Origin of the sequence: Arthrobacter sp. AFG20 (assembly GCF_002892795.1) — a bacterium.
Classification (GTDB): Bacteria; Actinomycetota; Actinomycetes; order Actinomycetales; family Micrococcaceae; genus Arthrobacter.
On record NZ_PJMC01000005.1, the window covers coordinates 173,015 to 229,243 of the forward strand.

The 56,229-nt window shown below is 66.1% G+C and carries 53 protein-coding genes and 1 tRNA gene (2 of these 54 only partly in view); 37 read left to right on the forward strand and 17 right to left on the reverse strand.

Going from position 1 to position 56,229, the window contains the following annotated elements:
• On the reverse strand, positions 1–378 hold the 5' portion of the coding sequence (locus CXZ05_RS07810) for a Fur family transcriptional regulator (RefSeq protein ID WP_102972039.1). Its footprint begins 87 nt before the window's first position; only the first 378 of its 465 coding nucleotides appear in the window; its start codon is at positions 376–378; the stop codon falls past the left edge of the window.
• A gap of 95 nt (positions 379–473) precedes the next feature.
• On the opposite strand from CXZ05_RS07810, the gene CXZ05_RS07815 reads away from it, so the two are divergent.
• Positions 474–1,130 (forward strand): MBL fold metallo-hydrolase, encoded by a 657-nt coding sequence (locus CXZ05_RS07815; protein ID WP_102972040.1) that lies wholly within the window; start codon positions 474–476, stop codon positions 1,128–1,130.
• Here the strand turns inward: CXZ05_RS07815 and CXZ05_RS07820 are convergent.
• Entirely contained in the window at positions 1,127–2,206 is a 1,080-nt protein-coding gene (locus CXZ05_RS07820; protein ID WP_102972041.1) for a PLP-dependent cysteine synthase family protein, read from the reverse strand. The two genes, CXZ05_RS07815 and CXZ05_RS07820, sit on opposite strands and share 4 nt — an antisense overlap.
• A gap of 60 nt (positions 2,207–2,266) precedes the next feature.
• Between CXZ05_RS07820 and CXZ05_RS07825 the strand changes: the two genes are divergently transcribed.
• The 3 genes from CXZ05_RS07825 (at position 2,267) to CXZ05_RS07835 (ending at position 4,783) form a co-directional block, all read left to right on the forward strand.
• The gene (locus tag CXZ05_RS07825) at positions 2,267–3,106 is read left to right on the forward strand and encodes a sulfurtransferase (RefSeq protein WP_102972042.1); all 840 of its coding nucleotides are present in this window, start codon (positions 2,267–2,269) and stop codon (positions 3,104–3,106) included.
• A 97-nt stretch (positions 3,107–3,203) separates the two neighbouring features.
• The gene (locus CXZ05_RS07830) at positions 3,204–4,358 is read left to right on the forward strand and encodes an NAD(P)-dependent alcohol dehydrogenase (protein WP_102972043.1); all 1,155 of its coding nucleotides are present in this window, start codon (positions 3,204–3,206) and stop codon (positions 4,356–4,358) included.
• Positions 4,355–4,783: an HIT family protein gene (locus tag CXZ05_RS07835; RefSeq protein ID WP_102972044.1), complete on the forward strand. Its 429-nt coding sequence runs from the start codon at positions 4,355–4,357 to the stop codon at positions 4,781–4,783. The genes CXZ05_RS07830 and CXZ05_RS07835 overlap by 4 nt, the downstream gene beginning before the upstream one ends.
• Positions 4,784–4,817: 34 nt before the next feature.
• Here the strand turns inward: CXZ05_RS07835 and CXZ05_RS07840 are convergent, their stop codons facing one another.
• The 3 genes from CXZ05_RS07840 to CXZ05_RS23085 all read right to left on the reverse strand — a co-directional run bounded on the left by CXZ05_RS07840 (position 4,818) and on the right by CXZ05_RS23085 (position 10,980).
• A complete protein-coding gene (locus CXZ05_RS07840) occupies positions 4,818–6,491 on the reverse strand; it encodes an HNH endonuclease signature motif containing protein (RefSeq protein WP_102972045.1) in 1,674 nt (557 codons plus the stop codon).
• A 240-nt stretch (positions 6,492–6,731) separates the two neighbouring features.
• On the reverse strand, positions 6,732–10,739 hold the full coding sequence (gene hrpA / locus CXZ05_RS07845; protein WP_102972046.1) for an ATP-dependent RNA helicase HrpA: 4,008 nt from the start codon (positions 10,737–10,739) through the stop codon (positions 6,732–6,734).
• 73 nt (positions 10,740–10,812) lie between these two features.
• A complete protein-coding gene (locus tag CXZ05_RS23085) occupies positions 10,813–10,980 on the reverse strand; it encodes a hypothetical protein (protein WP_003804817.1) in 168 nt (55 codons plus the stop codon).
• 81 nt (positions 10,981–11,061) lie between these two features.
• Between CXZ05_RS23085 and CXZ05_RS07850 the strand changes: the two genes are divergently transcribed.
• Positions 11,062–12,030, forward strand: a complete 969-nt coding sequence (locus CXZ05_RS07850; RefSeq protein WP_102972047.1) for a GlxA family transcriptional regulator — start codon at positions 11,062–11,064, stop codon at positions 12,028–12,030.
• Here the strand turns inward: CXZ05_RS07850 and CXZ05_RS07855 are convergent.
• From CXZ05_RS07855 to CXZ05_RS07880, 6 genes are all read right to left on the reverse strand, one after another.
• Positions 12,027–12,311 (reverse strand): protealysin inhibitor emfourin, encoded by a 285-nt coding sequence (locus tag CXZ05_RS07855; RefSeq protein ID WP_102972048.1) that lies wholly within the window; start codon positions 12,309–12,311, stop codon positions 12,027–12,029. The genes CXZ05_RS07850 and CXZ05_RS07855 overlap by 4 nt on opposite strands.
• A gap of 60 nt (positions 12,312–12,371) precedes the next feature.
• On the reverse strand, positions 12,372–13,412 hold the full coding sequence (locus tag CXZ05_RS07860) for a M4 family metallopeptidase (protein ID WP_180987319.1): 1,041 nt from the start codon (positions 13,410–13,412) through the stop codon (positions 12,372–12,374).
• 98 nt (positions 13,413–13,510) lie between these two features.
• A tRNA-Arg gene (locus CXZ05_RS07865) sits at positions 13,511–13,583 on the reverse strand.
• Positions 13,584–13,676: 93 nt separating this feature from the next.
• Complete coding sequence (locus tag CXZ05_RS07870; RefSeq protein WP_102972050.1) at positions 13,677–15,233, reverse strand: ferredoxin--NADP reductase; 1,557 nt, start codon at positions 15,231–15,233, stop codon at positions 13,677–13,679.
• Positions 15,230–16,102, reverse strand: coding sequence for an FAD:protein FMN transferase (locus CXZ05_RS07875; RefSeq protein ID WP_102972051.1), 873 nt, complete (start codon positions 16,100–16,102; stop codon positions 15,230–15,232). The genes CXZ05_RS07870 and CXZ05_RS07875 overlap by 4 nt, the downstream gene beginning before the upstream one ends.
• Before the next feature lie 9 nt (positions 16,103–16,111).
• The gene (locus CXZ05_RS07880) at positions 16,112–16,576 is read right to left on the reverse strand and encodes a hypothetical protein (protein ID WP_102972052.1); all 465 of its coding nucleotides are present in this window, start codon (positions 16,574–16,576) and stop codon (positions 16,112–16,114) included.
• 208 nt (positions 16,577–16,784) lie between these two features.
• Between CXZ05_RS07880 and argS the strand changes: the two genes are divergently transcribed.
• The 10 genes from argS to CXZ05_RS07930 all read left to right on the forward strand — a co-directional run bounded on the left by argS (position 16,785) and on the right by CXZ05_RS07930 (position 29,789).
• Positions 16,785–18,434: an arginine--tRNA ligase gene (gene argS / locus CXZ05_RS07885; protein ID WP_102972053.1), complete on the forward strand. Its 1,650-nt coding sequence runs from the start codon at positions 16,785–16,787 to the stop codon at positions 18,432–18,434.
• Between the two features lie 5 nt (positions 18,435–18,439).
• The gene (gene lysA, locus CXZ05_RS07890; RefSeq protein WP_374754637.1) at positions 18,440–19,945 is read left to right on the forward strand and encodes a diaminopimelate decarboxylase; all 1,506 of its coding nucleotides are present in this window, start codon (positions 18,440–18,442) and stop codon (positions 19,943–19,945) included.
• Entirely contained in the window at positions 19,946–21,262 is a 1,317-nt protein-coding gene (locus CXZ05_RS07895) for a homoserine dehydrogenase (protein ID WP_102972054.1), read from the forward strand.
• Positions 21,263–22,369 carry a threonine synthase gene (gene thrC, locus CXZ05_RS07900; RefSeq protein ID WP_102972055.1) on the forward strand — a complete coding sequence of 369 codons (1,107 nt, stop codon included), beginning with the start codon at positions 21,263–21,265 and terminating at the stop codon, positions 22,367–22,369.
• 11 nt (positions 22,370–22,380) lie between these two features.
• Positions 22,381–23,346: a homoserine kinase gene (gene thrB, locus CXZ05_RS07905; protein WP_102972207.1), complete on the forward strand. Its 966-nt coding sequence runs from the start codon at positions 22,381–22,383 to the stop codon at positions 23,344–23,346.
• A gap of 448 nt (positions 23,347–23,794) precedes the next feature.
• Positions 23,795–26,002 carry a transcription termination factor Rho gene (gene rho, locus CXZ05_RS07910; RefSeq protein WP_102972056.1) on the forward strand — a complete coding sequence of 736 codons (2,208 nt, stop codon included), beginning with the start codon at positions 23,795–23,797 and terminating at the stop codon, positions 26,000–26,002.
• Positions 26,003–26,233: 231 nt separating this feature from the next.
• The gene (gene prfA, locus CXZ05_RS07915) at positions 26,234–27,307 is read left to right on the forward strand and encodes a peptide chain release factor 1 (RefSeq protein WP_102972057.1); all 1,074 of its coding nucleotides are present in this window, start codon (positions 26,234–26,236) and stop codon (positions 27,305–27,307) included.
• A 14-nt stretch (positions 27,308–27,321) separates the two neighbouring features.
• Positions 27,322–28,218, forward strand: coding sequence for a peptide chain release factor N(5)-glutamine methyltransferase (gene prmC / locus CXZ05_RS07920; protein WP_102972058.1), 897 nt, complete (start codon positions 27,322–27,324; stop codon positions 28,216–28,218).
• Between the two features lie 15 nt (positions 28,219–28,233).
• Positions 28,234–29,022 (forward strand): L-threonylcarbamoyladenylate synthase, encoded by a 789-nt coding sequence (locus tag CXZ05_RS07925; protein ID WP_102972059.1) that lies wholly within the window; start codon positions 28,234–28,236, stop codon positions 29,020–29,022.
• Positions 29,019–29,789 carry a WecB/TagA/CpsF family glycosyltransferase gene (locus tag CXZ05_RS07930; protein WP_102972060.1) on the forward strand — a complete coding sequence of 257 codons (771 nt, stop codon included), beginning with the start codon at positions 29,019–29,021 and terminating at the stop codon, positions 29,787–29,789. Before CXZ05_RS07925 ends, CXZ05_RS07930 begins: the two co-directional genes overlap by 4 nt.
• 18 nt (positions 29,790–29,807) lie before the next feature.
• Here the strand turns inward: CXZ05_RS07930 and CXZ05_RS07935 are convergent, their stop codons facing one another.
• Positions 29,808–30,704 (reverse strand): glycosyltransferase, encoded by an 897-nt coding sequence (locus CXZ05_RS07935; RefSeq protein ID WP_102972061.1) that lies wholly within the window; start codon positions 30,702–30,704, stop codon positions 29,808–29,810.
• 297 nt (positions 30,705–31,001) lie between these two features.
• Here CXZ05_RS07935 and CXZ05_RS07940 point away from each other — a divergent pair, with 297 nt between their 5' ends.
• The 12 genes from CXZ05_RS07940 to CXZ05_RS07995 all read left to right on the forward strand — a co-directional run bounded on the left by CXZ05_RS07940 (position 31,002) and on the right by CXZ05_RS07995 (position 40,623).
• Complete coding sequence (locus CXZ05_RS07940) at positions 31,002–32,129, forward strand: MraY family glycosyltransferase (protein WP_102972062.1); 1,128 nt, start codon at positions 31,002–31,004, stop codon at positions 32,127–32,129.
• A 90-nt stretch (positions 32,130–32,219) separates the two neighbouring features.
• Positions 32,220–32,717, forward strand: coding sequence for a hypothetical protein (locus CXZ05_RS07945; protein ID WP_102972063.1), 498 nt, complete (start codon positions 32,220–32,222; stop codon positions 32,715–32,717).
• The gene (locus tag CXZ05_RS07950) at positions 32,717–33,055 is read left to right on the forward strand and encodes a hypothetical protein (RefSeq protein WP_102972064.1); all 339 of its coding nucleotides are present in this window, start codon (positions 32,717–32,719) and stop codon (positions 33,053–33,055) included. The genes CXZ05_RS07945 and CXZ05_RS07950 overlap by 1 nt, the downstream gene beginning before the upstream one ends.
• 81 nt (positions 33,056–33,136) lie before the next feature.
• On the forward strand, positions 33,137–33,937 hold the full coding sequence (gene atpB, locus CXZ05_RS07955) for a F0F1 ATP synthase subunit A (RefSeq protein WP_102972065.1): 801 nt from the start codon (positions 33,137–33,139) through the stop codon (positions 33,935–33,937).
• Between the two features lie 78 nt (positions 33,938–34,015).
• Complete coding sequence (gene atpE, locus CXZ05_RS07960) at positions 34,016–34,234, forward strand: ATP synthase F0 subunit C (protein WP_003804776.1); 219 nt, start codon at positions 34,016–34,018, stop codon at positions 34,232–34,234.
• Positions 34,235–34,287: 53 nt separating this feature from the next.
• Positions 34,288–34,845, forward strand: a complete 558-nt coding sequence (locus CXZ05_RS07965; RefSeq protein ID WP_102972066.1) for a F0F1 ATP synthase subunit B — start codon at positions 34,288–34,290, stop codon at positions 34,843–34,845.
• On the forward strand, positions 34,845–35,672 hold the full coding sequence (locus CXZ05_RS07970) for a F0F1 ATP synthase subunit delta (protein ID WP_102972067.1): 828 nt from the start codon (positions 34,845–34,847) through the stop codon (positions 35,670–35,672). Before CXZ05_RS07965 ends, CXZ05_RS07970 begins: the two co-directional genes overlap by 1 nt.
• Before the next feature lie 83 nt (positions 35,673–35,755).
• On the forward strand, positions 35,756–37,393 hold the full coding sequence (gene atpA / locus CXZ05_RS07975; protein ID WP_102972068.1) for a F0F1 ATP synthase subunit alpha: 1,638 nt from the start codon (positions 35,756–35,758) through the stop codon (positions 37,391–37,393).
• A gap of 76 nt (positions 37,394–37,469) precedes the next feature.
• The gene (locus CXZ05_RS07980; RefSeq protein ID WP_102972069.1) at positions 37,470–38,360 is read left to right on the forward strand and encodes a F0F1 ATP synthase subunit gamma; all 891 of its coding nucleotides are present in this window, start codon (positions 37,470–37,472) and stop codon (positions 38,358–38,360) included.
• Between the two features lie 80 nt (positions 38,361–38,440).
• Complete coding sequence (gene atpD / locus CXZ05_RS07985) at positions 38,441–39,895, forward strand: F0F1 ATP synthase subunit beta (RefSeq protein ID WP_102972070.1); 1,455 nt, start codon at positions 38,441–38,443, stop codon at positions 39,893–39,895.
• 1 nt (position 39,896) lies between these two features.
• Positions 39,897–40,181, forward strand: coding sequence for a F0F1 ATP synthase subunit epsilon (locus CXZ05_RS07990; protein ID WP_102972071.1), 285 nt, complete (start codon positions 39,897–39,899; stop codon positions 40,179–40,181).
• 10 nt (positions 40,182–40,191) lie between these two features.
• On the forward strand, positions 40,192–40,623 hold the full coding sequence (locus CXZ05_RS07995; protein WP_102972072.1) for a DUF2550 domain-containing protein: 432 nt from the start codon (positions 40,192–40,194) through the stop codon (positions 40,621–40,623).
• A 132-nt stretch (positions 40,624–40,755) separates the two neighbouring features.
• Here the strand turns inward: CXZ05_RS07995 and CXZ05_RS08000 are convergent, their stop codons facing one another.
• Both CXZ05_RS08000 and nucS read right to left on the reverse strand, forming a co-directional pair.
• Entirely contained in the window at positions 40,756–40,959 is a 204-nt protein-coding gene (locus CXZ05_RS08000; RefSeq protein WP_003804766.1) for a cold-shock protein, read from the reverse strand.
• A 296-nt stretch (positions 40,960–41,255) separates the two neighbouring features.
• Complete coding sequence (gene nucS / locus CXZ05_RS08005) at positions 41,256–41,951, reverse strand: endonuclease NucS (RefSeq protein WP_102972073.1); 696 nt, start codon at positions 41,949–41,951, stop codon at positions 41,256–41,258.
• Positions 41,952–42,089: 138 nt separating this feature from the next.
• On the opposite strand from nucS, the gene CXZ05_RS08010 reads away from it, so the two are divergent.
• Entirely contained in the window at positions 42,090–42,446 is a 357-nt protein-coding gene (locus CXZ05_RS08010) for an ATP/GTP-binding protein (protein ID WP_102972074.1), read from the forward strand.
• A gap of 52 nt (positions 42,447–42,498) precedes the next feature.
• Positions 42,499–43,299 (forward strand): alpha/beta hydrolase, encoded by an 801-nt coding sequence (locus tag CXZ05_RS08015; protein WP_102972075.1) that lies wholly within the window; start codon positions 42,499–42,501, stop codon positions 43,297–43,299.
• Between the two features lie 47 nt (positions 43,300–43,346).
• Here CXZ05_RS08015 and CXZ05_RS08020 read toward each other — a convergent pair whose 3' ends face one another.
• Positions 43,347–44,714: an AI-2E family transporter gene (locus CXZ05_RS08020; RefSeq protein WP_102972076.1), complete on the reverse strand. Its 1,368-nt coding sequence runs from the start codon at positions 44,712–44,714 to the stop codon at positions 43,347–43,349.
• A 192-nt stretch (positions 44,715–44,906) separates the two neighbouring features.
• Here CXZ05_RS08020 and CXZ05_RS08025 point away from each other — a divergent pair, with 192 nt between their 5' ends.
• The 8 genes from CXZ05_RS08025 to CXZ05_RS08060 all read left to right on the forward strand — a co-directional run bounded on the left by CXZ05_RS08025 (position 44,907) and on the right by CXZ05_RS08060 (position 54,274).
• A complete protein-coding gene (locus tag CXZ05_RS08025) occupies positions 44,907–46,661 on the forward strand; it encodes a hypothetical protein (RefSeq protein ID WP_180987320.1) in 1,755 nt (584 codons plus the stop codon).
• An 81-nt stretch (positions 46,662–46,742) separates the two neighbouring features.
• Positions 46,743–47,720: a tetratricopeptide repeat protein gene (locus CXZ05_RS08030; protein WP_102972078.1), complete on the forward strand. Its 978-nt coding sequence runs from the start codon at positions 46,743–46,745 to the stop codon at positions 47,718–47,720.
• Between the two features lie 5 nt (positions 47,721–47,725).
• The gene (locus tag CXZ05_RS08035; RefSeq protein ID WP_102972208.1) at positions 47,726–48,823 is read left to right on the forward strand and encodes an NADH:flavin oxidoreductase/NADH oxidase; all 1,098 of its coding nucleotides are present in this window, start codon (positions 47,726–47,728) and stop codon (positions 48,821–48,823) included.
• A gap of 82 nt (positions 48,824–48,905) precedes the next feature.
• Positions 48,906–49,670, forward strand: a complete 765-nt coding sequence (locus tag CXZ05_RS08040; RefSeq protein ID WP_102972079.1) for an ABC transporter ATP-binding protein — start codon at positions 48,906–48,908, stop codon at positions 49,668–49,670.
• Positions 49,652–51,223 carry a transporter gene (locus CXZ05_RS08045; protein WP_102972080.1) on the forward strand — a complete coding sequence of 524 codons (1,572 nt, stop codon included), beginning with the start codon at positions 49,652–49,654 and terminating at the stop codon, positions 51,221–51,223. The genes CXZ05_RS08040 and CXZ05_RS08045 overlap by 19 nt, the downstream gene beginning before the upstream one ends.
• A 97-nt stretch (positions 51,224–51,320) precedes the next feature.
• Positions 51,321–52,103 carry a glucosamine-6-phosphate deaminase gene (gene nagB, locus CXZ05_RS08050; RefSeq protein WP_102972081.1) on the forward strand — a complete coding sequence of 261 codons (783 nt, stop codon included), beginning with the start codon at positions 51,321–51,323 and terminating at the stop codon, positions 52,101–52,103.
• A 51-nt stretch (positions 52,104–52,154) separates the two neighbouring features.
• Entirely contained in the window at positions 52,155–52,496 is a 342-nt protein-coding gene (locus CXZ05_RS08055) for a DUF3039 domain-containing protein (protein ID WP_102972082.1), read from the forward strand.
• A complete protein-coding gene (locus CXZ05_RS08060) occupies positions 52,496–54,274 on the forward strand; it encodes a DEAD/DEAH box helicase (protein WP_102972083.1) in 1,779 nt (592 codons plus the stop codon). Before CXZ05_RS08055 ends, CXZ05_RS08060 begins: the two co-directional genes overlap by 1 nt.
• Before the next feature lie 34 nt (positions 54,275–54,308).
• Here the strand turns inward: CXZ05_RS08060 and CXZ05_RS08065 are convergent, their stop codons facing one another.
• Together CXZ05_RS08065 and CXZ05_RS08070 are read right to left on the reverse strand one after the other, a co-directional pair.
• Positions 54,309–54,944, reverse strand: coding sequence for an isochorismatase family protein (locus CXZ05_RS08065; RefSeq protein ID WP_102972084.1), 636 nt, complete (start codon positions 54,942–54,944; stop codon positions 54,309–54,311).
• 22 nt (positions 54,945–54,966) lie between these two features.
• Positions 54,967–56,229 carry the 3' portion of a nicotinate phosphoribosyltransferase gene (locus tag CXZ05_RS08070; RefSeq protein ID WP_102972209.1) on the reverse strand. The gene runs 66 nt beyond the window's last position, so only the last 1,263 of its 1,329 coding nucleotides appear in the window; its start codon lies beyond the right edge, outside the window; the stop codon is at positions 54,967–54,969.

Sequence of the window (56,229 nt, forward strand, 5' to 3'; positions counted from 1 at the left end):
CTGCGCGGTCCGCGCGGCCCACGTCTCGACGGCGGGGGCCTCCACTTCCACGGCCTTGCCGCAGTTGCGGCAGAGGAGGTGGTGGTGGTGCACGGTCACGGCGCAGCGGCGGTAGACGGCTTCGCCGTCGCCGTTGCGCAGCACGTCCACGAGTTCCTCGTCGGCCAATGACTGCAGGATCCGGTAGGCGGTGGCCAGGGAGACCGAGACACCCTTGTTCTGGAGGATCCGGTACAGCTCCTGGGTGCTCACGAAGTCATTGAGTTCATCCAGGGCGGCGCTGACAGCGATCCGCTGCTTGGTGACGCGCTGCTCTTTCCCGCCGGCCGCCGTTGAAGGTGCCTGTGGTCTGCCGTCAGCGCTGGTGCGTTGTGGCATGAATGAACTCGCTTTTCTTCCGGGTAATGGCAGGCTTTAACGTTACCAGCCGGAGCCGCGTGGACACTGATCGGGGCCGTCCCTAGGCTTGCTTCATGAAGCTGACCAAATTCACGCACGCCTGTGTCCGCCTCGAAAAGGATGGCCATGTGCTGGTCCTGGACCCGGGGACCTTCTCCGAAACCGCCGAGGCGCTGGACGGCGCACACGCCGTCCTCATCACGCACGAGCACGCCGACCACATCGATGTTCCCGCGGTGACCGCCGCGCTGACGGACAATGGCGGGCTGGAGCTCTTCGCACCGGAGGGCGTGGCTCGGAATGTGCGCAAGGAAGCGCCGGATGCCGCTGGCCGGGTGCATGCCGTGGAACCGGGAACCGCGTTCGACGCCGCAGGGTTCGCGGTCCGCAGCTTCGGGGGCCAGCACGCGCTGATTCACCCGCAGATTCCCGTGGTCGCCAACATCGGTTACCTCGTGGACGAGAACGTTTACCACCCGGGCGACTCGTTCATCATTCCGGACGGCATCAGAGTGCGCACGCTCCTGGTCCCGGTCCACGCCCCGTGGAACAAGGTCAGCGAGGTGGTGGACTTCGTGATCGGCGTCCGCGCAGAGCGTGCCTTTGCCATCCACGACGGGCTCCTGAACGACACCGGCCTGGGCCTGGTGGAGGGCCACGTCAAGCGGATCGGGGCCAGGTACGGCACGGAGTACACCCACCTCTCCAGCCGGGAATCCGTGGAGCTTTAGGGCCGCCAGACACCCGTCTCGAAGAATGCCTTCAGCATGTCCTCGTGTGGCTGCGGATCCAGTCCCTGGGCCGCCAGCCACGCGGGGCTGTAGTGGCTGCCGGCGTACCGGTCACCGCCGTCGCACATCAGGGACACGATGCTGCCCCGTTCGCCGTCCGCCACCATCTGTGCCACGAGCTGCCAGACACCCCAGAGGTTGGTGCCCGTGGAAGGCCCGGCGTGCAGCCCCGCCAGCGTGTGCAGGTGACGCATGGCTGCGACCGAGGCGGCGTCGGGAACCTGGATCATGTGGTCGATGACTGAGGGGACGAAACTTGGCTCCATGCGGGGCCGGCCGATCCCCTCGATCCGGGAGGGCATGCCGGTGCTGAAATCCGCAGAGCCGCTCCGCCAGCCGGGATAGAAGGCGGAGTTTTCCGGATCGACAACCGCCAGGGACGTCGCGTGCCGGTGATAGCGGAGATAGCGGCCAATCGTGGCGCTGGTCCCGCCCGTTCCGGCTCCCACCACAATCCAGCGGGGGACCGGATGCTCCTCCAGCGCCAGCTGCTCAAAGATGGACTCGGCAATGTTGTTGTTGCCCCGCCAGTCCGTGGCGCGCTCGGCGTAGGTGAACTGGTCCATGTAGTGGCCACCGCTCGTGGCGGCAACCTCGGCGGCTGCCGCGTACACCTCTGAGGCATGGTCCACCAGGAGGCATGCACCGCCGAACTGTTCGATCAGGGCAATCTTTTCCGGGCTGGTGGTGCGGGTCATCACTGCTATGAACGGCAGGCCCAGGAGCTGCGCGAAGTACGCTTCGGAGACCGCGGTGCTGCCGCTGGATGCCTCCACGATGGTGGTGTCCTCGTGGATCCACCCGTTCACCAGCCCGAACAGGAAGAGGGAACGGGCCAGCCGGTGCTTCAGGCTTCCTGAGCGGTGCGTCGATTCATCCTTGAGGTACAGCTGGACGCCCCAGTGTTCCGGCAGCGGCACCGAATACAGGTGGGTGTCGGCCGACCGGTTGTTTTCTGCGTTGATCTTGCGGACAGCCTCATCCGCCCATGCCCGTTCACTGAATTGCCTGCTCACGGATTCAGCCTACCGGCGCGGACAGCCGGGGCTAGAGTTGGTGCAAACCCAAGGAGGCAGATGGACACCCTCATTGACGTGGCCGGGCTGAACGCCCGGATGGCGGCCGGTCAACGCACCGTGCTGCTCGATGTCCGCTGGGCGCTCGGGGATCCGGAGGGCCGCAGCCACTACCTGAAAGGGCACATACCGGGCGCAGTGTATGTGGATTTGCCCACCCAGCTGGCGGAGCCCGCAAATCCCGGCCGCGGGCGCCACCCGTTGCCTTCCCAGGCCCGCTTCCAGGAGGCGGCACGGTCCTGGGGAATTTGCGACGGCGACGTCGTGGTCGCCTACGACGATGCCGGCAACACCTCCGCCGCCCGGGCGTGGTGGATGCTCCGGAACGCCGGCGTGCGCACCATCTACCTGCTCGACGGCGGTCTGGCCGCCTGGCGCACGGCAGGGCTGCCCGTGGAGGACGGCGAAGTGCACCCGGACGCCGGAGACGTGACGCTTGCCAGCGGCGGCATGCCAGTGACCGACGCCGACGGTGCCGCGGACTGGGCCGCCGGAGGCGTGCTGCTGGATGCGCGCGCCTCAGAACGGTACCGCGGGGAAGTCGAACCGGTGGACCCCCGGGCCGGCCACATTCCCGGCGCCGTCAGCGCCCCCACCACCGGGAATCTTGACGACGACGGCCGCTTCCTGCCGGCGGAGAAGCTGCGGCAGCGGTTTGCAAGCCTTGGCGTCGACGCAGCGACACCCATCGCCGTCTACTGCGGCAGCGGCGTGACAGCCTCCCACGAGATAGCGGCCCTGGAAATCGCCGGTTTTACCGCCGTTCTATTTCCCGGATCTTTCTCCCAATGGTCCAACGACGCCTCCCGCCAGGTGGCCACGGGCGCCGATCCCGAATGACCGACCCCGGGAAGTGATCCCCGGCGGCACGGCGGGCCGACCCGTGGAACGCCACCGGCAATTGGAACTCACCGGGGAGCCGCGGTAGCGTCGCCGTATGACTCCTGGACGCCCCGTGCCCCCGCCGCTGAACCTGCGGATCCCGCTGGAAGAGACCGCCGTCGGACCCCTCGAAGGACGCCATGCCGCCGCCCGCGGCGCGTCATCCGCCACAAGCGGACTGGTTGGGCTGACAGTTGCCCGCCGGGCACCTAAAGCCGACGACGTCGAAATTGCGATCGAGTTCTGCGGGCTGTGCCACTCCGACGTTCACGCCACGCGGGGGGAGTGGGGCTCGCAGAAGTACCCGCTCGTGCCGGGCCACGAGATTGTGGGCAGGGTCAGCCGCGTCGGTTCTGACGTGTTGGACTTTCAGCCGGGAGACCGCGTGGGCGTGGGCTGCATGGTGGACTCCTGCAGGGAATGCGAGAGCTGCCTCGAAGGGCTGGAGCAGTACTGTGAACGCGGCCTGACCGGAACGTACGGTGCCAAGGACGCCAGGAACGGGGACGCCGTTACCCAGGGCGGTTATTCCACGTCCGTGGTGGTGGACCGGCGGTACGTCCTGCGGGTGCCCGAAAACCTGGACCCCGCGGCGGCTGCCCCGCTGCTCTGCGCCGGCATCACCACCTTCTCGCCGCTGCGCCATTTCGGTGTCCGGGCAGGCCATGTGGTCGGCGTCGTGGGACTTGGCGGCCTGGGCCACATGGCCGTCAAACTGGCCAAGGCTATGGGGGCCGAGGTCAAGGTCTTCACTACCTCTGAATCCAAGGTGTCGGCGGCGCTGGAACTCGGCGCTGACGCAGTAGTGCTTTCCCGGGATGAGGAAGCGATGGCCGCTGAGAACCGGAGCATCGACGTCATCATCGATACGGTGGCAGCACCGCACGACCTCAACCCGTTCTTCCGGACCCTGCGCAGGGACGGGGCCCTGTTCCAGCTGGGCCTGCCGTCCGAGGCCATGCCGCCGGTTAGTCCCGGGGCGCTGATCCGGCGGCGGATTTCCTACTCCGGTTCCCTGATCGGGGGCATCGCCGAGACGCAGGAGATGCTCGACTTCTGCGCCGGGCACGGGGTTGTGTCGGACATCGAACTGGTCGGTGCCGAGCAACTTAACGACGCCTATGACCGAATGGTCGCGGGTGATGTGAAGTACCGTTTTGTCCTGGATGCATCCACACTGCAGGAACCGTCGGAAAGGGCTGACGCATGAGCACGCTGTTTACCAAGATTCTCAACGGGGAGATCCCTGGCCGGTTTGTCTGGCGCGAACAGGACGTCTCCGCGTTCCTGACCATGGGTCCGCTCGCTGACGGGCACACGCTGGTGGTGCCGACCGAGGAGGTGGACCGCTGGACGGACGCCTCGCCCGAGACCCTTGCCAGGGTCATGGAAGTGGCCCGGCGCATAGGTGCCGTGCAGGTTGACACGTTCGGGGCAGCCCGGGCAGGACTCATCGTGGCCGGTTACGAGATCAACCACATGCACGTGCACGTGTGGCCTTCCAACAGCATGGCAGAGTACAACTTCGCCACGGCTGAGCACAACCCCGATCCGGCACGGCTGGACGCGAACGCCGAGAAGCTGCGCGCAGGCCTGCGCGACGCCGGCTACGGGGAGTTCGTGCCTGAGGGCTAAGCTGCGGCACGGCGCGCCCGCCCCGCCCAGCGGGTTACGGGGCCGGGCCGGGATGTTCGGATTCGTGGCTTTCGCGCAAGCCGGCTGGGGACAGTCCAGACCCGGGCAGCGGAGGCGCGGTGGAGTGGTAGCTGTGGCCGGTGGGCGTTGTCAGTTCGATGGTGTGCCGCGGCCCTGGTCTGGGTTGGGCTTTCCAGCCGGGGAGTTCTTTGGTGTGGTTGCACGACTCGCAAAGTCCCGCACCGTTGCTTAATGACGTGGGGCCGCCGTCTTGCCAAGGGACGATGTGGTCGTGGTGGCGGATCGGGGCGTCGCAGTAGGGCGTCCGGCAGGTGTCGTCGCGGATTTGGATGAAGCGGCGTAGCGGTGCCGGGAAGAGACGCCTCCGCGAGTCCATGGCAACGAGATCGCCGGTCTCGGGTGCGGTGTAGAGCCGCCGGACCCAGGTCTTGACTTCCTCAACTCCTTTGGCCTGTTCGTCGGTCAAGAGGTTCCGTGCCCAGGCTCCGGGGACGGCACCGAAGCCGGGGATCCGGGCGGGTTCGCTGTCGCCCTGCAACAGGGTGCGGTCGGTCATGACGAGGTTGAGCTCGATGCCGGTGATGGCGCCGGGGGTGCCGGTGATCGACTCGACCAGGGTGTCGGCCGTGATCTGGCCGTGGGATCGCGGGTCTCCAGCGGCTCGGAGGGAGTCGGCCTGCCGGGTCAGCGCCGCGAGGACCGAGACACCCTGCTGGACGGGCAGCAGCGCGGTCAGGTACGTCATGCATTCCGGAGCCGGGCGCAGGCTTACCCTCCGCTCCGAGGCGGCATGGCTGGCCCGTTGGGCTACGGAACGGGGATCCCGGCGGATCGCGGCCGACCGGACCGCTGCCACCACGGCCCGGGTCCCGGCGCCATTGAAGGTTCCGGCGTCGGCGGCGAGTTCCTCGTCAACGGCGGTCCGGTCCTCCACGCTCAAACAGGCGGTCTCTTTCACCACGTGCATGACACGCTCTTCGTTCAGCTGCCCGGTGTCCAGCGCGCCCAGGGTGTGCGGCATTTCGACGACCAGGGCTTTAGACATGCCGAGCAGCCGGCCGCCGCGGTGCGGGGACTCGCCCCGGGCCAGTGCGATCTGCTCGGCCGCCCCCAGGTCACGGTCTTTGCCGCGGTCCTTGCCAAGGTCTTCCGCCGACAGCGCAGGGTCCGCGTAGTTCCCACGGTTTGCTTGTTCCTGGCGGAGCCGGGCCTCGAAAGTGACGGACAGCCGCGCTTGCTGCCCGGCGGCCCAGCACTTGACGTTCTCGTAGGCGCGGACCTGGTCGATCAGCCCGGCTCCGTCGGTCGTTAGGTCAGCTGCCCGAAGAACCCAGCCCGAGGTTGTTCCTCTGGCGCGTACGCTGGAACCGGCCGCCGCCTGCAGGGTGGTAACGGCGCCGGAGGGATCGCCGTCGTCAAAAGCGCCGGAGCCGAAAGGGCTGTCATCAAAAGGGTCCCCGTCGAACGGACGGTCCGTAAACAGGACCTCGGGAAAGGGATCCTCCGGAAACGATGCCGGATACACGGCGTCGAGATCGTCGTCATATGGCAACCCGTAGTACGGATCGGCGTCGAGGTTCGGGGCGTCAGGGAAGTGGAAATCGGCGTCCGGAACCGCGTCGGCCCGCAGGACGCCGCTGTGCGGCACCGCTGCCAAAGCCAGCTCCGATTTCCCAATTCCATCCATAGATACAGTCTGAGGAGGGGGTACGACATTAAAGGCGGTTCGGGACCAGATTCGGGCGGAATTCAAAATACTTTTTAACTCACCGGCGAGCGGAAACTGGGTGGCACCTCAGGGCGTTCCCAGTCTCGAGAACGCCCTGAAATGCTACCCAGTTGGGTGCTGGGGCGAGCAGACAACCCTAGCCGCCTCAGCAGCGCCGGCGCACGGTAAATTCAGGGGTTGGTGTCGTGCCCGCTGACGCTACGCCGCGAGCACCTTGTTCAGTGCCGTCCGGATCCGCTTTTCGGACACGGAATAGGCTGTGCCGAGTTCGACGGCGAACAGGCTCACTCGCAGCTCCTCGATCATCCAGCGCACCTGCGTCAGCTCGGCACCGGCACGGCGGCCGGGCAGCAAAGCCGACACGGCGTCGTCGTAATCATCCTCCAGCTGCTGGACCGCCGCCATGTTGAGGGCATCGCGCTGCACGTTGCCGGGCAGCTTCTCCAGGCGTTTTTCGATGGCGCTGAGGTAACGGGGGAGCTGGCTCAGCTGGGCGTAGCCCGTGCGGGCTACGAAACCCGGGAAGACCAGCTGCTCAAGCTGGCTGCGGACATCGTTGAGTGCGCTGATGAGCGCCAGGCTCGTGGTGCCCTTGAGCTGCCTTTGAATCCGTCGCGTGCTCGCGAGGATGCGCTCCACCACGGCAGTAACACTGAAGACGGTGTCTATCAGTTCCGCCCGGACATGCTCGAACAGGGCATCGAACGCTGCCTGGTCCCATGGGAGTTCTGCGGGGGTCAGCTTGTCCACCGCCGCCAGGACGCAGTCTGCGATCAGGGCCGAGACGGACCCGTGCGGGTTCTGGCTGAACGTCAGCTTCTCGGTGTTGTTCAGGTGCTCCAGGACATAGCGGTCAGGCGCGGGCACGCGCAGTGCGAGGAGCCGGATGACACCGCCCCGCATGGCTTCCTGCTGCTCCGAGGCGGTCTGGAAGACGCGAAGGCCAACGGACGTTCCTTCGTCCACCAGAGCGGGAAATCCGGTGACGGTATGGCCCTTGACGGTGACGCTGGCTTCCCGCTGAATGGTGCCGAACCGCCACTCGGTCAGGCCGGACTGTTCCGTGAAGCCGGCGTGCGCCTGCGGACGGCCGTCCTGTGCCCGCGCGTCCAGCAGGGCCCCTTGCGCGCCCGCCTGCTGCTGGCCCTTCTTCGGGGACCGCGGGCCGGCGGTGGCTGGAGTTGCACCCAGGGACTCCGCGATGGCCCGGCGTGTGGCCGGCGCCAGCCGCTCCTGCAGCGCTTCCAGGTCCTTGCTCTCGTCCAGGACCTTGCCGCGGCTGTCCACTACCTTGAAGCTCACTCGCAGGTGCGGCGGAACCGCGTCCCAGTTCCAGGACCCGGGCGGGATGACCTGGCCCTTGAGGCGGCGCAGGACAAGCTCAAGCGAGCTCTCCAGCTCGTCCTCGGCAGGGTCGAAGTCCGCTTCCAGCGCCGCCACCGCCTGCCGTGCGACGTCGGGGGCAGGAACGAAGCTCTTGCGGACCTGCTTCGGCAGCGATTTGATCAGCGCAGTCACCAGTTCCACGCGCTGGCCGGGAATCAGCCAGCGGAAGGGTGCGTCTTCAAGCTGGTTCAGGAAGAGGACCGGAACTTCCGCCGTAACGCCGTCGGACGGGTTGGGCGTCGAGCCGGGCGCCACGGGATGGAATTCATAGCTCAGGGGCAGTTCGAACCCCTTGTGCAGCCACGTCTTCGGGTACGCGGACTCGTCCAGCGTCTCGGCGTCCTCGCTCATCAGCAGGGCCTCGTCGAAGTCCAGAAGCGCGGGATGCTGCTGCCGGGCGTCCTTCCACCACTTGTCGAAGTGCCGTTCCGAGACGACGTCCTTGCCGACGCGCGCGTCATAGAACTCGAAGAGCGTTTCGTCGTCCACCAGGAGGTCCCGGCGCCGCATGCGCGCTTCGAGTTCTTCCACTTCGTGCAGCAGGGCCCGATTGCGGTGGAAGAATTTGTGGTGCGTCTTCCATTCGCCCTGGACCAGCGCATGCCTGATAAACAGCTCGCGGGCCAGGACGGGATCGACCTTGCCGAAGTTGATCCGGCGCTGGGCGATGATGGGCACGCCGTAGAGGGTGACCTTTTCATGCGCCATCACGGCGCCCATCTTGGTGGACCAGTGGGGTTCGCTGTAGCTGCGCTTGATCAGGTGCGGCGCCACTTGCTCGGCCCACACTGGCTCGAACTTGGAGGCCACCCGAGCCCACAGCCGGCTGGTTTCCACGAGCTCGGCGGCCATGACAAATGTGGGCGACTTCTTGAACAGAGCCGAGCCCGGGAAGATGGCGAAGCGGGTTCCCCTGGCGCCGGCATATTCCCGCTTGCGTTCGTCGAGGATGCCGATGTGGCTTAGCAGGCCCGAGAGAAGGCTGATGTGGATGCCCTCGTGGTTGCCCACAGCATCGGCCTGGCGCTTGTTGTCCATGCTGATGCCCAGTGGACGGGCCAGCTGCCGGAGCTGCGTGAACAGGTCCTGCCACTCGCGGACGCGCAGGTAGTTGATGAATTCGTTCCGGCACAGGCGGCGGAACTGGGTGGAGGACAGCTCCTGCTGCTTCTCGTGGATGTAGTTCCAGAGGTTCAGGTAGCCGGTGAAGTCGGAATTCTCGTCGCGGAAGCGGGCGTGCTTCTCCGCCGCCAGCTGCTGCTTGTCCGTTGGGCGTTCGCGCGGGTCCTGAATGGTGAGGGCTGCCGCCAGGATCATGACTTCGCGGACGCAGCCGCGCTGGCCGGCCTCCACAATCATGCGGCCAAGCCGCGGATCCACCGGGAGCTGGGCAAGCTTATGTCCGACGGCGGTCAGCCCGCCGCCGCCGTTGCGGCCGCCACCTTTGCCGTTTTCGGCGTTGACCGCCGGGGGAGCGCCGGTGGCTGCCTGCGGCGCACTCAAGGCGCCGAGCTCACGAAGGAGGGTCACGCCGTCGTTGATGGCGCGCGAGTCCGGCGGCTCCACGAACGGAAAGTTTTCGATGTCCTTGGGCCCCCGGGCGACACCCATGGCAGTCATCTGCAGGATGACCGCGGCCAGGTTGGTGCGCAGGATTTCCGGATCGGTGTAGAGCGGCCGGGACTCGAAGTCCTCCTCGGAATACAGCCGGATGGCGATGCCGTCCGAGACGCGGCCGCAGCGCCCCGAACGCTGGTTGGCCGACGCCTGGGACACCCGCTCGATGGGCAGCCGCTGCACTTTGGTGCGGTGTGAATAGCGGGAGATGCGGGCGGTGCCGGTGTCGATGACGTACTTGATGCCCGGCACAGTCAGGGAGGTCTCGGCCACGTTGGTGGCCAGCACGATCCTCCGCTTGCTGCCCGGATTGAACACCCGGTGCTGTTCCTGCAGGCTCAGCCGCGCGAACAGCGGCAGGACCTCGGTGCCGGCCAGCCGCCGGTTGGACTGGATCCTGGCCTGCAGGGCGTCCGCGGCGTCCCGGATCTCCCGCTCGCCGGAGAAGAAGATGAGGATGTCGCCCGGGGCTTCCAGGGCGAGCTCGTCGACCGCGTCGCACACCGCGTCCAGCGGATCCCGGTCTTCCTCAAGTTCATCGTCGGAGGAGTTGTCCTCGTCATCTCCATCTCCGGTGGACGGGCCGCCGGCCGGCTGGGAGAGCGGCCGGTAGCGGATCTCCACGGGGAACGTTCGCCCGGACACCTCAACGATCGGTGCCGGTTCCTCGTCCGAGCCGAAGTGCTTCGCGAAGCGTTCGGGATCGATGGTGGCGGAGGTGATGATCACCTTCAGGTCCGGCCGCTGCGGCAGGATCCGTTTGAGGTAACCGAGGATGAAGTCGATGTTCAGGCTGCGTTCGTGCGCCTCATCGATGATGATCGCGTTGTACTTGCGGAGCAGCCTGTCACGCTGGATTTCGGCCAGCAGGATGCCGTCGGTCATCAGTTTGACCTTGGTGGACCTGCTCACCTCGCCGGTGAAGCGGACCTGGAAGCCCACTTCCTGTCCGATGTCGACGCCGAGTTCGGAGGCTATGCGCTCGGCCACGGTTCGGGCTGCGAGCCGCCGCGGCTGGGTGTGGCCGATCAGGCCGTTGTCACCCAGTCCCAGCTCCAAGCACATCTTGGGAATCTGGGTGGTCTTCCCGGAGCCGGTCTCGCCGGCAATGATGGTCACCTGGTTGGCGGCAATCGCGGCCATCAGGTCCTCGCGGCGCTCGGAAACCGGCAGCTCGGCGGGGTAGGAGATATGAAAAGTCATGGCTCCTCCTAGTCTACTGCCGCGTAAAAGGACCCGGCGTGCGCCGGGTCCTTGGTCGGGGTGGACGGGTTGGCTAGAAGATGCGCATGGTGTAGTTGCTGCTGGGCAGGTCCAGTGCGGACCAGTCCCGGACCGAGTGCTCGGGAGGGGTGTGGCCGCGCCCGTCCCGCAGAATGGCGCCGACCGTAGCGGCAGCTGCAACGAGGACCAGGACAAGGAGGGCGATTCCGAAGATTTCCATAGCTCCATGGTTGTCCCGCGGAAGCAACGAAAGAAGTGGCAGAAACGCCTAAAAACTACAAATTTCTGCCATACTGGAAACATGCTCAAAACAGTGGCAATCATTGCGGTTCCCAACTTCTCGATCTTCGAGTTCGGTACCGCTTTTGAGGTGTTTGGCATCGACCGTTCGGAACGGGGAACAGGCGTGCCGCAGTTCGACTTCCGCGTGTGCACTCCCGTGCCCGGCGCAGTTCCGCTGAAATCCGGCCTTACCATGAACGTCGGCCTCGGGCTGGAAGCCGCCGCCGATGCCGACCTGGTGATCATGGCGCCCTACGGCCGGGAGGAAGATGTTCCGGAATCGGTCCTCGATGCCCTCCGGGCAGCGCACAGCCGCGGCGCCTGGGTGATGTCGATCTGCTCCGGCGCGTTTGCGCTGGCGCGGGCAGGGATCCTGGACGGACGCAGGTGCACCACGCACTGGCATTACTCTGAAGAGTTGGCCGCCCAGTACCCCAAAGTCCTGGTCGACGAGAACGTCCTCTATGTCCAGGACGGGCGGATCATCTCCAGCGCCGGTACGGCGGCAGGCATCGACGCCTGCCTGCACCTGGTGAGGATCGAGTTCGGGGCGGCCGTGGCTGCCGCCATCGCCAGGGACATGGTGGTTCCGCCGCACCGCGACGGTGGACAGGCCCAGTTCATCGACCGGCCCATGCCCGAGTGCGGCTCCCAGCCCATGGAGGAACTCCTCCGCTGGATGGTGGCGAACCTGGACGAGGAACATCCCGTCCAGGAGCTGGCCGCCCGCGTCCACATGTCACCGCGCACCTTTGCCCGGCGGTTCCGCGCTGAAACAGGAGCCACGCCGGCTGCGTGGCTCAATTCCCAGCGTGTCCTGCGCGCCCAGGAGCTCCTGGAGTCCACGGAGCTGAACATCGACGAGGTGGCACGGCAGTCAGGGTTCGGCCATCCCGTGCTGCTCCGGCACCATTTCGCCAAGGTGCTGGACACGAGTCCGCAGTCCTACCGCCGGGCCTTTCGAGGCCAGATGGCCCCGGCCGGCTAGGCCGATTCTTCAGCTGCTGCCCGGGTCGACTCCACCAGCACCCGCCAAGGACCGGTGACAGCCGTCTCCGGCAGGGTGGCGCGGCGTTGGCCGGCGCGGATGGAGTACATGAAGCGGTCCGGCTGCCCGTCCGGCGCCTGCCGGGGGTCGTCGACGGCGTCCCATGGGCACGCTTCGACGAGCGGCTGCCAGCGGCTCTTGTCGCTGGTCGTGACGGCCAGCACCGTCCAGACGCGGGTGAGTGCGGCTATCCCGCCGCTGCGCTCGACTGTGATTTTCATGGCGAGGTTCCCGGGTTTCCGCGGCTGCCGGGAAGCAGAAGGTCACAGTCCCGGCGTCGGTTAGAGCTTTACCTTCACAGTCTCCCACGCCCCGCGCACGGCGTCATGCTCTGCGGACTCCTCGCCGAACAGTTCCTTCGCCGTTGCCGCGGTGGCTTTGGCGAAGGCTGAGAAGGTGGTGGTCGGGCTCAGCGAGCCGCCCGTCAGGGTCTCGTACCAGATCTGGCCGGGCGCATCCCAGGCGTTCCCGCCCAGAGTCTGGGCGACGAGGCAGAACGCCCGGTTCGGAATGCCGGAGTTGATGTGGACTCCGCCGTTGTCCGATCGTGTGCGGACGTAGGAGTCCATGGAGTCCGGCTGCGGGTCCTTGCCGAGGACGTCGTCGTCGTAAGCCGTTCCCGGTGCCTTCATGGAGCGCAGGGCGGACCCTTCAACCTGCGGCGTGAACAGGCCCTCGCCGATCAGCCAGGACGCTTCGGCGGTGGTCTGCTTCCGGAAATACTGCTCCACGAGTGCGCCGAAGACGTCGGAGACGGACTCATTGATGGCTCCCGCCTGGTTGCGGTAGGCGAGCCCGGCCGAAAACTGCGTCACCCCGTGGGCCAGCTCGTGGCCGATCACGCTGAGCGACCTCGTGAACCGCTGGAAGACCTCGCCGTCGCCGTCGCCAAACACCATCTGCTGGCCGTCCCAAAACGCGTTGTCATACATCCTGCCGAAGTGGACGGTGGCCTTCAGCGGCATTCCCTGCCCGTCGATCGAGTTCCGCCCGAAGGCGTCCGCGTAAAGGGTGTGCGTATGGCCCAGTCCGTCATACGCCTCGTCGACGGCGGGGTCGCCGGTGGCTGCGTCTCCCTCTTTCCGGACAACCTGGCCGGGCAGCGACTCGCCGGACTTCGCGTCGAAGACGGACCTGTTGGCCGGAGAGGGCTGAAGCTGCCTGATGCCGGCAGGAGCCGACGGCGCGGACGTCCGGCCCGCGTGCACGGCCCCGACGTGGAGGAGGGCTTCCTTGGCGGCGCGGGCAACGGCCGAGAACCGGGGCGACCTCTGGGCAGCCAGACGGCGCAGGATGTACGGCGGAACAATTGAACAGAACATGCCACTCACACTACGAACGGCCTCCGACATTCTGCGTCAGGCGCACTGGAGACGCAGAAACCCCCGCCGCTTTCAGTAAGCGGCGGGGGTTTCTTCTGTGCCCTCGATAGGATTCGAACCTACGGCCTTCTGCTCCGGAGGCAGACGCTCTATCCCCTGAGCTACGAGGGCATCCAGGGATCCTGCCGTTCCCGGCCGGACGTCCTAGAGCTTAGCAGGAAGGTGGGCCGGAACGGAAAACGAAACCCGTTTCCGTGCCCTACATCAGTATCCCGCGAATGAGTCCACGTGGATACGGCGTGCGCCGGCATGCCGCGCGGCACGCCGAAGCGAGCCGACGCTGGCCGGTGAACCCGAGATGAAAACCCTTCGCTGGCCGATGTCCGGCACCAGCCGTTGCAGTGCGTGACCGTCCAGCCGCGCCCCCGGGGCAAGCAGCGCACCGGCGTCCTCGATGAAGTCCGGTGGCGCCGATCCGTCGGCGAGCCGGGCAACAACGCGGGCGCCGGAATCCTCCAGTTCGGCCGCGTAGGCGAGTTCCGACGCGCTCCGGGCGAGGTACAGAAGCACGGTGTCGCGCTCGCGGGCCACCCCGCCGGACAAGTGCGCCAGATACGGCGTGATACCAATGCCGGCGGCAATGAGCAGCACGGGGTTCGAACCCTTCGGCAGGACGAAGTCACCCGCCACGGTGGTGGCCGTGAGCTGCTCGCCGGGTTTGAGGGACAACAGCTTGCGCTTGGCAGCGGAGACGGGGTCAGCAGTGCCGACGCCGATTTTCACATGCTTCGCGTCGGGCGGGCTGGTCAGGCTGAAGACGCGGCGCCTTCCCCGTCCGTCCGGCTTGGGGTGCGGAAGATCCAGTTCGAGGTACTGGCCGGATGAGTGGCGGAGCCGGCGCTGGGGGCGGAAGACAAATTCCGTCGTCGTCGGCGTAAGCCTGCGGGAGTGGCTGAACAGCAGCCGGACGCTTCCGCGCTGGCCGGCAAGGAACGCCAGCAGGTTGCCCGCCAGCAGTGCCAGCTCGGGGGAGTTGGCCAGGAAGCCGAGGTTGAAGGGCGTGGCCAGCAGGATGCCGACGACGGCGGCCATCACCAGCTGCTGCCAGCGCCGGGGCGGCAGGGTGAGCGGCTCGGTGAGCATGAAGCCGGCAAAAAACAGCACGGGGCCCTGCGCCAGCGTTTGCCACACGGCACTTCCGAGGTCGACGCCGGAAGGGACTTGCACCGCGGCCGCGACGCCGGTGGCCACCAGGATAAAGACTGCGGCCATGAGCGTCTTACGGGTCCGGTAGAGCACCAGCAGGACGCCCGGGAGCAGAAGCCAGAGCATGGCAGGTGTGCCGGCCCACCACGTGGCGATGTTGAGGCCGGTCAGCCCGGTGATGAATGCTCCGGCGGCTGCGGGGTTAAATACGTGGCGGCCGCGCCAGGCAAGGGCGTACTTGGATGCTGACGCCAGGACGCAGGCCAGCGCCACCCCGGCCAGATCCATCGGCGCAAAGGCCGGGCTGAGCTGGGTGGGCCAGAACAGGAAGTAGAGGAGGAGGCCCGTGATCAGCGAGGATTCCGCATGCGCCTGAACCTTGAACAGCGCGGCCAGGGCGCGGTTGGAAACGTACGTCAGCCCCAGGCAGAGGGCCAGATGGGCGAGCATGTTAGGAATACCGAAGGTCAGCCAGCCGAGGGCGTCGAGCAGGAGGCTGTAGGCAGCCAGCACCGCAAGCACCAACAGCACCAGCCTGTACATCGTGAACCGGCCCAGGTACGCGTCGAGGGCGATGCCGGGTGAGACCTGCTGCCGGGAGGTGGTTGAACTCATGTGAACAGCCTTCCTTCGAATTCCGCTGAGTACTCCGCGCTGCCGTTGGAAAATACCTTGAGCCAGGAAAAACGGAAATGCCCTTCCAGGTCCTCGGCCGGAACCAGGAACAGGGCGGTGGCGAGGGCGTCCGCCTCCATGGCAGTGTCCGCCCGGGCCCACGTGGCCACCACGGTCCTGACCGGCGCCCCGGTGGTGCCGTCCAGGACATGATGGAGCCCGTCTCCCCAGGCCCGCCGGTTCGACGCTGAAGCGCAGAGGGCGCCGGATCCCAGCGGCACAGTTCCTATCGCCTTGGTGGCGTCATACGGATGCTCCAGCGCCACCTGCACCGGCTCCTGTCCGCCGTTCAGCAGGTCCCCGCTGGCGTCAATGAAGAAGTCCGTAACACCGTGGCTCCTTAGCTGTTTGGCCAGAAGGTCCACGAGCTGGCCCTTGCCGGCCGCGCCGATGTCGAGGACCACCGGGGCAGTGGTGCGCAGCGACGTTCCGTGCCACGCCAGGACGGCGTCCCAGTCCGGGGGCGGAGCAGCTTCCCCGCGGGGCTGCAGCGAATAGTGCGGATCGTAGCCCAGTCGCTCAAGGCTTTCACCGATGAGGGGCGTCATGGCGCCGCCGCTGAGCGTGTAGAGCTGCCGGTAGAGCGCGGCCAGGCTCGTGGCTTCGGGCGGCAGCTGGTACTGCCCCGGCGCCACTGACATCCGGGCCACCAGGGAGTCTTCCCGGAACCTGGACCACGTAGAGTCGTAGCGCTCCACTTCGGCCAGCACTGAGCTGCGCAGGCCCGCGGGCAACGGGGCAGGAGCGGAGATTTCCCAGCTGGTGCCGATGCCGTCAAAACGGAAGCTCTGCCAGCCCGGATGTGGCATGGCAGCCGCCTACAGGGCCTGCGCCTTGATCGCCTCGACCGCCTGGTTGAAGCCGCCGCTGGTCAGGGAGGAGCCGGCCACCTTGGAGACGCTGATCTCATCCAGGCTCTTGCCCACCACCTGGTCAGCGATGCCGCCGGCGAACTGGCTCTGGAACTTCCGGGTGTTGGGATTGGACGGGTGCTCGGTGATCTCCACCGCGGACACCGTGCCGCTGGCCAGCGTCAGCTGAACGCCCACGGTCTCGGTGCCGTTGGGGGACTTGTAGTTGCCGTCCGCACTGTAGGTCCCGTCCTTATAGCCTGCTGAGGAGCCTGCTGAGGGCCCGGTTTTCGCAGAAGAGGTTGCCGCCGCCGGAGACTCGGTCTCCTGCGTGGCAGGCTGCTGGGCCGAAGGCGCGCAGCCGGCCACCGTTCCGGCGAGGGACAGGCCGGCCACGCCGGCGAAAACAGTCTTGCGGATTGAAGGCTTCACGGGGTCTCTTTTCGTGGTGCGGGCACTTTAGGGACAGCGTTGAGTTTCGGTGTCGACCGTTTAGCGTTGATGTTTCAACAATTTCGTCGGTGAGTAAAGGCTAAGGGGTTTTCCTGTGAATTTCCCTACCATTTGCTGTGACGCTGAGGAGGCGTGCGGGCCCCTGCCGGATTCCGCGGCACGAGGGGCTCCCCGGTAGTCTAGGAGTGTGACTCCCGAAGAACTCTCCCGCGCAATATCCGCCTGCCTGAAAGACGCCGTTGCCGCCGGCGACATCGCCCTTGCCGAGGCAGCGATACCGGACTCCGTCCTGGTGGAGCGTCCGAAGAACCGGGAGCACGGTGACTGGGCCACCAACATCGCCCTGCAGCTGGCAAAGAAGGCCGGAACCAACCCGCGCGAATTCGCCACGCTGCTCAGCGCGCGGCTTAAGGACATCAACGGCGTCGACGGTGTGGACATCGCCGGTCCCGGCTTCCTTAACATCACGGTTGACGCTGCCGCCGCCGGAGCGCTGGCCAAGGCAATCGTCGAAGCGGGCAGCGAGTACGGCACCAACGCCGCGCTAGCCGGCCACACCGTTAACATGGAGTTTGTCTCCGCCAACCCCACCGGGCCGCTGCACATCGGCCACACGCGCTGGGCCGCGCTGGGTGACTCGATCGCCAGGGTGCTTCGCGCCTCGGGTGCCGACGTCACCGCCGAGTACTACATCAACGACGCCGGCTCCCAGATGAACGTCTTCGCCAACTCGGTGCTGTCGCGCCTGCACGGCCGCGACGTGCCTGAGGGCGGCTACCCAGGCGAATACATCCGCGACCTGGGCCACGATGTCCTGACCCGGCACCCGGACATCCGCGAACTGACGGATGCCGCGGCGCTGCCCGTGATCCGGGCCGCGGCCTACGAGGCGCAGCTCAAGGACATCAAGGACACCCTGGCCGACTTTGGGGTCGCCTTCGACGTGTTCTTCTCCGAGCAGGAACTTCACGACGCCGGCGCGATCGAAAGTGCCGTTGCCCGACTTCGCGAGCAGGGCCACGTGTTCGACGACGGCGGTGCCGTCTGGCTGCGCACCACCGACTTCGGTGATGACAAGGACCGTGTCATGATCCGTGCGAACGGCGAACCGACCTACTTCGCCGCCGATGCCGCCTACTACCTGTCCAAGAAGGACCGCGGCTACACGGAAAAGATCTACCTCCTGGGAGCCGACCACCACGGCTATATCAACCGGCTCAAGGCCATCGCCGCCGCGGCCGGCGACGACCCCGAGGTCAACATCGAGGTCCTGATCGGCCAGCTGGTATCCGTCAACGGCGCCAAGCTGTCCAAGCGCGCGGGCAACATCATTGAGCTCAAGGACCTGATCTCGTGGCTGGGAACGGACGCGGTCCGCTACTCGCTTGCACGCTTCCCGGCCGACTCGCCGCTCACCTTGGACCCCGAGCTACTGAAGAAGCACTCCAACGAGAACCCCGTGTTCTATGTGCAGTACGCACACGCCCGCTCCCGCGGCACAGCGCGCAACGCCGTGGCTGCCGGAGTGGACCGCAGCGCCTTCGACGCCTCCCTGCTGGACCACGCTACGGAAAACGAACTGCTGTCCTACCTGGGCAGCTACCCCTCCATCGTGGCCAAGGCAGCCGAACTGCGGGAGCCGCACCGCGTGGCCCGCCACCTGGAGGTCATCGCCGGCGCCTACCACCGCTGGTACGACGCCTGCCGTGTGGCCCCCATGGGCGACGAAGCCGTCACGGACACCAACCGCACCAGGCTGTGGCTCAACGACGCCACCAGCCAGGTGTTGGCCAACGGACTCGAACTGCTGGGCGTTTCGGCGCCGGAACGGATGTGATCAGCTTGCCGGAAATCAGCAACAGTGCCGCATTCAAGAACCCAGCATCCAGCAGCGCAGCCTCTCCGCTGGCTCCGGAGTGGCTGGCCGTACCCTCGGACCTCAACGCCCTCCACGCCCCCGTGTGGGCCGGCGGCGTGGAACGGAACGCCGGCGGCGAACTGGCCATTGACGGCCTCCCGGTCAGCGACCTCAAGGAACAGTTCGGCACGCCCCTTTTCGTCATGAGCGAATCGGACTTCCGGGCCCGCGCCCGCGCCTTCAAGGACGCGTTCGACGCAGCCTTTGCCGACATCTGCGGGGGAGTGGACGTCTACTACGCAGGCAAGTCATTCCTCTGCACCGCGGTCGCGGCATGGGTGGCCGAAGAAGGGCTGCGGCTGGACACGTGCTCCGGCGGCGAACTTGCCGTCGCCGCCCGCGCCGGCATCGACGGCGCCAACCTCTCGCTGCACGGCAACAACAAGTCCGACGCCGAGATCAACCGGGCGCTGGACATGAACCTCGGCCGCATCGTGGTGGACAGCCTGGACGAGCTGGAGCGCGTGGCAAAAATCGCCTCCGGCCGCGGGGACACCGCAAAGGTCATGCTGCGGCTGACGCCCGGAGTGCACGCCCACACCCACGAATTCATCGCCACCGCCCACGAGGACCAGAAATTTGGCCTCTCCATGGCGGAGGATACGACCGACGAAGCAGGCCTGTCTGCCGCCGAGGAGGCCGTGGCCGCGGCAACGTCCTATGACAGTGTGGAGCTGCTGGGCCTGCACTGCCACATCGGTTCGCAGATCTTCGAACCGGACGGCTTTGCGCTGGCCGCCCAGAAGCTCCTGACCTTCCTCGCCGCGGTGCAGGCCAAATATTCCATCACCCTGCCCGAGCTTGACCTCGGCGGCGGCTACGGCATCGCCTACACGCCGGTGGACACGCCCCGCCCGGCAGCGGACATCGCGCAGGCGATGGCCGCCGTCGTGCGTTCCAAGTGCGCCGAACTGGGCATTACAGCCCCCCGGATTTCCATCGAGCCTGGCCGTGCCATTGTAGGCAGCAGCACCTTCACGCTGTACGAGGTGGGCACCCTGAAAACCGTCCGGGTGGACGCCCCGGCCGCCGGCGCCGGCGAAACAGCCGGTAAAAACGTTACGCACCCGCGCCGCTATGTGTCAGTGGACGGCGGCATGAGCGACAACGCCCGTCCAGTGCTGTACGACGCGGATTATTCAGCCATTCTCGCGTCGCGGACCTCCGCAGCGGCCCCGCAGCTGTCCCGCGTAGTGGGCAAACATTGCGAGAGCGGCGACATAGTTGTTAGAGATGTATATCTGCCCGAGGACGTGGCAGCCGGTGATCTGCTCGCTGTACCGGGGACCGGCGCCTACTGCTGGGCCCTGTCAAGCAACTACAACTATCTGGCCCGGCCGGGCGTTGTCGCTGTGCGCGACGGATCTGCCCGGCTGATTGTCCGCGGGGAAACCGAAGAAGATCTGCTGAACCGCGACATGGGAGCCTGAATGACCGAATTGCGAACCCTGAAAGTGGCCCTGCTGGGCTGTGGCAACGTCGGGGCTCAGGTGGCGCGGATTCTGATCGACGACGCCGGCACCCTGGCGCCGCGCACCGGCGCACGCCTGGAACTCGTCGGCATCGCGGTGCGGAACCTCGACGCCGAGCGCGAGGTGGACCTCCCGCGCGAGCTGTTCACCACCGACGGTGAAACGCTGGTCAAGGACGCCGACCTCGTGATCGAGCTGATGGGCGGCATCGAGCCCGCCCGCTCGCTGATCCTGTCCGCCATCCAGAACGGCGCCAGCGTGGTCACGGGCAACAAGGCCCTGCTTGCCGCCGACGGTCCGGCACTCTACGAAGAAGCGGACAAGGCCGGCGTCGAGCTGTCCTACGAAGCCGCCGTGGCAGGCGCCATCCCCATCCTGCGTCCCATCCGCGACAGCCTGTCCGGTGACCGGATCACCCGTGTGCTGGGCATCGTCAACGGCACCACCAACTTCATCCTGGACCAGATGGACTCCACGGGCGCGCAGTTCGCGGACGCACTGGCCGAGGCCCAGCGGCTCGGCTACGCCGAAGCTGACCCGACGGCCGACGTCGAGGGCCACGATGCTGCCGCCAAGGCCGCGATCCTGGCATCCCTGTCCTTCCACACCCGCTTTGACCTGGAGCACGTCTACTGCGAGGGCATCACCCGCGTCAGCGCCGCCGACATCGCCGCCGCGAAGGAAGCGGGCTTTGTCATCAAGCTGCTGGCCATCGCCGAGAAGATCGGCAATGGCGACGGCAGCGAGGGCGTTTCCGTGCGCGTCCACCCGACGCTCCTGCCGCGCGAACACCCGCTGGCAGCCGTCCGCGGTGCCTTCAACGCTGTCTTCATCGAGGCGGAGAACGCCGGTGAGCTGATGTTCTACGGCCAGGGTGCCGGCGGAACCCCGACGGCGTCTGCCGTGCTGGGCGACCTCGTCTCGGCCGCCCGCCGCATCGTCCTGGGCGGTCCCGGCCGCATCGAGTCCACCACCGGCCACGTCCCGGCGCTGCCTATCGATGCCGCGATCACCAGCTACTACATCGGCCTGGACGTTGCGGACCAGCCCGGCGTGCTGGCGAAGATTGCCCAGCTCTTCGCCGAGCACGGCGTCTCCATCGAAATCATGCGCCAGACCATCCACCGCGATGCCGACTCCAACGTGGAATCGGCCGAGCTGCGGATCGTCACCCACCGCGCAAGCGAAGCTGCACTGGCAGCGACCGTCGAAGCCGTGAAGGGCCTTGATGTGATCAATTCCGTTACATCCGTACTGCGGGTAGAAGGAGCTTAAGTGGCTCACCAATGGCGCGGTGTCATCCGCGAATACGCTGACCGTCTGCCCGTAACGGCGGCCACCAGGGTCATCACCCTCGGCGAGGGCGGTACGCCCCTGGTCTACGCCCAGAAGCTGTCCGAGCTGACGGGCTCGGACGTCTACCTCAAGGTCGAGGGCATGAACCCGACCGGTTCCTTCAAGGACCGCGGCATGACCATGGCCATGACCGCGGCCGTGGAGGCCGGGGCCAAGGCCGTGGTGTGCGCCTCCACCGGAAACACATCAGCCTCCGCCGCGGCGTACGCCACCGCCGCCGGCCTGACGTGTGCCGTGCTGGTGCCCGAAGGCAAGATCTCCATGGGCAAGCTGAGCCAGGCCATCGCGCATGGTGCCACGCTCCTGCAGGTTGACGGCAACTTCGACAACTGCCTGGACATCGCCCGCAAGCTGGGCGAGTCCTACCCGGTGTTCCTGGTCAACTCCGTGAACCCGGCCCGCATCCAGGGCCAGAAGACCGGTGCCTTCGAGATCGTCGACGCCCTGGGCGACGCCCCGGACATCCACGTGCTCCCGGTCGGAAACGCAGGAAACATCACGGCCTACTGGAAGGGTTACAAGGAGTACGCCGCCCCGTTCGAGTCCGAAACCGCCGGGACGCTTGCTCCCGTCGCCACTAAGACCCCCGCCATGTGGGGTTTCCAGGCTGCGGGCGCCGCGCCGTTCGTGGCCGGCCACCCCATCACGGAACCGGACACCATCGCCACCGCCATCCGGATCGGCAACCCCGCCTCCTGGGACGGCGCCATTGCGGCCCGTGACGAGTCCGGCGGATTCATCGACTCCGTCACCGACGACGAAATCCTGGCCGCCCACCGCTGGCTGTCCTCCCGCGAAGGCGTCTTCGTGGAACCCGGCTCGGCCGCCGGCGTCGCAGGCCTGCTCAAGAAGCACGCCGCAGGTGAGGTGCCGTCCGGCAAGACCATCGCCATCACCGTCACCGGCCACGGTCTCAAGGACCCGCAGTGGGCCCTCAGGACCGAGGACGGCAGCGATGTCCAGCCCGTCAAGGTGTCCAACGACGTCGTGACCGTTGCCGCAGAACTGGGACTGGAAGACAAATAACAGTGGAAACCATGCTGCCGCAGACCACCCAGCTGCCCGCCATCCAGGCCGGGCAGCAGGTGACGGTCCGGGTTCCGGCCACCAGCGCCAACCTCGGTCCCGGCTATGACAGCCTCGGGCTGGCACTGACCCTGCACGACACCCTCACCGTGGAGAGCCTGGACAGCGACGAGCTCGTCTTCGAGCTCAGCGGTGAAGGTGCGGATTCCCTTCCGCGGGACGCCAGCCACCTGGTGGTCCGGGCGATGAATGCCGCCTTCGGGCGGCTGGGCTACCGCCACACGGGCCTGAAGATCACGGCGGAAAACGTCAATCCGCACGGCCGTGGTCTGGGCTCGTCGGCGTCCGCAGTCGTGGCAGCCGTGACCGCGGCCAACGCGATGCTGCCGGCGGGGGAGCAGCAGGACCGGAACTGGATCCTGCAGCTGACCAGCGAGATGGAAGGCCACCCGGACAACGTCGCTCCGGCGATCTACGGCGGACTGGCACTGTCGTGGCAGGACAGTGACCAGTACAGCAGCACGTGCGCCACCGTGGACGCGGCCGTCATCCCCATCGTGGCAGTTCCGGACTTCGAGCTGTCCACCGAGGCCGCGCGCGCTTTGCTGCCTGCGTCCATCGGCCATCACGCGGCCGCGATGAACTCCGGCCGTGCAGCACTTCTCATCCATGCCCTGACGCAGAAGCCTGAATTCCTGCTCGCCGGCACCGAGGACTTCCTGCATCAGAGCTACCGTGCTGAGGCCATGCGGCCCAGTGCGGCCCTTATCCGGGCCCTGCGCACTGCCGGCCACGCTGCCGTTGTCTCCGGAGCTGGACCCACGGTTCTGGTCCTGGCCAACGGCGAGGCGGAAGCAGCCGCCGTTCTGGAATTCATAGCCTCGTTTTCCGAGGCAAACACGCCGGACATCAACTGGCGTGTGATGAAGCTGGCAGTCGACGTCGAAGGTGCTAAAGTGGGAGTGCACCGGCGGTAACACCGCATGCAGTCCCCGCAGTCAGCACCGCATTCACTGAGCCATCACAGCATTCATTGATGCAGCCCGACGGCGACTCTGCAGTCGAGAGGGCCCTGCAGCCAAGAGACCGTGCAGTCACCGACTCCGAAAATGGCCTTAACCGGTCATCGGGTCAGAATCTGCTTCGATCTGCTGCTGCTGCTTCGATCTCTTACTTGCGCGATATTTTCCGGTGCCACCTGCTTGGCCTGGCCAGGAACCTACAGATGTGTTTCTGTTCCCTGAACCGCCAGTCCGCCGCCCCGCCAGCTATGCGGAGCGTTTGAAGGTGATCAATATCCGGCCCTGCTGGCCGAACTCCAACCGGCAAGGCCGAACATCGCGGCTGCAGATCTGAACTGCAGCCCAGATCCAATCATCGCGTCCAGCTCACAGTCTGGACGCCGTCGAGGGGGAAGGATCCTTCGTGACCGAAACCACTGAGCTGTCGCCAGCTGTGGACATATCATCTTCTGCTTCCGGATCGTTGACGGAAGCGCCCGCCAAGAGCAGCGGCCTTGCCGGCCTGAAGCTCGCCCAGCTGCAGGCCCTCGCCAGCCAGCTCGGTATCTCCGGCGGATCCCGCATGCGCAAGGGCGACCTGGTGTCGGCTATTTCCGCGCACCGTGCAGGCACGTCCGCCACCGCCACCAAGGCGCCGGCACGGACCTCCGCAAAGGCCGCTGCAGCCAGCGCGGCAGCCCCGGCTGCCGAAACCGCCGCAGCAGCCCCGGCCGCGGAAGCAGCCGAGGCTCCGGCCCAGGAAACCCGTGCACGTGGCCGCGGCCGCAGCCGCCGGGCAGTGAGCGACGGAATTGTTGCCGCACCCGCGACGGAAACCGCAGCCGAGGCACCGGCCGCTGAAGCACCGGCCGCTGCCGTGGCGCCCGTTGCTGCTTCGGCCGAAGGTGCAGCCTCCGCTGAGGCAGAAGGCGCCGAGCGTCGACAGCCGCGCACCCGCAACCGCCGCCGCGGCGAAGCAGCCGCAGCGGCTCCTGCCGAAGCGCCCGCTGCACCCGCCGAAGCAGCCGCCGAGGCACGCGGCAGTGAAACACGCGCTGCTGAAACACGCGGCACTGAAACACGCGGTGCAGACACACGTGGCGCTGAGGCCCGCGGTGCTGAGACCCGCGGTGCTGAGACCCGCGAGCAGGCACCGGAGGGCGAAGCCGGACAGCGCGAACGCCGGGATGCCCGCAGCCGCGGTGGCCGTGACGCCGGCGAAGCTGGCGGACGCGACAACCGCCGTGATGACAGCAGGCGTGACGATAACCGGCGTGACGACAACCGCGACGCCGACGACGACGGCGGCAGCCGCCGCAACCGGCGGAACCGCCGCGACCGGAACGACCGCAACGAGCGGTCCGACAGCCGTGACGGCAGCCGCAACGAACGCTTCCGCGACCGCAATGACCGCCGCCGCGGACGCGCGCAAGGACCGGATGTCGACGACGTCGAGGTCACCGACGACGACGTGCTGCTGCCGGTGGCCGGCATCCTGGATGTCCTCGAAAACTACGCGTTCATCCGCACGTCCGGTTACCTCCCGGGCCCGAACGACGTGTACGTCTCCCTGGCCCAGGTCAAGAAGTACAACCTGCGCAAGGGCGACGCCGTGGTCGGCGCCATCCGTGCACCGCGCGACGGCGAAGACCGCGGCCAGCAGTCCGCCCGCCAGAAGTTCAACGCGCTGGTCCGCGTCACCTCGGTGAACGGCAAGACCGCAGAGGACCTCAAGGACCGCGTGGAGTTCGCCAAGCTGGTTCCGCTGTACCCGTCCGAGCGCCTGCGCCTCGAGACCGACCCCAAGAAGATCGGCCCCCGCGTCATCGACCTGGTCGCCCCGATCGGCAAGGGCCAGCGTGGCCTGATCGTCTCCCCGCCCAAGGCCGGTAAGACGCTCATCCTGCAGTCCATCGCCAACGCGATCACCACCAACAACCCTGAGGTCCACCTCATGATGGTGCTGGTGGACGAACGTCCCGAAGAAGTCACGGACATGCAGCGCACCGTCAAGGGCGAAGTCATTGCCTCCACCTTCGACCGTCCTGCCGACGACCACACCACCGTGGCCGAACTCTCCATCGAACGCGCCAAGCGCCTCGTGGAAATGGGCATGGACGTCGTGGTGCTCCTGGACTCCATGACCCGTCTGGGCCGTGCCTACAACCTGGCAGCCCCGGCCTCCGGCCGCATCCTGTCCGGTGGTGTGGACTCCGCAGCGCTGTACCCGCCCAAGCGGTTCTTCGGTGCTGCCCGCAACATCGAAAACGGCGGCTCACTGACCATCCTGGCGACGGCCCTCGTGGAGACCGGATCCAAGATGGACGAGGTCATCTTCGAAGAGTTCAAGGGCACCGGCAACATGGAGCTCCGCCTGTCCCGCCAGCTGGCGGACAAGCGCATCTTCCCCGCCGTGGATGTCAACGCCTCCGGCACGCGCCGCGAAGAAAACCTGCTCTCGGCCGAAGAGGTCAAGATCATGTGGAAGCTGCGCCGCGTCCTCTCGGGCCTTGAGACCCAGCAGAGCCTGGAACTCCTGACCAACAAGATCCGCGAGACCCAGAGCAACGTCGAATTCCTCATGCAGGTTCAGAAGACGACGCTTGGTGCGAAGTCGGATAACGACAAGTAGCTGAGTCAGGGGCGGGCGCAGGTGCGTTCGTGCGGTGGGTTGCCGCGCGGATGTTCCGCCCCCGCCCCTTCGTGTTGCAGCTGACGTACTGCGTACGTCAGCTGCAACGCTACGACAGGCCCGATGCCACTCCCGGGGCGGAACATCCGCGCGGCAGTTACGGGGCTCGCTCACCGTGGCGCGCCGATTTTGCGCCTGATTAAACTAGGTGCAGAACGAAAGGTTTTGAAAATGTTTGAGTCCGTACAGGGCCTGCTTGATGAGCATGATGCTATTCAGGCTCAGCTTGGGGATCCGGCTGTTTATGCTGACCAGAAGCTGGCGCGGAAGCTGGGGCGGCGGTCTGCTCAGCTGAACGGCATTGTGGAGGCATACCACAAGTGGCATGCGCTGCACGATGACCTCGCGGCAGCCAAGGAGATGGCTGCCGAGGATCCTGACTTTGCTGCCGAGGTGCCTGAACTGGAGGAAGCCCTGGAGGCCGCGGCGGCGCGGCTGACGCGGCTGCTGATTCCCCGGGACCCGGACGATGCCCGCAACGTGATCCTCGAGGTCAAGGGCGGCGAAGGCGGCGACGAGGCGGCACTGTTCGCCGGCGACCTGCTGCGCATGTACACCCGGTACGCAGAGTCCCGCGGCTGGAAAACCGAGATCATCTCCTCCACCGAGTCGGACCTCGGCGGCTACAAGGATGTCCAGGTGGCCGTCAAGGGCAGCTCCAACGATCCCGCCGAGGGCGTCTACGCGCGGCTCAAGTTCGAGGGCGGCGTGCACCGCGTGCAGCGTGTGCCCGTGACCGAATCGCAGGGCCGCATCCACACGTCGGCCGCGGGCGTTCTTGTCCTGCCCGAGGTGGATGAGCCTGAAGAGCTCGAGATCAACCAGAACGACCTCAAAATCGACGTGTACCGGTCCTCGGGTCCCGGCGGCCAGTCCGTCAACACCACCGACTCCGCCGTCCGCATCACGCACCTTCCCACCGGAATCGTGGTGGCCATGCAGAACGAGAAGTCCCAGCTGCAGAACCGCGAAGCCGGCATGCGCGTGCTCCGTGCCCGCATCCTGGCCCACCAGCAGGAACAGATCGACGCCGAGAACTCCGCCCAGCGGAAGTCCCAGATCCGCACCATGGACCGGTCCGAGCGGATCCGTACATACAACTACCCGGAAAACCGGATCGCCGACCACCGCACCGGCTACAAGGCCTACAACCTTGACCAGGTCATGAACGGTGACCTCGAGCCGGTCATTCAGTCCGCCATCGAGATGGACGAGCAGGCGCGGCTGGACGCCATCGGCGACTAGGAGCCCGGGATCACATGACGTCCGAGCACAATTCGGAGCCGGCCCAGTCCCTGGCTGCTGCGGTCCGGGAGGCGACGGAGCGCCTGACCGAGGCCGGCGTGCCCAGCCCCCGGGTGGACGCCGAGTTGCTGGCCGACCATTTGCTGGGCGTGGGCCTGGGCCGGCTGCGGGCCATGATGCTCGGTGATGCGCCAGCCCCTGCAGGCTACGCCGAACTTGTTGCTGAGCGCGCCGCCCGGATTCCGCTCCAGCACATCACCGGCGTGGCGCACTTCCGCTACCTCCAGCTCGCGGTGGGACCGGGCGTGTTCATTCCGCGCCCGGAAACCGAGTCCGTGGTGCAGCTGGTCATCGACCGGCTGCGCGCACTGGAACGTGCCGGCGTGGTCCGCCCCAAGGTGGTGGACCTGGGCACCGGCTCGGGGGCCATCGCCGGGTCAGTCGCGCACGAGGTGCCAGAGGCCGAAGTCTTCGCAGTGGAGTTCAGCGAGTTCGCGCACGCCTGGGCGGCCAAGAACCTCCGGCCGCTGGGGGTCACCCTGCTGCTGGGGGACCTGCGCGACGCCCTGCCGGAACTCAACGGAACGTTCGACGTCGTCGTCTCCAACCCGCCGTACATCCCCGCCGAAGCCATCCCCAACGAACCGGAAGTGGCGCTTCATGACCCGCCGGAAGCACTCTATGGCGGCGGAGCGGACGGCATGGAACTGCCGACGGCGGCCGCGGCCTCCGCGGCGCGGCTCCTGGTTCCCGGCGGCTACTTCGTGATGGAACACGCCGAAGTCCAGGCCGGCTGGATATCGACGATGCTGAAGCGGACGGGGCTCTGGAGCGACGTCACCACGCATTTTGACCTTAACGGCAAGGAACGCGCCACCAGCGCCGTCCTTGCTTTCCCGCCCGCGGAGTAATGAAAGAATGAGGCAGTGACCACTACGTACAACTGCACGGCCGACGACGAGCGGACCGCCGGAATCGCCCACGCACGGCGGGCGATCCTCGAGAAGAAGTGCATTGTCCTTCCTACCGACACCGTCTACGGAATCGCTGCCGACGCCTTTTCCCCGCAGGCCGTCACCATGCTGCTGGTCTCCAAGGGCCGCGGCCGTAACATGCCGCCGCCCGTCCTGATTCCCCGCATGAACGCGCTCGACGGGCTGGCCACCGATGTGTACCCGGATGCCCGCGACCTGGCCGAGGCCTTCTGGCCCGGCGGACTGACACTGATCTTCCACGCGCAGCCGTCCCTCGACTGGGATCTGGGCGAGACCAAGGGCACCGTTGCCCTGCGCATTCCGGACGATGAAGTGGCGATCGACCTGCTGACGGTCACCGGACCCCTTGCCGTGTCCTCGGCAAACCGGACCGGGCAGGCTCCGGCGCAGACGGCCTTTGAAGCACGGTCCCAGCTCGCGGAGTCCGTTGAGGTTTACCTTGAAGGCGGTTTCCGCCCGATCGAGGGGACCGATGCCCGGCCGTCCACTATTGTGGATGCCACATCGTTGCCGCTGCGCGTGGTCCGTGAGGGGGCCATCAGTCTGGAGCGGCTGCGTGAGGTGGTTCCCGGAGTTCTCGACATCAACGGCAATGGCGCGGACGAGGCTGAGCTCACCGGCGCCCCGGAGGACGCTGCTTCTGAGGACGCTGCGCCCGAGAGTGCTGCTGACGCTGCTCTGCAGTCCGACGCCGGCGAAAAGCCCGCAAGCGCCGAATGACGCTGCAGAGGCAAGCTATTCCCGTTCTTGGAGTGGACGCCACGCCCTTGGACGTCGACGGACTCACCGCCGTCCTCAACGGATTCGTGGCTGACGGCACCACCAGGACGGTCGTCGGACACAATCTCCACAGCGTGACGCTTTTCCACTCCGAACCGGAGTTCAGGAAGTTCTACGAGAACAGCGACGTCGTCCTTCTCGACGGCGCGCCCGTCCTCTGGCTGTGGGGGAGGAGCCGCGAAAAGACGGCCCGGGACACAAGGTCCGTCATGGACTACCGGCTTGGTTCAACGGACTGGATTCCCGCGCTGGGCCGGCTCGACGGCCTCCACCGCATCGCCGTCCTTGGTGCCGGTGCGACTGCCAACGCCAAGGCCGTGGCAAAACTGCAGGGCATGGTGCCGGGCGCCACAGTCGCCGGAATGCCGGGGGAGGACTGGGACCCGGAAGTCGAGGAGAAGGCTGCCGCGTGGCTGGCGGAATTCCAGCCGCAGCTGGTGCTGATCGGCCTTGGCATGCCGCTGCAGGAAGAGGTGCTGTGGCGCCGCCTGCCGTCGCTGCCGCCCGCGGTCTACTGCGCGGTCGGCGGAGCCATCGAGCAGATCGCCGGCATCCAGAAGCTGGCGCCCCGCTGGCTTGGCCGGTTCGGGCTGGAATGGGCGTGGCGGCTGCTGCTGCATCCGCGCCGCGTGGCGTACCGGGTGTTTGGCGAGCCGTGGGTCCTGCTGGGACTCCTGCTGCGCCGCCGGCTGCGCGGGCAGGGCTGACAGCCCCTCCCGCCTACGTTAGAACTTCTGGTCCTTCAGCGGGCCAAATCCCTTGCCGCGGAGCCCCGTGGAGAACGCCCGGAACCAGTCCGCCAGCCCGCGGAGATCGCCCCGGCGGAGGAAATAGCCGAGGTAGCCGCCAACATCGGCCACGAGCGACTTCACACGGAAGTGGCGGCGAATAAGGTAGCCGCGGTTGCGGTAATAGTAGTAGCGCTTGAACGCGCCCTCCGGGACGATGACGTGCCAACGGGCACCAAACACGTGCTTCGTTTCGGAAAACGCGTGCGGGTGCATGATCGCAGCCGTGGTGACGGTGCCGAAACGGATGCCTGCCTTGCGCAGCCGGATGGTGAAGTCCACCTCGTCGCCGCGGATGAAGAGGCGCATGTCCGGCAGGCCCACCTTGAAGAAGACATCGGAGCGGATGAGCGCACCGTTGAAGAAATGGCCGTCGTTCGGCAGGAAGCCCACCTTCTCCAGCGCGGACCGGTCGTGGGAGACCTTGCCGTCCAGCCGGAAGAAGAAGGAGAGCTGGTCGGGATGCCCCGGAGCTACCACCAGGGGAACAACAGCCTCCAGATCCCGCGCCTCCGCTTCCCGGATCAGCGTGGCCAGGCATTCGGCGTCCGCCGGCTCGGCGTCGTCGTCCATCATCCAGACCCAATTGGCACCGCTGGCCACGGCCTTGAGCGCGGCCAGGGAGAAGCCGCCCGCACCGCCAAGGTTGGCTTCCGAACGGATGTAGTCCACATTCGCATGCTGGGCGGCCACGTCCTTCGCGGGGACCGTGCCACTGTCAACGAGGCAGATGGTCGACACGCTGGCCGTCTGCCCGTTGATGGCCCTCAGCAGGACGGCGAGCTCATGGGGACGGTCAAACGTCACGGCGGCAACTGCGACCGACACTGGCATTGCGGGGATCCTTTCAGCACAGCCGTCGGCAAGTTTCCCGCCGGCGTAAGGCCGTGTGACGCGAAGCGATGTACCCGTTGGCGTTAGTATCTTGACTAGAGTCCACTGTAATACAGCCCCGTCAGGCACTATGCACTGCCTGTCTGTGCGCGCATGGCGACGGAGAAGTTTCATTTATTGCACGTCAGATCCACACCTATCCAGCCCGCATGGTCCGCCCGGACTGACCCCGAATCCGCATAGCCTGCAGCATGGCGGGAAGCACTGCGCCAGCACCCTGGGAATGGTGGCCGCGCCATGATCATGTACCTGTCCATGATGGTGACGGCGGCGCTCGTGTCCTACGGGGCCACGTGGGGTGCCCGGCTGATCGGTAACCGGCTTGAGCTGTTCGCCCCGATCCGCAGCCGGGACATGCATTCAAGCCCGGTCTCGCGGCTCGGCGGGCTGGGGATCTTCGCCGGCGTGCTGGTGGCGCTGGCCGTGGCAAGCCAATCCTTCTTCGTCAAGGACATCTTCCGGAACAACGGCGCTCCGTGGGGTGTGCTGGCGGGCGCTGGCGTCATCGTGCTGGTCGGAGTGGCGGACGACCTCCTGGACCTTCGCTGGTGGGTCAAGCTGATCGGGCAGTCTCTCGCGGCGCTCGTGGTGGCCGTCTGGGGTGTGCGGATGACCATCATCCCGTTCATTCCGGAACCGATCCGCTTCGACTCGGACCCGATCAACATCGTCCTCACCACCGGCCTCATCGTCGTCACGATGAACGCTTTCAACTTCATCGACGGGCTGGACGGGCTGGCCGCCGGGGTGGCCATCATCGGCGGGTCCGCGTTCTTCCTCACCGCCTACTGGGTTCACCGGAACGCGCCGATCCTGGACCGTTCCGACCTCGCCACGCTGCTGACGGCGGTCCTTGTGGGCAGTTGCCTGGGCTTCCTGCCACACAACTGGTTTCCCTCGAAGATCTTCATGGGCGATTCCGGCGCGATGCTGATAGGCCTGCTGATGGCGTCGGCCGGTGTGGTCTCGACCGGGCAGATCTCCTCCGGCCTTTATGACCGCGTCAACGGTATCCCCACGATCATCCCCATCCTGCTGCCGTTTGCCGTGCTGTTCCTGCCGCTCCTGGACCTGTGCCTTGCGGTGGTGCGGCGCACCGCCGTCGGGCGTTCACCGTGGTCTGCCGACCGCGGGCACCTGCACCACAAGCTCATGGACATCGGTTACTCCCACCGCACCGCGGTCATGCTGCTGTATTTGTGGGCGGCGGTGCTGTCTTTCGGTGGTTTGGCCTTTGCCGTCTACCCCTGGCAGGTTGTGCTGGCCGTAATGGTTGCCGCCACCCTGATCATGGGTCTGGTCACGGCCTGGCCGTACTTGAGCCGCCGTGGCGATGACGCCGGAGTAGGGCCAACACCGCAGTAAGACGCGCTTTTCGGAAAATTTCTATCTCGTGTAGAATTCAGGTGCAGGTCTTTCCTGCACCACTCCACCCTGCCCCGAAGATTGGTTCGCATGACCTCCAACGCCGAGCCCGGACCTGCGTCCGGCAAGGGATCCGTTGGCGTCTCCGGGCCCACGCGGTCGCTCTGGCTCGGTCTGCTCGGACTCAGTTCGGCAGTGTCCTGCGGCGCGCTGGTCCTTACCGGCGTGGTGGCTGTGCTGCTGAATGGCTGGACCGGTGTTGTGTCCAGCAGCCTCGGCGGCCTCCTGGTGGTTGTGTTCTTCGCGATCAGCCTGCTGATCGGCCACTTTGTGGGACGCAACAACCCCTCGGGCGCCGTCGGCCTGTTCGTGGCGACCTACTTCGTCAAGGTCATCGGTTTCGCCGTGGTGCTGTTCGCCGTAGGCGCTCCCGACTGGCTGCACGGCCGCTGGTTCGTCATAGGTGCCGTCGTGGCCGTGGTCACATGGCAGGCTGCCGAGATCTACGGTTTCAGCAAAGCCCGGCTGCAGATCTTCAATGACCCCGAGCCGGACAGCGACCCCAAGCCGAACGGTGAGCAACACTGATGACCAAGCACAACCACCCCGGGAAAAACGAGCCTGGAACACCCGAACCGACGCCCGGTCCTGCCGCTGTACCCAGCGAGAATTCCGACGGCGGTTACAACGCTGGAATGGCCGTCTTTAGCTACATAATTGGCGGAATCATCGTCTGGAGTTTGATAGGGTGGGGACTGGATTATCTGTGGGGAACCCGCTGGATTGTGCTCGTAGGCGCTCTGCTTGGAGCTGCGGGAGGGTTCTATCTGTCCCATATGCACGGCCTCACCAGTTCAAGGAAAACAACTGGCGGGAACGGTGCAGCCAGCGGCCCGTCCGAGGACGGGAACAGTAATGCCAAATAATTTCACGAGGGGGAGGGCAAGCATGACGCGCGCCGGAACCTTACCAACGCCCAACGATGGACACTGCAGAGAGGAAACGCGTTGATCGCGCTTGCGCTCCCGGCCCAAAATTCAGGAGAGTTCACACCTCCCGGAATTGAAGAAATGCACCTGCCGGCAATCCTGCCGTGGGGTGCGGCAGACGGATTCTCCAAGCAGATGCTGCTGGTTATCCTGTCCGTCGTCATTATCGCCACATTCTTTGTGCTCGCTGCGCGGAAGCAGCAGCTCGTTCCCGGCAAGCTGCAGTTCGCAGGTGAGGCCGCCTACGGCTTCGTCCGCAACAGCATCGCCAAGGACATCATCGGCGGCAGGGACTTCATCAAGTATGTCCCGCTGCTGTTCAGCCTGTTCTTCTTCATCCTGGTGAACAACATCTACGGCGCCATCCCCGTGATCCAGCTCCCGAGCTTCTCGCACGTCGGCGGCGCCTACGTGCTGGCAGCCATCGTGTACGTCACCTGGATCGGCATCGGCATCAAGAAGAACGGCCTGCGCTACTTCAAGCTCGCTACCGTTCCCTCCGGTGTCCCGGTCTACATCCTCCCGATCGTCATTCCGATCGAGATCATCTCCAACTTCCTGGTCCGTCCGGTCACGCACAGCCTGCGTCTCTTCGCCACGATGCTGGCCGGCCACCTGATCGTCATGATTGCCGGATCGGGCATCGAATACCTCGTCATGCAGGAGAACGTCCTCCTCAAGGGCACCTCTGTGCTGGTTCTCGCCGGCGCGATTGCCATGTACATGCTGGAAGCGCTGATCATGGCGCTGCAGGCGTACGTGTTCACACTGCTGACTGCGATCTACATTGAAGGCGCACTCCACGCCGACAGCCACTAGGCACCCAAAACTTCCCCTCGTGGGGATGAAGCAACCCAAACAACCTGCCATATACATGGCATCTTGAAAGGAAGAAAAATGGAAGGCTCCATCAACGGCTCCCTCAACCTCATCGGCTACGGTCTCTCGGCCATCGGCGGTGGTATCGGTGTGGGTCTCGTGTTCGCTGCCTACATCAACGGTGTGGCACGTCAGCCGGAAGCCCAGCGCGTCCTGCAGCCGATCGCATTCCTCGGCCTTGCGCTGACTGAAGCCCTCGCCATCCTGGGCCTGGTCTTCGCTTTCGTTCTCAAGTAAACCTTCAGAACCAAGCGAACATTCAGAACCGAGTAGATAAGGACGGGTGAAATATGAATCAGCTGATCATCTCAGCCGCCACCGAAGGCGCCGCGGCGGCTAACCCGCTCGTTCCCAATGTCTGGGAAATGGGCGTTGTCCTCGCCGGCTTTGCTGTCCTCTTTTTCATCGTGGTCAAGTTCGTTGTCCCGATGTTCGAGAAGACGTTCGCAGAGCGTGCCGAGGCTATCGAGGGCGGCATCGCCAAGGCTGAGAAGGCTCAGGCTGAGGCTTCTGCCGCACTCGAAGAGTACAAGCAGCAGCTCACTGATGCCCGTGCTGAGGCCAACCGTATCCGTGAGGAAGCGCGTGCCGAAGGCGCCCAGATCCTGGCGGAACTGAAGGAGAAGGCTGCAGCAGAGTCTGCACGCATCACCGCTCAGGCGCACGTGCAGATCGAATCCGAGCGCCAGGCGGCAGTTGTGTCGCTGCGGTCGGAGGTGGGCACTCTTGCCACCACGCTTGCGGGCCGCATCGTTGGGGAAACCCTCGAGGACGACGCACGTGCAGCACGCGTTGTTGACCGCTTCCTGGCTGATCTGGAGACCCAGAACGCAGGTGTAGCTAAGTAATGGCAGGTGTATCGAGCGAATCGCTGACCAAGGCGCTGACCGAGCTGGAGCCAAAGCTTCCGTTTGCATCGCTGCAGTTGGCAAAGGAACTTTTCGGGATCCTGGGAACGGTAGACAGCTCGGCCGGCCTGCGCCGCGCCCTGACTGACCCCTCCCGCAGCGGTGAGGAAAAGTCGGCGTTGATCAAGCAGCTCTTCAGCGGAAAAGTTTCCGCCGAAGCTGTGGACATCGCAGCCGGACTGGCCAGCTCACGCTGGGCATCGGCGCGAGACATCGGCGATGCACTCGAGACGCTTGCCGCAACGGTGGTCATCGCCGTTGCCGAAAACAAGTCGGCCGTTTCTGCCTCCGGTATCACCGGTTTGGAAGAGCTGGAGAATGACCTGTTCTCCTTCAACCAGGCCGTGGCTGCCAGCCACGAGGTGCAGCGTGCGCTTTCTGAACCGCAGGCCAGCGGCGCAGCGAAGACTGTCCTCGCCGAAAGGCTCGTTCCTTCCGCAAGTGAGGAAGCCAAGGTCCTGATCGGACAGGCAGTCGCGCAGCCCCGTGGCATCAAGGCAACCAGGCTCGTGAGCCGTTTCGCCGAGCTCGCCGCCAAGCGCCAGCAGCGCTGGATTGCGACGGTCAGCGTCATGCGTCCCCTGACGGAGACGCAGGCAAGCCGTCTGCAGCAGGGAATGAACTCCCTCTACGGACGCGAGCTGAAGGTCAACGTCAAGGTTGATCCCACGCTGATCGGCGGCATCCGGGTGCAGGTGGGGGACGAAGTGCTCGACGCTTCGGTCCTCACCCGCCTGAACGACCTCCAGCGCCAGCTGGCCGGCTAGCCGGACAAGCACAACACAACTGATAGAAACCCCGGTCATCGTGAGCAACGATGATCACGAATACAGGAGAGCAGGGACTGCAGATGGCCGAATTGACCATCAACGCCGACGACGTCCGTAATGCGTTGAACGAATTCGCGGCGTCCTACGAACCCGGAAACGCCGAGCGCGTAGAGGTCGGCCGTGTGACCGCCGCAAGTGACGGCATCGCCCGTGTTGAGGGCCTTCCCTCGGTCATGGCGAACGAGCTGCTTCGCTTCGAAGACGGCACCCTGGGCCTTGCCCAGAACCTCGACGTCCGCGAGATCGGTGTCATCGTCCTCGGTGACTTCACCGGCATCGAAGAAGGCCAGGAAGTCCACCGCACCGGTCAGGTTCTGTCCGTGCCGGTCGGCGACGCCTTCCTCGGCCGCGTGGTGGACCCCCTGGGTGTGCCCATCGACGACCTCGGTGAGATCAAGGCCGAGACCACCCGCGCCCTGGAACTCCAGGCGCCCGGCGTTACCCAGCGCAAGTCTGTGCACGAGCCGATGCAGACCGGTCTCAAGGCTATTGACGCCATGATCCCGATCGGCCGCGGTCAGCGCCAGCTGATCATTGGCGACCGCCAGACCGGTAAGTCCGCCATCGCCATCGACACCATCATCAACCAGAAGGCCAACTGGGCTTCCGGTGACGTCACCAAGCAGGTGCGCTGCGTGTACGTCGCGATCGGCCAGAAGGCTTCCACGATTGCAGCAATCCGCCAGACCCTTGAGGACAACGGAGCGCTCGAGTACACCACGATTGTTGCCTCCCCGGCTTCTGACCCGGCCGGCTTCAAGTACCTTGCCCCCTACGCCGGCTCGGCCATTGGCCAGCACTGGATGTACGGCGGCAAGCACGTCCTGATCGTGTTCGATGACCTGTCGAAGCAGGCTGAAGCCTACCGCGCCGTGTCGCTGCTGCTCCGCCGCCCGCCGGGACGCGAAGCTTACCCGGGCGACGTCTTCTACCTGCACTCCCGTCTCCTGGAGCGTTGCGCCAAGCTCTCCGACGAGCTCGGCGCCGGCTCGATGACCGGTCTTCCGCTCATCGAGACCAAGGCCAACGACGTCTCGGCCTACATCCCGACCAACGTGATCTCCATCACCGATGGCCAGATCTTCCTGCAGTCGGACCTCTTCAACGCCAACCAGCGCCCCGCCGTCGACGTGGGTGTCTCGGTATCCCGTGTTGGCGGTGCAGCCCAGGTCAAGTCCATGAAGAAGGTCTCCGGTACCTTGAAGCTGGACCTCGCCCAGTACCGCGACATGCAGGCCTTCGCGATGTTCGCATCCGACCTTGATGCCGCATCCCGCCAGCAGCTGACCCGCGGTGCCCGCCTGATGGAACTGCTCAAGCAGGGCCAGTACTCGCCGTTCCCGGTCGAGAACCAGGTCGTGTCCATCTGGGCAGGCACCCAGGGCCACCTGGACGATGTTCCGGTTGAGGACATCAGCCGGTTTGAGTCCGAGTTCCTGGAGCACCTCAAGCACAAGTCCTCCATCCTTACGACGCTGGCGCAGACCAACGTCCTGGACGACGACACCGTGGCCGCTCTGAAGACCGCCATCGTGGACTTCAAGAAGGGCTTCTTCGGCGAAGGGGACGACAAGCTGGTAGGCGCAGGCCACGAGGAGCATGAAGCTATCTCGGAGGGTCAGGTCGACCAGGAAAAAATCGTCAGGCAGAAGCGCTAGTTTCGCTGGCAGGGACTGCCGGAACCCTTCGGGGGTCCGGCAGTCCCGGCCATCGGGATCTTAGGAAAGGATAAGTATGGGAGCCCAGATCCGGGTCTACCGTCAGAAGATCAGCTCGACGACGTCGATGCGCAAGATCTTCAAGGCGATGGAACTGATCGCTACCTCGCGCATCGGCAAGGCCCGCGCCAGGGTAGCAGCTTCACTGCCTTACGCGAACGCGATCACGCGCGCTGTTTCCGCCGTCGCAAGCCAGAGCGAAATCGACCACCCCTTGACCACCGAGCCGGAGTCCATCCGCCGGGCCGCAGTCCTGGTGATCACCTCGGACCGCGGCCTCGCAGGCTCATACTCCGCCAGTGTGCTCAAGCAGGCCGAAGGCCTGAACGAACTGCTCCGTGCCGAAGGCAAGGAAGTCAAGACGTACCTGGTGGGCCGCAAGGCGCAGGCTTACTTCGATTTCCGGAACCGCCCGTACGGGCGTGTCTGGACCGGCAACACCGATGCCCCGGAGTTCGCAACGGCACGGGAAATCGGCGCTGCGCTGCTTGAGGACTTCGCCATCGATTTCGGAGAGGGCGGCGTGGACGAGATCCACGTTGTGTACACCCGCTTCAAGTCCATGGTGACCCAGGAGCCGACCGTCATCCGACTTCTTCCCCTTGAAGTTGTGGAAGAGCAGGCGACCTCCGAAGCTGAACTGCTGCCGCTGTACGAGTTCGAACCGGAGCCGGAACAGGTGCTGAACGCCCTGCTGCCGCGCTACATCGAGTCCCGTATCTTCGCGGCCATGTTGCAGGCTGCGGCTTCTGAGCTTGCTGCGCGTCAGCGCGCGATGAAATCCGCCGGTGACAACGCCACGGACCTCATCAAGAAGTACACGCGTCTGCGCAACACCGCGCGCCAGGCAGAGATTACGCAGGAGCTTTCCGAAATCGTGGCTGGCGCCGACGCACTCGCGTCCTAGCTGCCGGGATCTCGGATCCAGCCAGACCTGCACCAACAGATAAACTTAACCCCACGCCATCTACGAGTGAAGTGAGAGAGATGACTGCCACCGCTACCGAACACGTAGCCGCAACGTCCGGTGCCACCGGCCGTATTGCACGTGTCATTGGCCCGGTTGTCGACGTCGAATTCCCGGCTGACGCAATCCCCTCGATTTACAATGCACTCACCACCGAGATCACTCTCAACGGTGAGACCAAAACCATCACGTTCGAGACCTCCCAGCACCTGGGTGACAACCTCGTCCGCGCTATCTCCCTGCAGGCAACCGACGGCCTGGTCCGCGGCACGTCCGTAGTGGACACCGGCTCGCCGATCTCCGTGCCTGTTGGCGACGGCGTCAAGGGCCACATCTTCAACGTCCTCGGCAAGCCGCTGGACGTCGACGAGTCCGTGATTCAGGCTTCGGACTACTGGCCGATCCACCGCAAGGCCCCGGCCTTCGCGTCCCTCGAGGGTTCCACCGAAATGCTCGAAACGGGCATCAAGGTCATCGACCTCCTCACCCCGTACATCAAGGGTGGAAAGATCGGCCTGTTCGGCGGCGCCGGCGTGGGCAAGACCGTTCTGATCCAGGAAATGATCACCCGTGTTGCCCGCAACTTCGGTGGTACCTCCGTGTTCGCCGGTGTGGGCGAACGTACCCGTGAAGGTAACGACCTCTGGGTTGAAATGGAAGAGGCAGGCGTCCTCAAGGACACCGCCCTTGTGTTCGGCCAGATGGACGAGCCGCCGGGAACGCGTCTGCGCGTGGCCCTTTCCGCTCTGACCATGGCGGAGTACTTCCGCGATGTCCAGAACCAGGACGTGCTGCTCTTCATCGACAACATCTTCCGCTTCACGCAGGCAGGTTCCGAGGTTTCCACTCTGCTGGGCCGCATGCCTTCCGCCGTGGGCTACCAGCCGAACCTTGCTGACGAGATGGGCCTCCTGCAGGAGCGCATTACGTCCACCAAGGGCCACTCCATCACCTCGATGCAGGCCATCTACGTCCCCGCAGATGACTACACCGACCCGGCACCGGCCACGACCTTCGCACACCTGGACGCCACCACGGAACTTTCCCGTGAAATCGCTTCCCGTGGTCTGTACCCGGCCGTGGACCCGCTGACGTCGACGTCCCGAATCCTGGACCCGCAGTACATCGGCAAGGACCACTACAACACGGCTGTCCGTGTGAAGCAGATCCTGCAGAAGAACAAGGAACTCCAGGACATCATCGCCATTCTCGGTGTTGACGAACTGTCTGAAGAGGACAAGATCGTCGTGTCGCGTGCACGCCGCATCCAGCAGTTCCTTTCCCAGAACACCTACACGGCCAAGCAGTTCACCGGCGTTGAGGGTTCCACCGTTTCCATCAAGGACACCGTGGAAGGCTTCACGGCCATCTGCGACGGCGAACTGGACCACGTAGCAGAGCAGGCGTTCTTCAACGTCGGCGGCCTGGACGACGTCGAGCGCCAGTGGGCCAAGATTCAGGAACAGACCAAGTAATATGGCTGAGCTTGAGGTTGAGATTGTCGCAGCGGACCACTTCGTGTGGTCCGGGGCGGCCAAGATGGTCAAGGCCCGCACCAGCGATGGTGAAATCGGAATCCTGCCCGGCCACTCGCCTGTGCTGGCGATTTTGGCCGAGGGACAGCTGGCAATCGAGCCGGTTTCCGGCGACCGCATTGTCGTAGATGTTGACGGCGGGTTCTTCTCTGTCGACAACAACCGCGTTGTAATTGTTGCTGACAACGCCCAACTGGGTGACGCGGCCACTGCGGGGATCCGATAGCACAACCCTGATGGACGTTACTTCCTTTCCGTTCATCGCCATAGCAACCGTGCTTGCGGTGCTGATTTTTACACTGTGCCTGTTTGGGGTGCGCCGCTTCAACCTGCGGCGCGCCCTGGGCACGGTGGACGCCTCCATTCGTACGGCTGGAAAGAGCTGGCGGATGGGGGTTTGTCGTTATCAGGACAATGAGCTTGAGTGGTTCAAACTGCTGTCCCTGAGCGTCCGGCCCCGCCACCGCTTCAAACGGAGTTCCCTTGAGCTGCTGGGCCGGCGCCAACCCACAGAGGCGGAACTGGTCAAGGTGCAGCCCGATGTGGTGATCGTGGAGCTTCGGTACGAGGGGGAGGATGTCTTCCTGGCCATGAAGTTCGACGCCTACACAGGTTTGTCCTCGTGGCTTGAAGCCGGGCCGGTCATCGGCGTGGGGACCTGGCGCTGAGGGCTCCCGCACCGGCCTGACCTGGCAGGGCGCGCCAATGAGGCGGCGCAAATATTTCAAGATCTGAAAACATTAGTGACACAAAAAATGATCCCCGGCACGGATGCCGAGGATCATTTATTTTGAGACAAATTAGACGACGGTTACGCCCGTGGCCTGGGGGCCCTTGGCGCCCTGGCCGATTTCGAACTGAACGCGCTGGTTCTCGTCGAGGGTCTTGAAACCACCGGTCTGGATCTCGGAGTAGTGAACGAAGACATCGCCATCGGAGTCGTCCGGGGTGATGAAGCCGAAGCCCTTTTCAGCGTTGAACCACTTGACGGTTCCCTGTGCCATTTATTTCTCCTCAGTATGGAACTTTATAAGGCCAGCACACCTCGTACTGGTCTTGGTTACTCCGCGAGAAGAATCCTGGCCTGCACCCCCGATAACCGGAATTGCGTTGCAGGAGCTTCGCGCTCGCAACATGTCTTGCGAGCATGAAAAACACCTACACAAAGACTGATACAAGAATTTCATGGGCAAACCGTCTGGTCAACGGTCAAAACGCGAATTACGCCAAATTTTGGGCAAATCCCGAGTAAACGCCTGATCACCCATTCCGTTACGGCCCCGCCGCTTGGAAAGTACGGTCAGAAGAGCCGTGACTCGACGTCGTCAACGCCCCGCATGGCGTCGTAATCCAGGGTCACGCAGTCAATGCCGCGGTCCATGGCGAGCACCCTGGCTTGCGGTTTGATCTGCTGGGCGGCGAAGATGCCGCGCACCGGTGCCAGCAGGGGATCGCGGTTGAGCAGTTCAAGGTACCGCGTCAGCTGCTCCACGCCGTCGATGTCCCCGCGGCGTTTCAGTTCAATGGCCACCGTGGCGCCGCCGGCATCCCGGGCAAGGATGTCCACTGGCCCGATGGCGGTAAAGTACTCCCGCCGGATCAGGGAGAACCCCTCCCCGAGGGTTTCGATCTGGTCGGCGAGGAGCCGCTGCAGGTCGGCCTCGACGCCGTCCTTGATCAGGCCGGGGTCCTGTCCCAGTTCGTGGGAGCTGTCGTGAAGCTGTTCATGGATGTTGATGATGAGCCTGTCGTCCGTCTTGGCCGACTGGACTGTCCACTGCTCGACGACGCCAACTTCGACGTCGGCGTCCTCCGGGGAGGTGACGCGGAGAACGGCGGGCGGGCTCATCCAGTTCAGCGGCTTGTAGGAGCCGCCGTCGGAGTGCACCAGGACCGAACCGTCGGCCTTCACCAGCAGGAGCCGGGTGGCGAGGGGGAGATGGGCTTTGAGCCGGCCAACATAATCAACGGAGCAACGGGCTATGACGAGACGCACGCCCTACACCATACCTTCTCTGCAGAGCCTTCCCTGCTGCGCCTTCTCTGCAGTGGCCGCCAGGGGCGGGACCCTGGCGGCCAGTAGCCCAGTGTCATGCGGGTGAGGGCAGGGGATCGGCTAAGGCAGAATGGAGGCATGCCCCGCTCCAACCGTCCCCGCCGCCCCAAAGCCGGGCGCGGTGCGGCCGGAAACACCCCGGGCGGAGGAAAGCACGGCGGAGGTCCCGCCCCGGAACTTGACCTGGAGCGGGCCCGCGCGGGAATCGCCCGCCGGGAAAGCGCGCCCGACGGCGACTGGATGGTGCGTTCCATCACGGCGCGCAAGGCCGAGAAGACGTACATCTGCCCGGGCTGCTCCACCGCTGTACTGCCCGGAATCGCCCACCTTGTGGTCTGGGCGGACGACCACCTGTTCGGAGCTGCCGTGGGGCTGGCCGAGCGGCGCCACTGGCACAGCAACTGCTGGACGTCCCGTAACTTCCGGTACCGGTAACGCCCGGTGACCGGTGTCGGGAGCAACCCGGCCGGAAGATAAGCTGGTGCGCATGACTTTTGACCCGGCGTCGTACGTTTTCAGCCAGCCATCAGCAGCCACCGCGATCCGCGCCTCCACGGTGCTTCCCGCCCGGCGCGAAAACATCGAAATCCGCACCGAGGACGGCCACACGCTGGTGGGCGAACTGGCCCTGCCGGAATCGGGTCCGGTCGCAGCCACGCTGATCACCCTCCACCCGCTGCCCACGCACGGCGGTTTCATGGATTCCCACGTGTACCGCAAGGCCTCCTACCGGCTGCCGGCGCTGGCCGGGGTGGCCGTACTGCGCTTCAATACCCGGGGCACGTCCTCGCCGCGCGGAACCAGCGACGGAGCGTTTGAAGAGGGCATCGGCGAGCGGTACGACGTGGAGGCGGCGGTGCGCTTCGCCGTCGAGCGGGGACTGCCCAACCGCTGGCTCGTGGGCTGGTCCTTCGGCACCGAACTCGCCCTCATGTACGGCGCCGTGGAACCGGTGGCCTCCCAGGTGGAGGGCGCAGTGCTGCTGTCCCCGCCGCTGCACCGCGCCACCGACGAGCACCTGCTGCTTTGGGCGGCCGCCGGCAAGCCGCTGACCGTCCTGGTGCCCGAGCACGACGACTACCTCCGGCCCGCCGCCGCAGAGGCCCGGTTCGGCCTTGTGCCCCAGGCCAGGGTGGTGGGGGTCGACGGCGCCAAGCACCTTTGGGTGGGGGAGAAGCAGGCGGCCCGGGTGCTGAATGAGATCGTGGATGTCGTTACGCGCGACGGCGCGGGAGCCGATGGCCTGCCGCAGGAATGGGAAGGGCCGGTGGCCGCCGCCGCCGTCTAGTGCTTGCCTGCGTCTGGTGCTTGCCTGCGTCTAGTGCTTGCCTGCGTCTAGTGCTTGTCCTGGCGGACGATGTAGATCTCCTTGATGAGCAGCAGGATGGCGGCCGCCGTCGGGATGGCAATGAGCGCCCCCAGGACGCCGAGCAGGCTGCCTCCTGCGATCACCGAGATGACGGCAACGGCGCCGGGCACCGCCACGGCTTTCTGCATGATGCGCGGTGAGATGAAGTACGCCTCAAACTGCAGGTAGGCGAAGTAGCAGATGGCGTAGGCCAGGGCTGACTGCCAGCCCAGCGTGAGCGTGATCAGGATGACCACCACGCCGGCGATCAGCCCGCCCACCAGGGGGATGAAGGCCAGCAGCGCCACGACGAACGTCAGCAGCACGGCGAACGGCACGCCGATGATGGACATGACGATGAAGGCAAAGGTGGCATTCAGGAGGGCGACCACCGCCTGGCCGATGACGTAGTTGCCCACGGAGCGGCTGATTTCCTCGGACAGCGCCTCGACCCGTCCCCGCCGGGACCGCGGTGCCAGCCGGTAGCCCCACTTTTTCATTGCGGGCAGGGCGGCGAGGAAGTAAAGGCTGAGCACCAGCACGATCAGGGTGCCGAAGAGGCCGTTGGCCACGGTCGAACCGAAGCCGACGACGCCGCCGAAGATGCCGCTCATCGCCTCCGGGTTCTTAACGAACTTGTCCAGTTCCTCCGTGATGCGGTCGCGCACGCCGAACTGGTTGTCCACTGTCCGGAAGAAATCCGAGTTGATGAAGTCGCGCACCCACACCGGGGCCTGCTGCACGAGCTCGGTGACCTGCTCCACGATCGTGGGGATGAGCGTGGCAAAGAAGCCGACGACGGCGAGCATCAGCACGGAGACCGACACGAGGATGCCGGCGGGTCGGGGAATCTTCCGGCCCTCCAGCCAGCGCACCACCGGGTCCAGGCCGAGGGCGATGAAGAGGGCAGCGACGATCCAGAGCAGGAGCTGGGTGGTGTGGGAGCCGATCCAGTAGACCAGGAGGGCCAGGCCGACGCCCACGGTGCCCATGAATCCCAGGTACAGCGGGTGCTGGGCCGAGATGCGGGGCCCGGGGGACCCGAAACGCTCGGTGGCCGCGGGTTCGCCGGCGTCTTCCGTCACGAAGTTGTCGGGATGCTCCGGCGGGAATTCAAACCGGAGCCTCGGCTGGGCGCCGGGGATCGGCTGGCGCAGGCGTCTCAGCACGGCACCCAGGGCGGCGGGACCGCTCTTCGTCCTTAACGGCTTATGGTGCGGGGCGGGCTGTGGCGCGGTGCTGTGGTCTGCCGCATGGTGTGCACCAGTGTCCTGTGGCGCCGGCAGGCTCTGGGGGGAGTCGGCGTCGGGCAGATCTTCGGGGCCGCGCATGGACGGATCCGTGTGTTCAGTCACTGCTTTTTGATGCCTTTACCGTGCGTGGCGCCGCGGCTGCGGGCCGGATGTGATGATCATCGCAAACACTATCAGCAGCCTTGTGAATAGCCGGGCGCGCGGCGTTTCGCTGGACCGGCAGCCGGGGCCCTAATGCCCCCGATCCGGCCTATTGGTAACAAAACGGTTACTATTGGAGGTAAACCCCCGCTGATGATAGGTATTCCTTTGCGTTTCAAGACTGCAGTTGCACTTGTGCTGCTCGGCCTCCTGACACTGCTGGCCGGCATCGGGCAGAAGACCTTCTGGGCCCCCGCCGAGACGGTCACGGCAACGGCTTCCGCCGGCGAAGCCGCGCCCCTGACCGTTATCGACCAGAAGCTCCGCACCCTCGAGGGCGGAACGGTCACCATCAAGGTCAAGGGTGAGGGCAGCTTCCTGCTCGCGGCAGGACGCCCGGATGACGTCGACGCCTGGGTGGGCAAGACCGCCCACAACACCGTCACCGGACTCTCGGACGACAAGAAGTCGCTGCAGGTAAAGCACACCGACGGCGAAGCCAGCGCGCCGTCGCCTGCCGGCTCCGACCTTTGGGTCAGCACCGAGAACGCCAGCGGCGAAATGGACTACACATGGTCCGCCCCGGCCGACGGCGACTGGTCCCTGCTGCTCGCAGCAGACGGAAAGAAGCCCGCGCCGTCGTCCATTTCCATGACGTTCCCCAATGACACCTCCATGCCGTGGGCCGTGCCGCTCATGGTTCTCGGCGGGCTCCTGATTATCGCCGGCGGTGCGCTGCTGGTCCTCAAGCCCAAGGGCGCGGCGCCCCGCGACGGCGGGTCCTCCGACAACGGGGCCGCCGGCAAGGCCAGCGACAAGCAGGGCAGCCTGTTTGCCCGGCGCGCCCGCGCCAAGGCGGCGGCCAAGGCCGGAGAACGGTCCTCCTCCGCACGGCTCAGCGTGGTGGTCGCGGCCACCACCGCCGCGGTCCTCGCCGGCGGCGCAGCTGCCGCGCAGGCCAGCGCCCCGGCCTCTACTGCAAGCGAATCCGGAGCACCCGCGTCTGCTGCCCCTGCAGGGAACGGCACGCCGGTGGTCCTGGACGCCCAGTTCCGCCGCATCCTGGAGCAGGTGGCCAGCGCCACCGACGCCGGCGACGCCGCCAAGGACGCCAAGAAGCTTGCCGCCCGCGTTGCCGGAACGGAACTGGAGGTCCGCACCCAGAACTACAAGATCAGGTCGCGCGTGGCCTCCTATGACGCGCGCATGCCCGTGCGTTCCACGAAGCTCCTGACGACGGTGGTCACGGACAAGCGTGAATGGCCGCGCTCCGTCATGGCCGTCACGCAGGGTGAAGGCAACGTTGTGCCGCAGCTGCTTACGCTCGTGCAGAACTCGCCGCGGGAAAACTACAAGCTCGTGGGCACGTCACCGCTGCAGCCCGGAACCACCTTCCCCGCGATCGTGCGCGGGGGCACCGAGTCGCTTGCCGCTGACGACAAGTCCGGCCTGCTCTACAGCGGGCAGGAAGCCCTCGCCGGCCTGGCCGACCGGCTGACCAAGTCCAACTCCACGTTCAAGAGCAAGCTGGTTGAAGGGGAATCCTCCCCGTACATCGCGGACACGCTGTCCTACCAGGCTGACATCGTGAAGGACGGCGTCGACGGCAAGTTCGCGTTCACGCACAAGGTTGTTCCTGAGAGCACTGTCGTGTTCCGGACCGAGGACGGCGGGGCCCTGGTCCTTGGCCGGCTGACCTTCAACTTCGACGGCACCCCCAAGGCAGAGGGCGACAAGCTGTCCATCGGCAATGATGCGGCCGTCCTCGCCGGCGGCAAGGAGACCACCACCGGGATGGTGCTGAAGTTCGCCGAATCCGTGGCCGTCTATGTGCCGCCGGCCGCCTCAAAGGATCCGATGAAGCTCGTCGCTGCCACGCGCGGACTGGTTGGCGCCAGCTTCAAGTAGGCAAGGGCTTTCCGTAAACCTGCCGTCACTGGAGCGGCCGCGGTGCTTACCGCGGCCGCTCTTGTGGCTAGAGTGGGAGCTATGAGTTCGCCAGCTTCCCGCCCTGTCCCTTCGGCCGCGAGCCAGCTTAACCTTCGTGGCGCCGTCGATCTCTCCTCGCTCAAGCAGCGCCCGGCGCCGCCGGCGCCTCCGGGCAATACCGCCGCCCCTGCTTCCCAACAGGCCGACGGCGGACCCGCCCTCCGGGTGGACGCCACCGAGGCGAACTTCCAGAGCCTTGTGGAGCTGTCCGCCCAGGTGCCCGTGGTATTTGCCCTCTGGGCCGCCTATTCGCCCGAATCCACCGGTGTGCTGGATGCGCTTGACCGGATCATCCAGAGCTACGGCGGCCGGCTGGTCCTCGCCGCCGCGGACATTGAAGCATTCCCGCAACTGGCCCAGGCGTTCCAGGTGCAGGCCGTTCCCACCGCCGTCGCCGTGCTCAAGGGCCAGCCGGTGCCGCTCTTCCAGGGCGGCGCCGACGAGCAGGAAATCCGGCCCGTGCTGGACGAACTGCTCACGGTTGCCGCTGCCAACGGTGTGACGGGCAACGTCGGCGGCGGCGCGGGCACATCCGAGGAACCCGCTCCTGCCCCTCTGCCGCCGCTTCACCAGAAGGCCTTCGACGCAATCGAAGAGGGTGACTACGCCGCTGCGGCAGCTGCCTACCGGCAGGCGCTCGTCGAGATGCCGGCGGATGCGGAGGCAAAGGCTGGCCTGGCGCAGGTGGAACTGATGGAACGCCTGCAGAGCCTTTCCGGACCTGAGGGCGAGGCGCTGCGCCAGCTTGCCGCGGATGAACCGGACAACCTGACGGCCCAGCTGGGCATCGCTGACCTTGATCTCGCCGGCGGCCACGTGGAGGACGCCCTGAACCGCGTGGTCGCGTTCATCGGCAGGAACTTCGGCCCGGAACGAGAGTCCGCCCGGGTGCGCCTGCTCGAGCTGTTCGAAGTTGTCGGAACCACGGACGAACGCGTGGGCAAGGCCCGCCAGGCTCTGGCACGGGTGCTCTTTTAGTGGCGGTGCCCGCGCTGTTCCAGCCGCTGACGCTGCGCTCCCTGGAACTGCAGCACCGGGGCTGGGTTTCGCCGATGTGCCAGTACAGCTGCGAACCAGGCGAGGCCCCCGGAGTGCCCAGCGACTGGCACCTCATGCACCTCGGATCATTCGCCGCCGGGGGAGCGGCCCTCATCCTGACCGAGGCCGCGGCGGTCAACGCCGAAGGGCGCATCAGCCCGCGCGACGCGGGGCTGTACAACGACGAGCAGGCGGAGGGCTGGGAGCGGATCGTCCGCTTCGTGCACCGCCACGGTGTCGCCGACGCCAAGATCGGTGCCCAGCTCGCCCATGCCGGACGGAAGGCGTCCACGTACTGGCCGTTTTCCGGCCGGAGCGGATCGGTTCCGGCGTCCGACGGCGGCTGGGAAACAGTGGGTCCGGGCACCCAGGCGTTCGACGGTTACGCGCCGCCGGCGGCCATGACAGAGGATGACATCAAGCGCGTCATCGCGGATTTTGCTGCCGCAGCGACCCGCGCCGTCGACATCGGCTTCGACACCATCGAGCTGCACGGCGCCCACGGCTACCTCCTGCACCAGTTCCAGAGCCCGCTGATCAACGACCGCACGGACGCCTGGGGAGGCGATGCGGAGGGACGTAACCGGCTGACCATGGCTGTCATCGACGCCGTCCGCACTGTCATCCCGGAGTCCATGCCGCTACTGCTGCGCATTTCGGCAACCGACTGGGCAGAGGGCGGAATCAGCGTCGAGGACTCGGTCAGCCTGGCCGCGCAGGCCGCCGAGCGGGGAGTGGACCTGGTCGACGTGTCCAGCGGCGGGGCGGTGGCGCACCAGCAGATCCAGCCCGGGCCGGGCTACCAGACCGAATTCGCCGCCCGGATCCGCCGCGAAACCGGAGTCGCCACCGGCACCGTCGGGCTGCTGACGTCCCCCGGACAGGCCGAACATGTGGTGGCCACCGGACAGGCCGACGGCGTCTTTATCGCCCGGGCGGCCCTTCGGGATCCGCACTGGTGGCTCCGGGCCGCCTTTGAACTCGGCCACGACCTGCGCTGGGCGCCGCAGTACGAACGGGCCGTGCCGCGCCGCACGTTCTGACAGCTTTCAGGCGCCCCTCGCCGTGAGTTTCTACTCCTTCCGGAGGATCCCCCTGGCTGCAGGCCGCGGCTAGGGTAAGTGCATGAGCACTCCCTTAACAGCCCTCTCGATCAGGGGGCTTGCCAAGCGATTCGGCACCAAAATCGCGGTGGACGGCATCAGCCTCGACGTTCCCGCCGGTTCCTTCTTTGGCATTGTCGGACCCAACGGTGCCGGCAAGACCACCACCCTGTCCATGGCCACGGGCCTTCTGCGCCCGGACTTCGGAACGGCGGTGGTCCACGGGGTGGACGTCTGGGCGCAGCCGCTGGAGGCCAAAAAACTGATGGGCATCCTGCCCGACGGGGTGCGGCTCTTTGACCGGCTCAGCGGTGAGCAGCTGGTCACCTACGCCGGCCTGCTCCGGGGCATGGACAGGGACGTGGTGGCTGCCCGGGTGGGGGAGCTGCTCGCAGCCTTGGACCTCAGCCAGGACGCGGGCACCCTGGTGGTGGATTACTCCGCCGGCATGACCAAAAAGATCGCGCTGGCCTCCGCGCTGATACACGCTCCGAAAGTCCTCGTGCTGGATGAGCCCTTTGAATCCGTGGATCCCGTCTCCGCCGCCAACATCAGGGACATCCTGGACAGGTACGTGGCCACGGGCGGCACCGTGATCGTGTCCAGCCACGTGATGGATCTCGTGCAGCGGATGTGCGACCACGTCGCGGTGATTGCCGGCGGCCGGATCCTGGCCGCCGGAACGGTGGACCAGGTGCGGGCCGGCGTGAGCCTGGAGGACAGGTTCGTGCAGCTTGTGGGCGGCAGGAGCCGGACGGAGGGGCTCGAGTGGTTGCGCACCTTCTGAGGCTGAAGCTCACGCTGCTGCGGAACGGTCTGAAGCGCAGCCCGTGGCAGCTGGTGGGGCTGGCCTTTGGCGGACTGTATGCGCTGGGCATCGTGGGCATGTGTGTGGTGCTGCTGGTCCTCCTGCGTCAGGAGGATCCGGACCTGGCCCAGACCGTGGTGGTCCTCGGCGGCGCGGCCGCCCTGCTGGGCTGGGGGATTGTGCCCGTCATTGCCTCGGCCGTGGACATGACGCTGGACCCAGCGAGGTTCACGACGTCGGCCGTGCCCATGCCGCAGCTGCTGGCCGGCCTCGCACTCGGCGGCCTCATCGGGCTCCCGGGACTGGCCACTTTGCTCGTCGCTCTGGGAACTGTGGTCACCTGGTCGCGCGGTGTGCTGCCAGCGGTGGGGGCGCTGGTCGGAGCCCTCCTGGGCGTGCTCACCTGTGTGGTGTTCTCCCGCGTCGTCACAACGGCCACGGCAAGCCTGGCTGCCTCACGGCGCTTCAAGGACGTCAGCGGGATTGCCTTCATGGTTCCCCTGGTCCTCCTCGGCCCCATCACCGCCGGCATCTTCCAGGGGATGGCGGGTTCCGGAGCCTTCCTGTCCGAGCTGGCCGGCAGGATTTCCTGGACGCCGCTGGGGGCCGCCTGGTCCTTGGGCGGCGACCTGGAAAGGGGGCAAACGGGCCCGGCAGGACTCAAGCTGCTCATCGCCGTGGCCACGCTCGCCGGGCTTTCCTGGTGCTGGAAGCTGCTGCTCGAACGCGCACTGGTCACGCCCCCCTTTGCCGGGAGCAGCCGCCGGAAGGGCGGGCGACTGGGGCTCTTCGCGCTCCTGCCCGGCACGCCGACCGGTGCCATCACCGCACGGGCCCTGACCTACTGGTTCCGTGATCCCCGGTACTCAGGCTCGCTGGTGGTCATTCCGCTGCTGCCGGTCGTCCTGGCCTTCCAAGGCAGCCAGACCAACGACTACGGCGTGCTGATGATCACCGGGCCGCTCACCGCGTTCCTGCTGGCCTGGTCCATCTCGGGGGATGTGTCGTACGACAACACCGCATTTGCCCTGCACCTGGCCGCCGGCGTGCGGGGTGTCCATGACCGGCTCGGGCGCGCGCTGGCCTGCCTGGCGTTCGCGCTGCCAACGGTGCTGGTCCTCGCCACTGTGCCGTTCTTCATCACGCGGGACTGGGCGTGGTGGCCCTCCATCCTGGGGATATCCGTGGGAGTGCTGCTGACCGGGCTGGGCCTGTCGTCCGTGGTGTCCGCCCGCTACACGATTGCCGTGCCTCTTCCCGGCGACAGCCCGTTCAAGAAGCCGCCCGGCAACGTGGGGCAGACCCTCGCCGTCCAGTTTGGCGGGATGGGTGTCCTCCTGGTGCTGGTCCTCCCGGAGGCCGGACTGGTCCTGGCGCAGGTACTCACCGGTGATCCGCTGTTCGGCTGGATCAACCTGGCGCTTGGCCCTGTCCTCGGCGCGGCACTGTTCATTCTGGGGGTCCGGGTGGGCGGGCGCTGGCTCGATGCCCGCAGCCCGGAGCTCCTGGCCCAGGTCACGGTCAACCGCTGAAAACAGGCAGCAGCTGAATGCCCTGCCGGCCGAATATATCTGCGGGGCGGGGACCCGCCGTGGTTGACTAGCAGGACACCTGAGAGAAAGGCCGGAAATGGAAGTCGTCATACTTCCGGGCGGCAAGCAGATTGCCTCCCTCGTGGCGGACGCGGTGGAAGGCCTGCTGCGGAGCAAGCCCGACGCCGTGCTGGGGCTTGCCACGGGATCATCGCCGCTGCCGGTCTACGACGAACTCGCCCGGCGCCACGAACAGGCCGGCCTGGACTTCAGCCATGCCTACGGGTTCACCCTGGATGAGTACGTGGGGTTGGAACCCGGACACCCCGAGTCCTACCGGGAGGTGATCCGCCGCGACTTTGCGAACCGGGTCAACATCGAACCCGGGAATGTCCTCGGACCGGACGGAAGTGCCGCGGACATCCCGGCGGCCTGCCGGGCCTACGAGGACCGGATCAGGGAGCGCGGCGGCATCGACCTGCAGCTTCTGGGTTTGGGCACCGACGGGCACATCGGCTTCAACGAGCCGGGGTCATCGCTGGCATCCCGCACCCGGATCAAGTCGCTCATCGAGCAGACCCGGCGCGACAACGCCCGCTTCTTCCACAGCCTCGAAGAGGTTCCGCACCACGTAGTGACCCAGGGGCTGGGCACCATCCTCGAGTCGCGGCACGCGATCCTGCTGGCCACCGGAGCCCAGAAGGCGCAGGCCGTCCACGATCTCGTGGAGGGGCCCCTTGCCGCTATTTGCCCTGCCTCTGTCCTGCAGTTGCACCCCCATGCCTCCATCGTGGTGGACGAGGCCGCCGCGTCGTCACTGAAGCTCGCCGACTACTACCGGCACACCTTTGACCACAAACCGGCGTGGCAGGGCCTCTGACCCGAACCTGCGCCCGGGTCCTCCCGCGGCCGCCCGTCCGGAACGGCTAAGATGGATGCCATGAGTAGCATGACGGATCCTCTCGACAACGACCCCATGCGTGAGCTTTCCGGCGCCGGATCGTCCACCGCAACCATTGAGCGCGAGGAACTGCGCCAGGAAGTGGAGCCCGGCGACCGTGAGCGCTTCTCGCACTACGTGCGCAAGGAAAAGATCATGGAGTCCGCTCTGACCGGCGAACCGGTCATCGCGCTGTGCGGCAAGGTTTGGACGCCGGGACGGGATCCGCAGAAGTTCCCGGTCTGCCCCGAGTGCAAAGAAGTCTATGACGGCCTTCGCCCGGGCAACGACGGCGGCAAGGGGTCCGGCGGAGACTCAGGCAACAACAAGTAGTGACGGAGACACTCTTCGGCGGACCCACTCTGCCTCCGGCTTATCCGGAACGTGCAGCCTGGGGAACCGCCCAAAAGCTCCGCGCCTGGCAACAGGAAGCCCTGGACCTCTACTTCAGCAGGGCTCCCCGCGACTTCATGGCAGTGGCCACCCCCGGCGCCGGCAAAACCACCTTTGCGCTCAGGGTGGCCTCCATGCTCATCGAGGCCGGCACGGTGAACCGCGTGACCATTGTGGCGCCAACAGACCACCTGAAGCGGCAGTGGGCTGACGCTGCGGCGCGCGTCGGAATCGCGATTGACCCCAACTTCAAGAATTCCGACGGCCAGCACGGCCGCGGGTTCATCGGCGTGGCCGTGACCTATGCGCAGGTGGCCAGCAAGCCCATGCTGCACCGGGCCAAGACCGAAGCCGCCCGCACCCTGGTGATCCTTGACGAAATCCACCACGGCGGCGAGGCGCTGTCCTGGGGTGACGGCCTCCGCGAGGCCTTCGATCCCGCGGCCCGGCGGCTGTCACTGACCGGTACGCCGTTCCGCTCGGACACCTCGCCCATTCCGTTCGTGGAGTACACCGAGGACCGTGAGGGCATCCGGCGCTCCAAGTCGGACTACACCTACGGCTACGGCAATGCGCTCCGTGACCACGTGGTGCGGCCTGTTATCTTCATGGCCTATTCCGGGCAGATGCGCTGGCGCACCAGCGCCGGTGACGAGATGGCCGCCTCCCTCGGCGAGGCCGCGGTCACCAAGGACATCACGTCACAGGCCTGGCGGACAGCCCTGAACCCTGCGGGGGAATGGATTCCCGCCGTTCTGGCGGGAGCGGACAAGCGGCTCAGCGAGGTCCGGCGGTCCGTTCCCGACGCCGGCGGCCTGGTGATCGCCACCGACCACGAAGACGCCAGGGCGTACGCCGGCCAGCTCAAGAAGATCACCGGCGAGTCACCCACCGTGATTCTGTCCGATGACGCGAAGGCCTCAAACAAGATTGAGGAGTTCAGCGCGGGCAACCAGCGCTGGATGGTTGCCGTGCGCATGGTGTCCGAAGGCGTGGACGTGCCGCGCCTTTCGGTGGGCGTCTACGCGACGTCAACCTCCACACCCTTGTTCTTCGCCCAGGCAGTGGGCCGCTTTGTGCGTTCCCGGAAGCGGGGCGAGACGGCCTCAGTCTTCCTGCCGTCCGTTCCCCAGCTGATGGCGCTGGCCAACAGCATGGAAGCCGAACGTGACCATGCCCTGGACCGGCCGCAGAACGATGACGGGGACGGCCTGATGGACCTCGAAGAGTCGCTGATGGACGAGGCGAACCGCGAGGAGAAGGCGTCGGACAGCCTGACCAAGGGCAAGTTTGAGGCGCTGGACTCGCAGGCGTCGTTCGACCGTGTACTGTTCGACGGCGGCGAGTTCGGTACCGGAGGCGACATCGGCTCCGAGGATGAACTCGACTTCCTCGGCATCCCCGGCCTGCTGGACGCCGAGCAGGTGGGCATGCTGTTGCGCCAGCGCCAGCACGAGCAGCAGGGCCGCAAGAAACGCCAGGGCCCTGCGGCAGCGCCGGCCGCCCCCGCGGTACCCGACCACCGGATGCTGATGGATCTGCGGAACGAGCTGGCGAAGAACGTGGCGGCCTGGTCTGCGCGGACGGGCACCCCGCACGGGGTGGTGCACACGAAGCTGCGGACCGTCTGCGGCGGCCCTCCGGTGGCACAGGCGAACGAGGAGCAGCTGCAGTCCAGGCTGAAGAAGCTCCAGGACTGGTTCATCGGCAGGACATAGCCGGGCAGAAAAGCCCGAATATCGCAGGCGGGAACTACTCGAGGTCCACGCCGCCCAGCTCCATTTCGGCGTAGGTGTCGTCGAGGTCATCGGCGATGCCCGCCGTCAGCCGTTTAATCACGGTGACGGCGTAGCCGGCCTGGACGGCATCCAGTGACGTCGCCATGACGCAGTGGTCGGTGGCGAGGCCCACCACCACGACGTCCTCCACGTCGTGGCTCTGGAGCCAGTCGTCGAGGCCGATTGCGTCTTCCTCAGGGGCGTAGCCGGGGTCGGCCGCGCCGGGCAGGGAACCGGGCTGGCGCTCTCCGGTGGGGACGGCGTCCTCCGGTGCCAGCAGGCCTTCGAACCCGGAATAGGCCGCGGCATGCAGGCCCTTGTGGAAGTAGGCCTGGATGTGTTCAGTGTCGAGTTCCGGGTGGAGCTCGGCACCCTGGGTCCCGGCCACGCAGTGCGGCGGCCAGCTGTCCTTGAAGTCCGGGGCTTCTGAGAAATGGGAGCCAGGATCGACGTGCCAGTCCTGCGTGGCCACGATGTGGTCGAACTGGCCGTGGTGGTTCTCGACGTACTCGCTGATGGCCCCGGCCACGGCGGCGCCGCCCTCCACCGGCAGCGCGCCGCCCTCGCAGAAATCGTTCTGGACGTCGACGATGATGAGTGCCCGTGCCATCAGTTGTTCTCCTCAGTTCCCATCAGTTGTCCTCATAGAGCGTCGGGATAGCCGGCTCGCCGCGGTGCAGGCGGTGGACGACCGAGGGCAGTTCGGCCATGGAATCGGCGTGGCGCTGCCGGGCGCGCAGGACGCCTTCGTGGCCGGTCCAGCCGGGCAGGAGCTCGCCATTCTTGATGAACTGCTGCAGCAGCGCACGGTCGTTGCCGTCATCCGCCGGCCGGTGTCCTACACCGATGAGCTCCTGTGTGGCCGTACCGTTGTCGTTGAGCCGGCGGAGGGCGTACTTGCGCCCGCCCTTGCTCGTCTTGTTCTTGGCGGCCTTGGCCACCGAAACGAACTCCCCGGCGTCGTTGGTCCGGCTGACCAGCTTGTAGACCATGCTGGCGGTCGGTGCGCCGGAGCCCGTCACGAGGGAAGTGCCTACCCCATAGGAGTCGACGGGGGCGGACTGCAGGGCCGCAATTGCGTATTCGTCCAGGTCGGAGGTCACCGTGATGCGGGTGCGCTCGTTGCCCAGGTCATCCAGCAGCTGCCGGACCCACTGCGCCTGCTCCACCAGGTCGCCGGAGTCCAGCCGCACGGCGCCCAACTTGTCCCCGGCGATGTCAACGGCCGTGCGGACGGCGGTCTCGACGTCGTACGTGTCCACCAGCAGCGAGGTGCCGGCCCCCAGGGAGGCGATCTGCGCCTCAAAGGCGGCCCGCTCGGTGTCATGGAGAAGCGTGAAGGAGTGGGCGGCGGTGCCCACGGTCTTGAGGCCGTACCGCAGTCCGGCCTCAAGGTTTGAGGTGCTGTCGAACCCGGCGATGACGGCGGCACGGGCGGCAGCGGTGGCTGATTCCTCCTGGGTCCGCCGGGACCCCATCTCGATGCAGGGCCGCTGGCCGGCGGCCATCACCATGCGCGACGCCGCCGAGGCAATGGCGCTGTCGTGGTTGAGGACGGACAGGACGTACGTCTCCAGGATGCACGCCTCGGCGAACGTCGATTCGACGATCAGGATGGGGGAGTTGGGGAAGTAGGCCTCGCCCTCGGCGTAACCCCAGATGTCCCCGGTGAAGCGGAAGTCTGCCAGGTAGTCGAGCGTCTCCTTGTTAACCACTCCGGTGTGCGCCAGGAACTCGAGCTCCGTGTCGCCGAACCGGAAGGCCATGATGCCTTCGAGCAGCCTGCCCGTACCGCCCACGATGCCGTAGCGGCGCCCGTCCGGGAGCCGGCGCGCGAACGCCTCGAACACGGCCTTGCGGTGCGCGGCGCCGGAATGGAGGGCCCCCTGCAGCAT

What these genes read in the sequence shown, in the direction of transcription:
- CXZ05_RS07815 (WP_102972040.1), top strand. Translation starts at nt 474, where the DNA reads ATGAAGCTGACCAAATTCACGCACGCCTGTGTCCGCCTCGAAAAGGAT.
- CXZ05_RS07825 (WP_102972042.1), top strand. Translation starts at nt 2,267, where the DNA reads ATGGACACCCTCATTGACGTGGCCGGGCTGAACGCCCGGATGGCGGCC.
- CXZ05_RS07830 (WP_102972043.1), top strand. Translation starts at nt 3,204, where the DNA reads ATGACTCCTGGACGCCCCGTGCCCCCGCCGCTGAACCTGCGGATCCCG.
- CXZ05_RS07835 (WP_102972044.1), top strand. Translation starts at nt 4,355, where the DNA reads ATGAGCACGCTGTTTACCAAGATTCTCAACGGGGAGATCCCTGGCCGG.
- CXZ05_RS07840 (WP_102972045.1), bottom strand. Translation starts at nt 6,491, where the DNA reads ATGGATGGAATTGGGAAATCGGAGCTGGCTTTGGCAGCGGTGCCGCAC.
- hrpA (WP_102972046.1), bottom strand. Translation starts at nt 10,739, where the DNA reads ATGACTTTTCATATCTCCTACCCCGCCGAGCTGCCGGTTTCCGAGCGC.
- CXZ05_RS23085 (WP_003804817.1), bottom strand. Translation starts at nt 10,980, where the DNA reads ATGGAAATCTTCGGAATCGCCCTCCTTGTCCTGGTCCTCGTTGCAGCT.
- CXZ05_RS07850 (WP_102972047.1), top strand. Translation starts at nt 11,062, where the DNA reads ATGCTCAAAACAGTGGCAATCATTGCGGTTCCCAACTTCTCGATCTTC.
- CXZ05_RS07855 (WP_102972048.1), bottom strand. Translation starts at nt 12,311, where the DNA reads ATGAAAATCACAGTCGAGCGCAGCGGCGGGATAGCCGCACTCACCCGC.
- CXZ05_RS07860 (WP_180987319.1), bottom strand. Translation starts at nt 13,412, where the DNA reads ATGTTCTGTTCAATTGTTCCGCCGTACATCCTGCGCCGTCTGGCTGCC.
- CXZ05_RS07870 (WP_102972050.1), bottom strand. Translation starts at nt 15,233, where the DNA reads ATGAGTTCAACCACCTCCCGGCAGCAGGTCTCACCCGGCATCGCCCTC.
- CXZ05_RS07875 (WP_102972051.1), bottom strand. Translation starts at nt 16,102, where the DNA reads ATGCCACATCCGGGCTGGCAGAGCTTCCGTTTTGACGGCATCGGCACC.
- CXZ05_RS07895 (WP_102972054.1), top strand. Translation starts at nt 19,946, where the DNA reads ATGACCGAATTGCGAACCCTGAAAGTGGCCCTGCTGGGCTGTGGCAAC.
- thrB (WP_102972207.1), top strand. Translation starts at nt 22,381, where the DNA reads ATGCTGCCGCAGACCACCCAGCTGCCCGCCATCCAGGCCGGGCAGCAG.
- prfA (WP_102972057.1), top strand. Translation starts at nt 26,234, where the DNA reads ATGTTTGAGTCCGTACAGGGCCTGCTTGATGAGCATGATGCTATTCAG.
- prmC (WP_102972058.1), top strand. Translation starts at nt 27,322, where the DNA reads ATGACGTCCGAGCACAATTCGGAGCCGGCCCAGTCCCTGGCTGCTGCG.
- CXZ05_RS07930 (WP_102972060.1), top strand. Translation starts at nt 29,019, where the DNA reads ATGACGCTGCAGAGGCAAGCTATTCCCGTTCTTGGAGTGGACGCCACG.
- CXZ05_RS07935 (WP_102972061.1), bottom strand. Translation starts at nt 30,704, where the DNA reads ATGCCAGTGTCGGTCGCAGTTGCCGCCGTGACGTTTGACCGTCCCCAT.
- CXZ05_RS07940 (WP_102972062.1), top strand. Translation starts at nt 31,002, where the DNA reads ATGATCATGTACCTGTCCATGATGGTGACGGCGGCGCTCGTGTCCTAC.
- CXZ05_RS07945 (WP_102972063.1), top strand. Translation starts at nt 32,220, where the DNA reads ATGACCTCCAACGCCGAGCCCGGACCTGCGTCCGGCAAGGGATCCGTT.
- CXZ05_RS07950 (WP_102972064.1), top strand. Translation starts at nt 32,717, where the DNA reads ATGACCAAGCACAACCACCCCGGGAAAAACGAGCCTGGAACACCCGAA.
- atpE (WP_003804776.1), top strand. Translation starts at nt 34,016, where the DNA reads ATGGAAGGCTCCATCAACGGCTCCCTCAACCTCATCGGCTACGGTCTC.
- CXZ05_RS07965 (WP_102972066.1), top strand. Translation starts at nt 34,288, where the DNA reads ATGAATCAGCTGATCATCTCAGCCGCCACCGAAGGCGCCGCGGCGGCT.
- CXZ05_RS07970 (WP_102972067.1), top strand. Translation starts at nt 34,845, where the DNA reads ATGGCAGGTGTATCGAGCGAATCGCTGACCAAGGCGCTGACCGAGCTG.
- atpA (WP_102972068.1), top strand. Translation starts at nt 35,756, where the DNA reads ATGGCCGAATTGACCATCAACGCCGACGACGTCCGTAATGCGTTGAAC.
- CXZ05_RS07980 (WP_102972069.1), top strand. Translation starts at nt 37,470, where the DNA reads ATGGGAGCCCAGATCCGGGTCTACCGTCAGAAGATCAGCTCGACGACG.
- atpD (WP_102972070.1), top strand. Translation starts at nt 38,441, where the DNA reads ATGACTGCCACCGCTACCGAACACGTAGCCGCAACGTCCGGTGCCACC.
- CXZ05_RS07990 (WP_102972071.1), top strand. Translation starts at nt 39,897, where the DNA reads ATGGCTGAGCTTGAGGTTGAGATTGTCGCAGCGGACCACTTCGTGTGG.
- CXZ05_RS07995 (WP_102972072.1), top strand. Translation starts at nt 40,192, where the DNA reads ATGGACGTTACTTCCTTTCCGTTCATCGCCATAGCAACCGTGCTTGCG.
- CXZ05_RS08000 (WP_003804766.1), bottom strand. Translation starts at nt 40,959, where the DNA reads ATGGCACAGGGAACCGTCAAGTGGTTCAACGCTGAAAAGGGCTTCGGC.
- CXZ05_RS08010 (WP_102972074.1), top strand. Translation starts at nt 42,090, where the DNA reads ATGCCCCGCTCCAACCGTCCCCGCCGCCCCAAAGCCGGGCGCGGTGCG.
- CXZ05_RS08015 (WP_102972075.1), top strand. Translation starts at nt 42,499, where the DNA reads ATGACTTTTGACCCGGCGTCGTACGTTTTCAGCCAGCCATCAGCAGCC.
- CXZ05_RS08025 (WP_180987320.1), top strand. Translation starts at nt 44,907, where the DNA reads ATGATAGGTATTCCTTTGCGTTTCAAGACTGCAGTTGCACTTGTGCTG.
- CXZ05_RS08030 (WP_102972078.1), top strand. Translation starts at nt 46,743, where the DNA reads ATGAGTTCGCCAGCTTCCCGCCCTGTCCCTTCGGCCGCGAGCCAGCTT.
- CXZ05_RS08040 (WP_102972079.1), top strand. Translation starts at nt 48,906, where the DNA reads ATGAGCACTCCCTTAACAGCCCTCTCGATCAGGGGGCTTGCCAAGCGA.
- nagB (WP_102972081.1), top strand. Translation starts at nt 51,321, where the DNA reads ATGGAAGTCGTCATACTTCCGGGCGGCAAGCAGATTGCCTCCCTCGTG.
- CXZ05_RS08055 (WP_102972082.1), top strand. Translation starts at nt 52,155, where the DNA reads ATGGATGCCATGAGTAGCATGACGGATCCTCTCGACAACGACCCCATG.
- CXZ05_RS08065 (WP_102972084.1), bottom strand. Translation starts at nt 54,944, where the DNA reads ATGGCACGGGCACTCATCATCGTCGACGTCCAGAACGATTTCTGCGAG.